Here is a 54,704-nt window from a genome sequence, read left to right on the forward strand (position 1 = left end):
GCGGGCGCGGCCGCGGGGATGGCCGCCGGCACCGGTCCGGGGTGCGGCGGCGCCGGCGCGGGTCCCGCCGACGCGGCGGACCCCGGCCCGGCCATCGGCGGGCCGGAGTTCCTGGGCATGCCGGGAGCGCAGCCACCGGGTCGCGCCGGCGGCGCGCAGGGGCGCACCGACTTCCGCTGGCTGATGATGTCCGACGTCTGCAAGCACTGCACCCACGCGGCCTGCCTCGACGTCTGCCCGACCGGCTCGCTGTTCCGCACCGAGTTCGGCACGGTGGTGGTGCAGGAGGACATCTGCAACGGCTGCGGCTACTGCGTCTCCGCCTGCCCCTACGGCGTCATCGACCAGCGCCAGGGCGACGGCCGGGCGTGGAAGTGCACGCTCTGCTACGACCGGATCGGCGCCGGCGGGACCCCCGCCTGCGCGCAGGCCTGCCCCACCGAGTCCATCCAGTACGGTCCCCTCGACGAGCTGCGGGAGCGGGCGGCGGCCCGGGTGGCGACGCTGCACGAGCGGGGCGTGGGCGAGGCGCGGCTCTACGGGCACGACCCGCACGACGGGGTCGGCGGCGACGGCGCGTTCTTCCTGCTGCTCGACGAGCCCGAGGTGTACGGGCTGCCGCCCGACCCGGTGGTCACCACCCGGGACCTGCCGAAGATGTGGAAGCGGGCCGGCCTGGCGGCCCTGGCGATGGCGGCGGCGGCCGTGGCCGCCTTCGCGGGAGGTTCCTCGTGAGTGCGCAGCGCCCGGTCGGCGACCTGTTCCGCCGCTTCCGCGAACGCCTCGGCGACGCCGCCCCCGGCGGGCCGGGCGACCTCGGCGCGACCGGCACGTCGCCGGCACGCGGCGGGGCACCCGCGCGCGCCCCGGGCGGCGACACGCTCCCGGGCCACCCGTCGCGTCCGGCGCCGGCTCCCGCGTCCGGCGGGCGGCGGCGCGGCGGGCGGGGCCGGCGCGGCGGCGAGGAACTCCGGGTGCCGGAGGCGGAGTTCACCTCCTACTACGGCCGGCCCATCCTCAAGGCGCCCGTCTGGAAGTGGGACATCGCCGCCTACCTGTTCACCGGTGGGCTGGCCGCCGGCTCGTCGCTGCTCGCGGCGGGCGGGCAGCTCACCGGCCGGCCGGCGCTGCGCCGGGCCGGGCGGGTCACCTCGCTGGCGGCGGTCACCGCCAGCACCGTCTTCCTGATCAGGGACCTGGGACGGCCCGCCCGCTTCCACCACATGCTGCGGGTGGCCAAGCCGACCTCGCCGATGTCCGTGGGCACCTGGATCCTGAGCGCCTTCGGCCCGGCCGCCGGGATCGCGGCGGCCGCCGAGGGGGCGGCGTGGCTGCCCGAGCGGGGCCTGCCCGGCCTCGCCCGCCGTCTGCTGCCGCCGGTCGGGCACGCCGCCGGGCTGGCCGCCGCGGCGACCGCGCCGGCGCTGGCCACGTACACCGGGGTGCTGCTGGCCGACACGGCGGTGCCGTCGTGGCACGAGGCGTACCCGGAACTGCCGACCATCTTCGCGGGCAGCGCCCTGGCCAGCGGCGCCGGCGTCGGCCTGATCGCCGCGCCGGCCGCGCAGGCCGGGCCCGCCCGGCGGATGGCGGTGGCCGGCGCCGCCCTGGAGCTGTACGGCTCGCACCGCGTGGAGACCCGGCTCGGGCTGCTCAGCGAGCCCTACCGGGTCGGCTCCGCCGGTCGGCTGCTGCGCGCCGGTCGGGCCCTGACCGTCATCGGGGTGGCCGGCGCGCTGCTGGGCCGCCGCAGCCGCAGGCTCTCCGCGCTGTCCGGCGCGGCCCTGCTGGGTGCCTCGGTGGCGACCCGCTTCGGCGTCTTCCACGGCGGGGTCGCCTCGGCGCGGGATCCGAAGTACACGGTGGTGCCGCAGCGCGAGCGCCTGGCCCGGCGGCGCGCCGCCGAGGGCTGACGCCTGCCCGCACCGGCCCGCCGGGCCTGTGGTTCACTGCTGCGTGGAGGCGTTCAGGCGGCTGGTGCCCCTCCCGGTCTTCAAAACCGGTGTGGCCCGGGATCCGGGCCAGGCGGGTTCGATTCCCGTCCGTCTCCGCCACGCTGCGGAAGAGGGGACCATGGGGGACGTCGCGGCCGATCCGCGCCGGCGGGTGCCGCGCACCGACGCGCTGCTCGCCGACCCCCGGCTGGCCGCGGCGGCGAGCACCGTGGGCCGCGAGCGGGTCAAGGCCGCCGTGCGCCGCGCCCAGGAGCGCGCCCGCCGGGGCGAGATCGCCCCCGAGGCGGTGCGCGACGCCGCGCTGGCCGCCCTGCCCGCGCCGGGACCCCGGGCGGTGCTCAACGCCACCGGGGTGGTGCTGCACACCAACCTGGGCCGGGCCGCGCTGTCGCCCGCCGCCGTCGCGGCGGTCGCCGCCGCCACCGGGCACACCGACGTCGAGCTGGACCTGCACACCGGGCGGCGGGCCCGGCGCGGGCGCGACGCCCTCGACGCCCTCGCGGCGGCGGTGCCGGACGCGGGCGCGGTGCACGTGGTGAACAACGGCGCCGCGGCGCTGGTGCTCGCGGCCACCGCGTTGGCCGCCGACGCCGAGATCGTGGTGAGCCGGGGCGAGCTGGTGGAGATCGGCGACGGGTTCCGCCTGCCCGACCTGCTGGAGAGTACCGGCGCCCGGCTGCGTGAGGTCGGCACCACCAACCGCAGCACGCTCGACGACTACGCCGCCGCGGTCGGCCCCCGCACCGGCTTCGTGCTCAAGGTGCACCCGTCGAACTTCCAGGTCACCGGCTTCACCTCGGCGGTGCCCGTGCGGCGGCTGGCCACCCTCGGCGTGCCCGTGGTGGCCGACATCGGCTCCGGGCTGCTCGCGCCCGACCCGCTGCTGCCCGCCGAGCCCGACGCCACCACCACCCTGCGGGCCGGCGCCGCGCTGGTCACCGCCAGCGGCGACAAGCTGCTCGGCGGCCCGCAGGCCGGGCTGCTGCTCGGCGCCGCCGAACTGGTCGAACGGCTGCGCCGGCATCCCCTCGCCCGCGCGTTGCGGGTCGACAAGCTGACCCTCGCCGCGCTCGCCGCCACCCTGGCCGACCCGGCCACCCCCACCAGGGCCGCGCTGCACGCCGACCCGGGTGCGCTGCGGGCGCGCACCGAGCGGCTGCGCGACGCCCTCGCCGCCGACGGGTGCGAGGCGGAGGTGGTGGCGGCCGGCGCGGTCGTCGGCGGCGGCGGGGCGCCGGGCGTCGAACTGGCCTCGTGGGCGCTCAGCCTGCCCGAGCGGTACGCGCGGCCGCTGCGCGTCGGCGACCCGCCCGTGCTGGGCCGGGTGGTGCGCGGGCGGCTGCTGCTGGACCTGCGCTGCGTACCCGCCGACGCCGACGCGACGGTCCACGCCGCCGTGCTGCGGGTGTCCGGGCAGGGCTGAGCCATGTTCGTGGTGGCCACCGCCGGGCACGTCGACCACGGCAAGTCGACCCTGGTCCGGGCGCTGACCGGAATGGAACCCGACCGGTGGGCCGAGGAGCGGCGCCGGGGCATGACCATCGACCTCGGCTTCGCCTGGACCACGCTCCCGTCCGGGGAGACCGTCGCGTTCGTCGACGTGCCGGGGCACGAGCGGTTCGTGCCGAACATGCTCGCCGGCGTCGGCCCCGTCCCCGCCGCGCTGGTGGTCGTGGCCGCCGACGAGGGCTGGATGCCGCAGTCGGCGGAGCACCTGGCGGCGCTGGACGCGCTCGGCGTGTCGTACGGCCTGCTGGTGGTGACCCGCGCGGACCTGGCGGACCCGGGGCCGGCGACGGCCCGGGCCCGCGCGGAGCTGGCCGCCACCTCCCTCGGCGCGGTCGACGCGGTCGCCGTCAGCGCGGTGACCGGCGCCGGCCTGACCGAGCTGCGGGCGGCGCTGGACCGGCTCGCCGCCCGGCCGCCCGCCCCGCACACCGACGCCCCGGTGCGGCTGTGGGTGGACCGCGCGTTCACCGTGCGCGGCGCCGGCACCGTGGTCACCGGCACCCTCGGCGCCGGCCGCCTGCGCGTGGGCGACACGCTGGAGCTGGGCGGCAGCGGGGAACCGGTGCGGGTCCGCGGCCTGCACTCCCTCGGTGCGGCCCGAGCCGAGGTCGCCTCGGTCGCCCGGGTGGCGGTGAACCTGCGCGGCACGCCCCGCGACCGCCTCGGGCGCGGCGACGCGCTGCTCACCCCGGGCCGGTTCCACCGCACGGACCTGCTGGACGTCCGGCTGGCCGGCGACCCCACCGCGGAGCTGCCGGCCACGCTCACCCTGCACGTCGGCGCGGCGGCGGTGCCGGCGCGGGTCCGGCCGCTGGGTGCGGACACCGCCCGGCTCCGGCTCGCCCGGCCGCTGCCGCTGCTGGTCGGGGACCGGGCGCTGCTGCGCGATCCCGGCCGGCACCACGTCGCCGGCGGGGTGACCGTGCTGGACGTGGCGCCGCCGCCGCTGGCCCGCCGGGGCGCGGCGGCGGCCCGCGCGCGGGTGCTGACGGGCGTGGACGGCCGCGCCGACCTGGCCGGCGAGCTGCGCCGGCGGGGCCTGGCCCGCGCCGCCGACCTGGCCCGTACGGGCGTCGAGGTCACCGGCCCGCCCGTGGCCGGCGACTGGCTGGCCGACCCGGAGCACTGGCGGGGCCTGGGCGCCCGGCTGGCCGAGGAGGTCGCCCGGCACGCCCGGGAGCAGCCGCTGGAACCGGGCGCGCCGGTCGAGCTGCTCCGCCAGTGCCTCGACCTGCCCGACCGGGCGCTGGTCGAGGCGCTGGTCCGGCCGCCGCTGCGGCTGCACGCGGGGCGGGTCACCGCGTCGGCGGCCGACGCGCTGCCGGAGCCGGTGGCCCGTGCCGTGGCGCGCATCCGCGCCGACCACGCCGACCACCCGTTCCGGGCCCCCGAGGCCGAGCGCCTCGCCCAGCTGGGGCTCGGACCCCGGGAGATCGGCGCGGCCGTACGCGCGGGTGCCCTGCTGCGGCTCACCGGGAACGTGGTGCTGCTGCCCGGCGCGGTCGACGACGCCGCGCGGGTGCTGGCCGGGCTGCCCCAGCCGTTCACGCTCAGCGCCGCCCGCCGGGCGTTGGACACCACCCGCCGGGTCGCGGTGCCGTTGCTGGAGCTGCTGGACAGTCGCGGCGTGACCCGGCGGCTGCCCGACGACGCCCGGATCGTGGTGACCGCCCGGTCCTGAAGCCGCCCCGGCGGGGCCGGCGGTCGCCTAGCGTGGCGCCATGGACCCTTGCGCGGTCTGGCGGGACACCCAGCACAAGTGGCGGATCGAGGCGTACCGGGCGCCGGACCTGCGTTTCGCGATCTTCGCCACCAACGGCACCACCGAGTCCGCGCCGCTGTGGCTGTTCGGGATGTCGGCGCTGGCGCGGTGGCTGATGACGCACAAGATCTCCCTCGACGACCTGGAGGCCGACTGACATGGGGGCGTTGGCCGGTCAGCTCGCGCTGGTGGCGGTGCTCGTGCTCGTCAACGCGGCCCTGTCGGGCAGCGAGATGGCGCTGGTGACGCTGCGCGAGGGGCAGGTGCGGCAGTTGGGTCGGCGCAGCCGCTCCGGCGAGCGGCTGGCCCGGTTGGTGCGTGACCCCAACCGGTACCTGGCCACCATCCAGCTCGGCATCACCCTCGCCGGGTTCCTCGCCTCCGCCGCCGCCGCGGTGTCCCTGGCCGAGCCGCTGGTCGGGCCGCTGGGTTTCCTCGGCGGGGCCGCGCGGGGCGTGGCGATCGTCCTGGTCACGGTGCTGCTCACGTTCGTCACCCTGGTCGTCGGCGAGTTGGCCCCCAAGCGGCTGGCAATGCAGCGCGCCGAGCGTTGGGGGCTGGTCAGCGCCGGCCCGCTGGACCTGCTGGCCCGGCTGTCCCGGCCGGCGGTGTGGCTGCTCAGCCGGACCACCGACGTGGTGGTGCGGCTCGCCGGCGGCGACCCGCGGGCCAGCCGCACCGAGATGACCGAGGACGAGCTGCGGGAGATGCTGGTCAGCCAGCGGGGCCTCTCCGCGCAGCAGCGGGAGATCCTCACCGGCGCGTTCGACATCGCCGGACGGACCCTGCGGGAGATCCTGGTGCCGCGGCTGGACGTGACCCTGCTCCCGGAGTCCCTGCCCGCCGCCGACGGGCTGCGCCGGCTCGCCGCCGCCGGGCGGTCCCGCGCGCCGGTGGTCGGGCCGGGCGGGCTCGACGAGGTGCGCGGGGTGGTGCACATCCGCGACCTCGTCGAGGCGGACTCCGCCACGGTGGGGGACCGGGCCCACCCGCCGCTGCTGCTGCCCGGCACCCTGCCGGTGTCCGACGCGCTGCGCCGGCTGCGCCTGTGCCACCAGCAGCTGGCCCTGATCGTGGACGAGCACGGCGGGGTCGACGGGATGGTCACCATGGAGGACCTGCTGGCGGAGGTCGTCGGCGAGCTGTACGACGAGACCGACCAGGACGTGGCCGGGGTGTCCCGGGAGCCGGACGGTTCGCTGCTGATGCGCGGCGACTTCCCGCTGCACGACCTCGCCGACGTCGGCGTACGCCTGCACTTCCGGCCGTCGCGGGAGTACACGACGGTGGCCGGGCTGGTCCTGGCCCGGCTGGGACACCTGCCGGCGGGCCCCGGGGAGATCGTCCGCCTGCCGGGGCTGACCGTCGAGGTGGTGGAGGTCTCCGGCCGTACGATCCGCCGGGTGCGGCTGCGTGGCTTCTCCGCCGGCGGGTGACCCGGTCGGGTGACGGCGGGCCGAAGACCCACCGAGGGCACGTACCGGACGTACCGTCCGGTACGTGAAGGACCGAGGGATGCGCACGTTCGTCACCGTGCTGGCGGGGCTCGCGGTGATCTACTTCGGCACCACGGGCCGCAGCGAGCAGGACGGTCCCGGCGTGAGCGGGGGACTGGTCGTGCTGGCGCTGCTGGCGGCGCTGCTGGTGTGGCACCTGACGAAGCCGGGCGACAAGACGGTCAAGTAGACCGCGCGCCGCCACGGCCCGGGTGGGCCGGGTTCACTGCCCGGCGGCGCGGGCGACCTCGCCGGCGGACTCCTCGCCGAGGGACACCCGGACCAGCGCCGAGGCGAGCCGCCCGAAGTCGGCCGGGTCGACCAGCCCCGCCAGCCGGTCCGCCGAGGCGGGCAGCCCGAGGCGCTTCGCGCCGGCCAGGGCGCGGCGGTCCGCGTACGGGCGCAGGTCCGGCCAGACCACCTGCGCCTCGCGCAGGAAGATGTCGGCGCCGGTGGGGCCGATGCCGGGAAACTGCGTCAGCAGCCGGCGCAGCGCGGCCGGCTCGCCGTCGCCGTCGCGGCGCAGCCGGCGCAGGTCGCCGCGCCAGCGGTCCAGGCAGAGCCGGGCGCCGGTGCCGAGCATCGTCGAGGTCCGCTCGTCGTAGCGGCGGTAGTGGCCGCGGCCCAGCGCGTCGACCCGATCCTGCCAGCTCGCCGTCTCCATCGCCTGCGGGGTCCGGTAGCCGGCGGCGAAGAGTTCCCGGGCGGCGGCCACGGCCACCCGGGCGCGGATGCGGGTGCTCAGCAGCGTGGCGAGGACCAGCAACTGGTAGAGCGGGGCGGGCCGGTCGGCGAGCCGGATGCCCGCCTCCTCGGCGTACGTGCGGCCCTGCCGGTCCAGCAGGACCCGCGCCACCCTCCGGTCGTCGTCCATCGTCGGGGTGTACCCGCCGCGTGCCCGGCTAGCCCTGCGACCGTCCGCGCCGTCGGGTATGCCGCCGGGCCGGGCGGGTAACCGACGCGCGACCCGGTCGAACCCGGAAAGGAGAGACCCGTGGTGAATCCGCAGCAGGAGGAGCTCCGCCGCAACAACAAGGGCGCCACCAGCCAGGACAGCAAGGGACCGAAGCCCACTGGGCACCCGCTCAACCGTGGCTCGTCGCACGGCGACGAGGGGCGCGCGGTACCCCGGGGGCAGGTGTCGCCGTACGGCCCGGCCACGGAGCCGGTCGCCGACGACGAGAGCCCCGGCGGCTAGCCTCCCCGGCCCACGACGGGCGGCCGCAGCCGGTTCCAGGTGGCTGCGGCCGCCACGCCGTACGCCAGGTGCGGCACGAGGTCGGCCAGCCAGTCCGAGCGGCTCCAGGTGCGCGGGTCGGTCACCCCGAGCAGGGCCGTCGTCCCGTCGGACATCGTCATCACCACGCCGCCGAGGACCCCGGTGGCCAGGGCCAGCGGCATCCGGCGACCGCGGGCCAGCAGCGCGTACCCGACGCCCGCCGCGACCCCCATGCCGTACCCGAGCACGGGCCCGAGGCCCGAGCGGCGGTTGGCCGCCCGGTCCTCGGGACCCAGGTCCACGTGCGCGAGCTGCGCCAGCCGTCGGGCGCTCTCCTCCGGGGTGCTGCTCGCCGGTCGCGCGCGGACCACCATGTCCAGGTAGCTGACCACGTTCAGGGCGGCGCTGCCGACCGCGCCGGCGATCGCCCCGTCGGCGAGGGCCGCCGCCCTCACTTCGGGTCGCCCGGCTCGCGCTCGCCCTTGGGCCCGTAGACCCGTTCGCCCCGGGCGACGCCCCGCTGCCCGCGGTCGGACTGCAGGATCCGGTTGGCGACGTCGTTCGCCTTGCCGTCCGGCACCCGCCGTCCCGAATCGTCGATCGCGTTGCGGATGCGCGCCCGCTGCTTGTCGTACGCGTTGCTGCCGGGCCGTGGTCCTGGCATCGCTGCCTCCTCCGGTCGTCGTCACCGTTGGCGTACCGCGGTCGTCTACCCGTCCGCGCCCCGGCCAACCCCGCCGACGGTTCAGCGCGGCGCGCGGACCACGGCCACCGGGCAGTCGGCGTGGTGCAGCAGCGACTGGCTCACCGAACCCAGCAGCAGCCCGGCCAGCTCGCCGCGGCCGTGCCTGCCGACCACCAGCAACTGCGCCCGCCGCGACGCCTCGGCGAGCACGGTGGCGGGGCGGCCCCGCGTGGTCTCCCGGAGCAGCGGCACGTCCGGCCACCGCTCGGGCAGCCCGGCCACCGCCTCGGCCACCACCCGCTCCTCCTCGGAGCGCAACTCGCTGTCGTCGTACACCAGGGGTCGCATGTCGCCCGGGCCCGTGGAGGCCGGGTGCCGGTAGGCGTGCAGCGCGACCAGGGGCGCGTCACGCACCGACGCCGCCTCGGCGGCGAACTCAGTGGCCAGCCGGGCCGTCTCGGAGCCGTCGACCCCGACCACCACCGGCCCGTCGGTGCGGTCGGCGCCGCGCGCGACCAGCACCGGACAGTCGGCGTACGCGGCGACCTGCACCGCGACGGAGCCGACGACGAGGGCGGAGAATCCGCCGAGCCCCCGGTCGCCGAGCACGATCATCGCGGCGGCGGGCGCCTCGCCGAGCAGCACCGCGGCGGCCTCCCCATCGATGATCTCGCCGGAGATCCGCAGCCCGGGGGCCGTCGCCTCGGCCTCGGCGCTCGCGGCCTCGACGAGCTGCTCTGCCTGGTGCCGCAGGCCGGAGCCGGGGGGCCCGGCGGCGGGCGCGTCCACCGGCACGTGCAGCAGGGGCCAGATGAAGCCGTGCACGATCCGCAGCGGCCGTCGGCGGCGGGCCGCCTCGACGGCGGCGAGGCGCACGGCGCGCAGCGCCGACTCCGAGCCGTCCACGCCGACGACCACCGCCGCGCCGTTCGCCGAATTCACCGCCCACCTCCCGCCGGTACCCGGCCAGTATCGCGGCCGGCACGCCGGTGGCGGGCCGATACCGCACAGCCGGGGCGCTGGGTACGCTGTGCACGACCACCGGGGAGGGAGCGTCGTCGATGGTTGAGCCGGACCAGCCGAGCACCGCGCGAATGATCGACTTCTGGCTCGGCGGCGAGCACCACTTCCCGGTGGACGTGGCGGCCGCCGGCGCCTTCGAGCAGGCGTACGGGCCGTGCGCGCCGGTCTTCCGGGAGCTGCGCGCCTTCCTCGGCCGCGTGGTCCGGGCCATGGTCGCGCAGGGGGTGGAGAGCTTCCTCGTCTTCGGCGCCGGGGTGCCCACCCGGGGCAACGTGCACGAGGTCGCCGCGGAGGCCACGGTGCTCTACACCGACGTGGACCCGGTCACCATCCGCCTCGGGCAGCGCCTGCTCGCCGGCAGCGACCGGGCCGGCTACGGCCACGGCGACGCCACCGACCTCGGCACGGTCGACCGTGCCCAGCTGCACCGGTTCGTGCCGGGGTGGGGGCGGCGCCCCGTCGGGGTGGTCTTCCTCGGCCTGGCCGCGTTCCTGGACGACGAGACGCTGGCCCGCACCCTCGACGAACTCTTCGAGGCGTGTGCGCCGGGCAGCCTGCTGGCGATCGACTTCGACACCGAGGAACTCGCCGGCCACCCGGAGGCCCTCGCGATGATGGGCCCGGCGTTCCGGATGCGGCCGCCGACCGCGTTCGCGCCGCTGCTGGGTCGCTGGACACCCACCGGCGACGGCATCGTCCCGATCACCGAGTGGCGCCCGGACGGCCCGCCGGCGCGGGTGCCGGACGCCTTCCACGGCGCGCTCGCCGTCCGCCCGACGGTCTGACGCCCGGCCGGCGCCGCGTCGCCGCCGGGTCCCTGCCCGCCGTCGCCTCCCGCGTCACGTGCCCGGACCGGGCCGCCTCGGACCGGTGTCCCCGGCTGCCGGGCGGGGGAGGGGACCGCCGTATGATGCTTGCCCTACGGCAAGTTTTTCGAAGGGCGGTCATGTTGGAGGCAGCGGGCCAGGTCTCGCGTGCGCTTCGTTCTGCCCCACCCGACCGGGTGGTGGAGGCGGCGGACGGGGTCATCCGCTCCATGCTCGGCGCCTCGCGGACGGACGTGTTCATCGCCGACTACCGGATCAGCGGGCTCTGGCCGGTGCTGGACGCGGAGCGCGCCGACGGTGGCCCGCTCGCCGAGCACAGCATGGCGCACCGCTGCTTCAGCAGCCAGCAGCCGACGACCGACGCCGACAACGAGGGCGGCTGCCGGCTATACCTGCCGTTGTCGGTGTGGGGGGAGCGGCTGGGCGTGCTCCTCGTCGAGCTGCCCGGCCCGGCCGGCCCGCAGCTCGTCGACCGGGCGGCGGACATCGCCGGTGAGCTGGCCGTCGTGCTGCGCGCGGCGGACCGGGAGACCGACCGCTACCGCCGGGTGCGCCGGCGGGAACGGCTCAGCATGGCCGCCGAGATGCAGTGGGAGCTGCTGCCGGGGCGCGGGGTCAGCCACGCCGCCTTCGAGCTGGCCGGGCAGCTGGAACCGGCGTACACGGTCGGCGGGGACCACTTCGACTGGTCCGTGGACGGTGACCGGCTCACCGCGACGGTGCTCAACGGTGCCGGCATCGGGCTGCCGGCGGCGCTGCTCACCGCCGTCACGGTGAACGCGCTGCGCAACGCCCGGCGCTCCGGGGGCGGCCTGGTCGAACAGGCGGAACTCGCCTCCGACACGCTCTTCTACCAGCACCGGGGCCGCCGGTACGTGGCCACGCTGCTGCTGGAGGTCGACACCGTGGCCGGCCGGGTGCGGGCGGTAGACGCCGGGTCCCCGCACCTGCTGCGGCTGCGCGGCGGCACGGTCACCCCGATCCGGCTGGAGCAGCAGCTGCCGCTGGGCATGTTCGCCGAGGCCCGCTACGACGTGCAGGAGTTCGACCTGGAGCCGGGGGACCGGCTCTTCGTGGTCAGCGACGGAGTGTGGGCCGCCGACCCCGGTGACCGGGGCGCGTACGGGGAACGGGCGATGGCCCGCGCGATGCGCTCCACGCGGCTGCAACCGCCGGCGGAGGCGGTTGGTACGGTGATGCGCGAACTGCACGCCTGGCACGCCGATGCCGACCTGCGCGACGACGCGGTCGTCGTCTGCCTGGACTGGCGCGGTTCCGTCAGCGGGCGCGTCGGATGAGAGCCGTCGCCGGGGTGGCAGAGCACGAGCGGGACGATCGCAGGAGACACCGGGTGGAGCGACCTCCGAATCTCGCCGCGGCGATCGACGCCGCCGCGCAGGCGCTCGTCGGTGTGCTCGACTCGGCGGTGTCCCGGCACCAGATGGCCGTCTCGCCGACCCAGTTGCGTGTGCTGGCGTTGCTCAGCGGCCGGCCGGAGACCAACGTCAACGGCCTGGCGGAGCTGCTGGACGTGGTGCCCTCCTCGGCGAGCCGGCTGTGCGACCGGTTGGAGGCCATCGGCCTGCTGCGCCGGGTGCCCGACCCGCGCGACCGGCGGGAGGTGCGGCTGGTGCCGACGGCGGACGCCGAGGCCTTGCTGCGCGAGTTGCAGGAGCGTCGGCACCGGGCGGTGCAGGCGGTGCTGGACCGAATGCCCGGTCGGGCGCAGCACGAGCTGCTGCTGGCGCTGCTGGCCTTCGAGCGGGCCGCCACGGCGGCCACCACCGAGGCGACGAACGACTCCTCGGTGCGCACGGCCTGACCCGGCACGCCCACGCTCGGCCCGCCGGCGCCCGCCCACTAGTATCCTAGGACGCTTTACGGATGATGACCACCGTCACAGAGGACGGAGGCCAACTGCGGCGGCACCCGCCTGAGCCCGAGGAGGGCGGGCAGAGGCCCGATATAGTGGCAGCGCAATCGGCCGGCCCGTGATCATCGCGGGCCGGGGCAGGCGATGGTCCCGTCCGGGGACCTCAGGGGGCGCCGGCGTCAGCCGGCCCGACAGCGCCCACGTTCTCCGCGGCGTCCGTCCTGGGCCGGGCGGCGGAGCGTGTCGCGGAGGAGGTTCGGTGTCGCGTCCGCCGGCTGGGCAGGAGCATCCGGAGGCCACCGCCGGCAGGGGCGGATCGGCCTCGGGCGATCGCGTCCTGACGCTGCCGAACCTCATCAGCTTCGTCCGGCTGCTCGGCGTGCCGCTCTTCCTGTATCTCCTGCTCGTCGAGCGTGCCGACGTCGCCGCGGTCGTGGTGCTGGCCATCGGCGGCACCACCGACTGGGTCGACGGCTGGATCGCGCGCCGCCTGCGCCAGGTGAGCCGGCTGGGGGAGCTGCTCGATCCGCTCGCCGACCGGCTGTACATCCTCGCCACCCTGCTCGGCTTCACCGCCCGGGACGTGGTGCCCTGGCAGTTCACCGCGGCGCTGCTGGCCCGGGAAGTGCTCCTGCTCGGTTCGCTGGGCGTGCTGCGCCGCTACGGGTACGGCCCGCCGCCGGTGCACTACGTCGGCAAGACCGCGACCTTCCTGTTGCTGGCCGCCTTCCCGGTCCTGCTGCTCGCCGCGGCGGTGCCGGGGGCGGCGGCGGTGGCCGGGCCGGTCGGGTGGGGCCTGGCCTGGTGGGGGCTGGTGCTCTACTGGGTGGCCGGCGCGCTCTACGTCGTGCAGGCGGGCCGGCTGGTCCGGGCGGTGCGGGCCCCGGGAGCGTCGGCATGACGGGCACGCCGGGCGACGGCCGGGGGCGCGGCGACCGGGTGTACGCGCCCGACTTCCTCACCGAGTTGTTCCGCAACCCGTTGGATCCGGGGTACGCCGACGCGGCGGCCCGGCGTCGCGAGCGGCGGGATCCGCCGTCGGGGTGGCGGCACTGGTCGGCGCGGTCGGTGGCCCTGCTCGTGGCGGTGGCGTTGGGTTTTCTCTTCGCGGTGGCGTATCGGGAGACGCTGGAGGCGGAGCCGGGCCGCAGCCAGGCCCGGTCGGGTCTGGTCGAGCAGATCAAGCAGCGGGAGAGCGACACCGACCGGCTGTCGGTGCGGGCGGACGAGTTGCGCGCGGAGGTGGCGCGGCAGCGGGAGGCGGCGCTGGGCGGCTCGGAGGCCGCGCGGTTGCGCGCACTGGAGGCGGGGACGGGCCTGGGGCGGGTACGTGGTGACGGCGTGGTGGTGCGGCTGGCGGACGCGCCGCAGAAGGCGGATGCGGTGACCGGGACGGACGTGGGTCCGTCCCGGGTCATCTACAGCGATCTTCAGGGGGTGGCCAACGACCTGTGGGCGGCGGGGGCGGAGGCGATCGCGGTCAACGGGCAGCGGTTGACGGCGACGTCGACGATCCGTTCGGCGGGTCAGGCGATCCTGGTCGACTTCCGTCCGGTGACGGGGCCGTACGAGGTGTCGGCGATCGGTCCGGGGTCGATGCGGGAGCGGTACGAGGGGAGTCGCAGCGCGTTGACGATGCGGAAGGTGGCTGAGGACACGGGGTTGTCGTTCGGGGTGCGGGAGGCGGAGGAGATCACCCTGCCGGCCGCAGCGGAGCCGCGGCTACGCTACGCGGAGCCCTCGGTGAGTCCGACCGCGTCGCCGTCGGGGGCCGAGCGTTCCGGGCCGTCCGGTTCGAGGACGTCCCCCAGCCCCTCCGGAGGTGGCCGATGATCGCGGTGCTGGCTCTGCTCGCCGGTGTGGTCCTCGGGGTGTGGCTCGATCCCACGGTTCCGGCGGCCTTGCAGCCGTACCTGCCGATCGCGGTGGTGGCCGCGTTGGACGCGGTGTTCGGTGGGGTGCGGGCGAAGCTCGACCGGATCTTCGATGACAAGCAGTTCGTGGTGTCGTTCATCTCGAACGTGCTGGTGGCGGGTCTGATCGTGTATCTGGGTGACCAGTTGGGGGTGGGCGGGCAGCTCTCCACCGGTGTGGTGGTGGTGCTCGGGGTGCGGATCTTCGGGAACGTGGCGGCGATCCGTCGGCACCTGTTCCGGGCGTAGGTTGGTGGCGATGAGTGGCGACGAGCACACCGAGACGGGCACGGGTTGGCCCCAGCCGGCGGGTCCGGGTCGCCCGGCGGGGCCGGCGGGGGAGCCTGATCCGCGGCCGGACGCGCCGGATCCGGACGAGTTGAGTCCGTTGGCGCCGGAGCGTTCCGCGCCGCCGGCGGAGGAGCCGGTGGCGGAGCCGGACGACGGCGCGACGGTGGATCTGAGCCGTGCCGCGGGTGAGGGCGCGGGCGGGCCGGCGGTGGCCGGGGTGTCGCGGCGGCGGGTGAGTTCGGCCGGGGTGATGATCGCGGTGCTGTTGGCGTTGTTGGGTTTCACCCTGGTGGTGCAGTTCAAGTCGACGTCGACGGATCCGACGGTGGCGGCGACGCGGCAGGAGGACCTGGTCCGGATCCTGTACGACCTGAACTCGCGGGAGGTTCGGCTGCGGCAGGACATCGCGACGTTGGAGGAGAGTCAGCGGCAGTTGCGTTCGGGGCAGTTGGGGCGGCAGGCGGCGTTGGAGGAGGCGACGCGGCGGGCCGACGAGTTGGGCATCCTGGCGGGGACGTTGCCGGCGCGGGGGCCGGGGCTGTCGGTGCGGTTCGAGGCGGGGGAGAAGCCGATCTCGGCGTCGCGGGTGCTGGACGCGGTGCAGGAGTTGCGGGGTGCGGGCGCGGAGGCGATGCAGATCTCCGGTGGTGACCGGGCGTCGGTGCGGATCATCGCGTCGACGTACTTCCTGGACGGGGAGAACGGGTCGTTGGTGGTGGACGGGCGTCGGTTGACGGGTCCGTTCACGATCACGGTGATCGGTGATCCGGCGACGATGCGTACGGCTTTGAACATTCCCGGCGGGGTGGTGGCGTCGGTGACGGGTGACGGCGGTAAGTTGATCGTTGAGGATCGTGAGGTTGCCGAGGTTTCGGCGCTGCACGCGCCGATCAAGCTGGAACACGCCCGTCCGGTCTCCTGACCGGCGCGGCCCGCACCGGGTGCTTCCGGTGCGCCGATGGATGAAGGACGCGTCTGGTGATTCCTGAGGATCTGCGGTATACCGCCGAGCACGAGTGGGTGGCGGGTGACGGCGGCGGCACTGTCCGGGTCGGCATCACGCACTTCGCGCAGGACGCCCTGGGTGACATCGTGTATGTCCAGCTGCCTGACGAGGGTGCGGTGGTGGCTGCCGGCGAGTCGTTGGGTGAGATCGAGTCGACGAAGAGCGTGTCGGAGCTCTACGCCCCGTTGGGCGGCACGGTGACGGCGCGCAACGAGGCCCTCGGCGACACCCCTGAGGTGATCAATACTGATCCGTACGGTGCGGGTTGGTTGGTGGAGATCACTCCGGACGATCCGGCGGCGGTCGACGGGCTGCTGTCCGCGGACGCGTATCGTGAGCTCACCGAGAGCTGAGTGCGTCCCCTTCGGGCGCGTTGGTGTGTCCGCGCGTCCGGTTGCCCTGCATTTCGGCGCTGGCTAGGCTCGCCCAGTCGACCGAGAACCCAATAGTTGAGCGTTGCGGAATTGCCTTCCCGGGCACGGGGAGCCAGCCGCCGGGTGTTGGAGTGCCCGGCGGCCAGACCCGCCATTACCCGACGCCGACCGAACAGATCCGTGAGGTGGTCCCATGACGCGCCCAGACGACGAGTTCCCCCCGCTCGACGTCACTTCGACGCTCAATCTCGGTTCGCTCGAGGAAGTGCTGGAAGGGCCGGACACCGATGTGGTGCCGAGCCGGATGTCCGGTTCCTTGCCGCCGGGAATGGCGCTGCTGGTGGTTCGCCGGGGCCCGAATGCGGGTGCCCGGTTCCTGTTGGATCACGACGTGACGACCAGTGGCCGTCACCCGGACAGTGACATCTTTCTCGATGATGTGACGGTGTCGCGGCGGCACGCGGAGTTCCACCGTGACGGTGGGACGTTCACGGTGCGGGACGTGGGGAGCCTGAACGGCACGTACGTGAATCGGGAGCGGGTCGAGGCGGCCACGTTGAGCAATGGTGACGAGGTGCAGATCGGTAAGTTCCGGGTGGTGTTCATCGCCGGTCCGCGCCCGGAGGAGGGGGCCGGCCGGGTGTGAACGAGCCTGCGGCCTCCACGCCGCCCGAGGGGGCCCGTGCCCGCCCGCTGATGAGCATCGGCGAGGTGTTGGGTCAGCTTCGGGTTGATTTTCCGGACGTGACGATTTCGAAGTTGCGGTTTCTCGAGGCCGAGGGTCTGGTGGAGCCGCAGCGGACGGCGGCGGGTTACCGGAAGTACAGCTGGGACGACGTGGCGCGGTTGCGGTTCGTGTTGACCGCGCAGCGCGACCAGTATCTGCCTCTGCGGGTCATCCGTGATCAGTTGGCGCAGTGGGACGCGTCCGGGGAGTCGCCGGGTCGGCAGCGGCCGACGTTGGTGGCGGTTGGTCCGGACGGCGAGGTGCCGGGGCGGGTGCCGGAGGAGCCGGCCGGGTCGCCGCGGGTGCGGCTCGGCCGGGCGGATCTGGTGGCGCACAGCGGGATCGACGAGTCGACGCTGGGCGAGTTGGAGCGGCTCGGTGTGGTGGTGTCGGATCCGCCGGGTTGGTACGACGACGACGCGTTGATCATCGCGCGGGCGGTGGCGGGTCTGGCTGCGTACGGCCTGGAGCCGCGGCACCTGCGGGGTTACCGGACGGCGGCGGACCGGGAGGTGGGCCTGTTCGCGCAGTTGGTGGCGCCGTTGGCGCGGCAGAGTGATCCGGCGGCGCGGGCGCGGGCCGCGGAGACGGCGCGGGAGTTGGTGGCGCTGTCGCAGCAGCTGCACGCGGCGTTGGTGCGGGTGGGTCTGCGGTCGACGTTGGGTCGGTGATCCGGCGGGGTCGTGGGTGAAGATCTGCCCCGGGAAGCGTGTCGTAGGCTTGCCGGGGTAACCCCTTTCTGGCGCGGGCGTGGTGCGGGTAGCGCATGGGACGACCGTGTCGCGGTCCGTGTACCGTGCAGGGAAGGGCGCGGTGCGGCGTAGGTGACAACGACACGGAGGCGGCGGTGCGCGAGCTGAGCGTGGTCGGAGTTCGGGTGGAGCTGCCCAGCAACCAGCCGATCGTCCTGCTCAGGGAGGTCGAGGGGGACCGTTACCTGCCGATCTGGATCGGTGCGGTGGAGGCGACGGCGATCGCCTACGAGCAGCAGGGGGTCAAGCCGGCCCGGCCGCTGACCCATGATCTTCTGCGGGACGTGTTGGCGGCGTTGAAGGCGCCGTTGCGGGCGGTGGAGATCACCGAGTTGAAGGAGAACGTCTTCTACGCGGATCTGTTGCTGGGGGACGGGGTGCGGGTGTCGGCCCGGCCGAGTGATTCGATCGCTTTGGCGTTGCGGGTCGGTGCGCCGATTCGTTGTGCCGAGGAGGTCCTCAGCGAGGCGGGGATCGTGATCCCGGACGAGCAGGAGGACGAGGTCGAGAAGTTCCGCGAGTTCCTGGACCAGGTGCGTCCGGAGGATTTCGCCGGCTGATCGTGGCCTTTCGCGGGGTTGTCACTCTCGGTGACGCTTCGGTGCTGTGGGTGATCTTCGTTGTCGTGTCGCGGCGTGTCGCGACGGTTTCTGCGGGGCAATTCCTGAAGGCGGCTATAGGGTTGCCGTTGTCGAGGGGTGCACGTCCCGGAAGCGACGTGTCACCGCACTGGCGGGGAGGTTGTCCGGATGCACGAGCCACGAGATCCCGATCCTGGTACGGAGCTGGACGAGCCGGGTGTGGCGCCGCCGGGTTGGGCGACCGAGGGTGACGGTGCCGTGGGGTACCGGGGTGTGACGGCTTGTCACGCGGCGGGGATCAGCTATCGGCAGTTGGATTACTGGGCGCGTACCGGTCTGGTGGTGCCGGGTGTGCGGGATGCTTCGGGTTCGGGGACGCAGCGGCTGTATTCGTTTCGGGACCTGGTGGTCCTGAAGGTGGTGAAGCGGCTGCTGGACGCCGGGGTGTCGTTGCAGAACATCCGTAAGGCGATCGAGGCGCTGCGTTCGCGTGGGGTGGCTGATCTGGCGGGCATCACGCTGATCTCCGACGGCACGACCGTGTATGAGTGCCGGTCGCCGGAGGAGGTGGTCGACCTGTTGCAGGGCGGCCAGGGCGTGTTCGGTATCGCGATCGGTGGGGCGTTCAAGGAGATCCAGGGTTCGCTGTCGCACCTGCCGTCGGAGCCGGCGACGTCGGTGGAGGCGCCGGTGGTGCCGGCGGCGGAGCCGGTGGGGGACGAGTTGGCGGCTCGCCGGGCGCGGCGCCGGGCCGGCTGAGCGGCGGCGGGGGCGCCCGCCGTTGGTGTCGGGTGGTGGACGCGGGCCGGAGGCGGGTGGTGTTGCGCCCGCTGGTCCGCACGGCTGCGACTAGAGGGTTACCGCCACGCGGTGGTCGGATGTGCGGGCGTGCTCTGGGCAGGGTTCGCTGGACGCGTGTGGACAGAGCATGAAGTGTTCGGTCACCGTGGCCCGGTACGCGCGGTACGGGCCGGGGGGCCGGAAGGCCTGCGGTCCCTTGCTGAACGGTGCCGCGCGCAGGTAGATCTCCAGGCCCCGGTCGAGTTCGGCGCCGGTCAGCTCGCACGCTGTGGCGGCCATGTACACCGCCTCGTCGGAGCCCGGCTCCTGCTGCGAGTTGAACACCACGATGCCGACGCGGGGTCGCACCGCGATGTTGCGGGCCTGCGTCGCCTCGGGTGAGGAGATCCAGTAGAACGTCGAGTATCCGTCGGGCACGTAGAAGACCGGCGACGCCCAGGGCTCGCCGTGTGTGTTCGCGGTGCTGAGCGTCATGAAGTGGTTGTCGTCGAGAATTGCCCGCCCCCTGGCTGCGAGGTCTGCGGTGTGCATGGCGCACACCGTACAACTGAGGTGCCGCCGGGCCGGCCGTCCGGTTGGTGCGGAGGGCGTGGGCGGTTTTTCGTGGGCGTGGCCGGGGGCAGTGACCGTGGCGCCACGAAGCGCTATGGTCCCATACGCGGTTCCGCGTAGCCGGTCGATGTTTGTCGCCTGCCGGGTGCGGGCCGCCCGCCCTGCGCGCGTCGAGCCCGCGCGCCTCCCGGAGGGAACGACCATGTCGGTTACGGATGAGGCCGCCCGCACTTCGCACTACGAGCGCATCGGTGGCGCGAGTGCGGTGCGGGCCGCCGTCGAGGTGTTCTACGAGCGGGTGCTGGGCGACGCGGAGCTGGCCGGCTACTTCGCCGCGGTGGACATGGCGGGTCAGCGTCGGCACCTGGCGTTGATGTTGACGGTGGTGCTCGGGGGTCCGAACGAGTACACCGGTCGTAGCCTGGCGGAGGCGCACCAGCCGTTGCGTATCCCGGTGGAGCACTACGCGATGGTGGGTGGGCACCTGGTCGCGACGCTGACCGCGCTGGGGGTGCCGGCCGATGTCCTGACGCACGTGCGGGCGGTCCTCGCGCAGGTGCGCGACCAGGTGGTGGCCGACGGCGGGGCGGGCGCCTGAGCGTGGATGCCGCCCGGCTCAAGCAGAGCTGGTCGCTGGTCTGCGCGCACGGCGACCAGGTGCCGCTCTTCTTCTATTCGACGCTGTTCCTGACGCATCCCGAGACCCGGCAGATGTTCCCGACGAACATGGCGGGGCAGCGGGATCGGCTGGTGGCGGCGCTGGGGCACATCGTGTCGCACGTGGACCAGGTGGATCGTCTGGCCGGTTTCCTCGGTGAGCTGGGTGCCGACCACCGTAAGTACGCGGTGCGCGCCGAGCACTATCCGGCGGTGGGCGAGGCGTTGCTGGTGACGTTGCGGCACTTCCTCGGCGAGCGGTGGAGCGAGGAGTTGGCGGGGGACTGGGCGGCCGCGTACGGGCTGGTGTCGCGGGTGATGGTGCGGGCGGCGCAGGCGGCGCAGGCGGTGAACCCGCCGTGGTGGGTGGCCGAGATCGTCAGTCACGAGCGGCGCACGTTCGACGTGGCGGTGCTGACGTTGCGGCCGCGGTATCTGTTGCCGTTCACGCCGGGGCAGTCGATCGGGGTGTCCCATCCGACGGTGCGGTCGTGGCGGTACTACTCGCCGGCGAACGCGCCGCGTGCCGACGGGACGGTGGAGCTGCACGTGCGGGCGGCGCCGGGTGGGGCGGTGTCGTCGCGGTTGGTGTACGGGTGCGCGGTGGGTGACGAGATCCATCTGGCGACGCCCGTGGGTGACCGGCTCACGTTGGGTTCGGCGGGGTCGGCGGATCTGCTGCTGCTGGCCTCTGGGACGGGTTGGGCGCCGTTGAAGGCGCTGGTGGAGCAGGTCGCCGCGGAGGGTTCGCGGCGTCGGGTGGCCCTGTACGTGGGTGCCCGCACGCGCGGGGAGTTCTACGACAGCGAGGCGGTCGAGAAGCTGGCGTCGTCGTTTGCGTGGTTGGACGTGACGTGTGTGGTGGGTGCGGACCTGCATCGGCCGGGGGAGTTCACGCACCCGGTGGACCGGGCGTTGGTCGATGGTGACTGGCGTTCGCGGCACGTGTACGTGTGTGGCGCGGACGAGATGGTGTCGCATTCGGTGCGGGCGTTGGAGCGGGTGGGGTTGCACGCCGGTCAGCTGCACCACGAGGGTTCCGGGCGGCACTGGTACGGCCCCACGTGGCGCACGGCGGTGGCGCGGGCGTCCGCGGCGGACACCGACGGAGATGCCCGGTGAGTGGGACCGGTCCCGTGGGGGCGAGCAGCGATCCTGCGAGCGACGGAGGGCGGGTGCCGGTGAGCGCGACCCCGGTCGGCGGGTATGACGGAGTGCGGGAGGCCGGGGGTGCGCGGGTGCGGATGACCGCCGACCGGGTGCGTCGGTGGGAGTTCGGGGTGGCCTCGTTCACGCGACGCGGCTTTGACGACGCCGAGGTGGACCGGTTCCGGGTGCAGGTGGCCGACGAGTTGGATCTGCTCGCGGCGCAGCTGGCGGAGCTGCGGGCGGAGAACGAGCGGCTCAAGGACCACGTGGAGCTGCATCGGCACGGGGTGGTCCCGAGTGCCCCGGCGGTGCCGGCGGCGAAGGAGGTGAACCTGTTGTCGGCGGCGCAGCGGGAGGCGGAGCAGATCATCGCGCAGGCGCACGACTATGCGCGGCGGGTCGCCGAGTACGCCCGTACGCAGTACGAGAGTTATCTGCGGGCGGCGGCGCAGGAGGCCCGGCGGGAGGCTGAGCGGTCGGTGCGGGGCTACCGGGAGGCGTCCGGGTCGGACTTCGACGGCGGGGTGGCGGCGCGGGAGGCGCTGCGGATCTACGGGGAGATGATGATCTCGCAGATGCGGGCGGCGGCCCGGCAGCTCGACGAGGGTGGGGAGCAGTTGGCGCGGACGATGGCGCGGTGGGGTGGTGACGACGCGACGCCGCCGGTCGGGGTGGGCGGCGGGCCGGGCGCGTTGCCCCGGCACCAGCAGCGCTGAGGCGGGGTGTGCGGCCCGGCGGGTCTGCGCCCCTGGTTCGCCCCCCGCTGGCGGGGGCGTTGCCGGCCGTCAGCCGCCCGGGGGCGGGTCCGGTCGTGTGCGTGGGTCGGCCGGGTCGGTGTGGTGCCGCTGGCGGGTGCCGGGCGTGACGGTCGGGGCTTGTCGGCGTCAGCGGGCCACGGCGGCGCCGACGGCGTCGGCGATGGGGGTCTCCCCGCCGACGAGTTCCAGGGTCAGGCCGGCGGTACGGGGTTCGTAGAGCAGGGAGACCAGGACCCGGGCGACGTCGGTGCGGGTGACGGCGCCCGGGGGTGTGTGCCGGTCGAGGGTGATCCGTCCGGTGGGTGGGTCGTCGGTGAGTCGGCCGGGGCGCAGGATCGTCCAGTCGAGGTCGCGGCCGGTGAGGTCGTCCTCGGCGGCTTTCTTGGCCCGCAGGTAGGCGGCGAACACGTCGTCGGTGCCGGCGGGTGCTTCGCCCTCCACGCCCATGGCGGAGAGCAGCAGGTAGCGGCGTACGTCGGCGCGCTGCGCGGCGTCGGCGAGCAGGACGGCGGCGCCCCGGTCGACGGTGTCCTTGCGGGCGGCGCCGCTGCCGGGGCCGGCTCCGGCGGCGAAGAGCACCGCGTCGGCGCCGTTGAGGTGGGCGGCGAGTTCGTCGGGGCCGACGTGTTCGAGGTCGGCGACGACGGGGTGGGCGCCGGCGGCGGTGAGTGCGGCGGCGTGCTCGGGGTTGCGGATCAGGCCGACGGCGGTGTCGCCGCGTCCGGCGAGTTCGCGGTGGGTCAGTTGGGCGATCTTGCCGTGGCCTCCGGCGATGACGACGCGCATACCTGTCAACCTAGCCGCTGGTCGGTGCCGGTGTCGGCGGTCGCGCGGGCCGCCGGTGGGCTGTTCGCCGCGGCGCCGCCGGTGAGGCAGCATGGACGGGTGACGGAGACGGTCGAGGGGCTGGCCGGGCTGGTGGCCGGCGGTGGTGTCGTGGTGTTGAGTGGGGCGGGCCTGTCCACGGAGTCGGGCATTCCGGACTACCGGGGGCCCAGTGGTGCGGCGCGGCGGCACACCCCGATGACGTTCCAGGTGTTCACGCGCGACGCCGACGCGCGGCGGCGTTACTGGGCGCGTAGCCACCTGGGGTGGCGGATGATCGCGCGGGCGGTGCCGAACGAGGGGCATCGGGCGGTGGCGCGGTTGCAGCGGGCCGGGCTGGTGCGGGGGATCATCACGCAGAACGTGGACGGGTTGCACACCGCGGCGGGCAGTCCAGGGGTGGTGGAGTTGCACGGCCGCCTCGACGAGGTGGTGTGCCTGGACTGCGGGAACCAGGTGTCGCGGGAGGAACTGGACCGGCGGCTGCGGGAGGCGAACCCGGGGTTCGACGCGCGGGTCGCGGCGGTGAACCCGGACGGTGACGTGGATCTCGACGATGCCGCGGTGGCCGGCTTCCGTACGGTCGACTGCTCGTTCTGCGGTACGGGGATGTTGAAGCCCGACGTGGTGTTCTTCGGTGAGACGGTGCCGGCGCCGCGGGTGGCGCGCTGTTTCGCCATGGTGGGCGGAGCGCGGCTGCTGCTGGTGCTGGGTTCGTCGTTGACGGTGATGTCGGGTCGCCGGTTCGTGTTGCGCGCGGCGAAGCTGGGTGTGCCGGTGGTGATCGTCAACCAGGGGCCGACGCGGGGCGACGGGTATGCGGCGTTGACCGTCGACGCGCCGCTGGGTCGGCTGCTGCCGGCGCTGGCGGACCGGCTGGCCGGCGGGTCGGACGCCGCCGGGGCCTGCGGGGGTGCCGTGCCGGCGGGGGCCACCGGCGTCGGTCTGTAGCGCCGACCCGCGGCGGGCCGCCGGCGGCGCGACGCGGGCGGGTGCCCGGGGCGCGGGCACGTCGCGCGTGCTCATGGTGATCATGTCTGGGGGTACGGCGTCGGCCGGGGGACGCGACGCTGGTAGCGTTGACCATGCCGGTAGTACCCGCGTGGGAGAGACCGCCCAGCAGCACCCAGGGCGGCGCCGAAGGGGCAAATCCTCCCCGGAACCTCTCAGGCAAAAGGACCTCGTGGGCAGGCACTGTGGAGCGCTGTGCGGGCGCGACAGAGGGGGAGGCCGACCTGTCGACCTCGCCCGGGAGTGCCGTCCATGACCACAGAGCAGTTCGCCGCCCGCCACATCGGCCCGGGTCCCGACGATGAGCGTCGGATGCTGGAAGCCGTCGGCTACGCCTCGGTCGAGGAGCTGATGGACGCGGCGATCCCCGAGGTGATCCGCTGGCACGGCACCCTCGATCTGCCGGAGCCGGCCGGTGAGCACGACGCCCTGGCCGAGTTGCGGGCGCTGGCCGCGCGCAACACGGTGGCGGTGTCGATGATCGGCCTGGGCTACCACGGCACGCACACCCCGGCGGTGATCCGCCGCAACGTGCTGGAGGATCCGGCCTGGTATACCGCGTACACGCCGTACCAGCCGGAGATCAGCCAGGGGCGGCTGGAGGCGTTGCTGAACTTCCAGACCATGGTCACGGACCTGACGGGGCTGGCGACGGCGAACGCGTCGATGCTCGACGAGGGCACCGCGGCGGCCGAGGCGATGACTCTGGCGCGGCGGGCGTCGAAGAGCAGGAGCACGGTGTACGTGGTCGACGCCGACACCCTGCCGCAGACCATCGCGGTGATCGCCAGCCGGGCGGAGCCGCTCGGCATCGACGTGCGGGTGGTGGACACCGGGCGCGAGGAGTTGCCGGCGGAGTTCTTCGGCCTGCACCTGCAGTACCCGGGGGCGTCCGGGGCGGTGCGTGACCAGGCGGATCTGGTGCGGGCGGCGCACGGGGTGGGGGCGCTGGTGACGGTGGCGGCGGACCTGCTGGCTCTGACGCTGCTGCGGGCGCCGGGGGAGATCGGCGCCGACATCGCCGCCGGCACCACCCAGCGTTTCGGCGTGCCGATGGGCTTCGGTGGGCCGCACGCCGGTTACCTGGCGGTGCGGGCGGGCCTGGAGCGGATGCTGCCGGGGCGGCTGGTGGGGGTGTCGCGGGACGCGGACGGCAACCCGGCGTACCGGTTGGCGTTGCAGACCCGCGAGCAGCACATCCGGCGGGAGAAGGCGACCAGCAACATCTGCACCGCGCAGGTGCTGCTGGCGGTGATGGCCGGCATGTACGCGGTGTACCACGGCCCGGACGGGTTGCGGGCCATCGCGGCGCGTACGCACGAGATGGCGGCGCGGCTGGCGGCGGGCCTGCGGACGGTCGACGGCGTGCGGGTGGTGCACGACGCGTTCTTCGACACCGTGACGGCGCGGGTTCCCGGGCGCGCCGAGGCGGTCGTCGCCGACGCCGCGGCGCGGGGGGTGAACCTGCGGCTGGTCGACGCCGACCACGTCGGGGTCTCCTGCGACGAGACGACCACCGTCGGGCACCTGCGCAGGGTGTGGGACGCGTTCGGCGTCACCGTGGTCGGGGCGGCGGTGCGCCCGGACGGGCGGTGGTGGGCCGAGCCGGTCGCCGCGGCGTTGCCGGCGCAGCTGCGGCGCACCTCGGACTTCCTCACCCATCCGGTGTTCCGCAGCCACCACTCGGAGACGGCGATGCTGCGCTACCTGCGGCGGCTGTCGGACTTCGACTACGCGCTGGACCGGGGGATGATTCCGCTGGGTTCGTGCACGATGAAGCTCAACGCGACCACCGAGATGGAGCCGGTGAGCTGGCCGGAGTTCGCGCACATCCACCCGTTGGCGCCGGACGCGCAGACCGCCGGCTACCGGGAGATGATCGCCCAGTTGGAGGGGTGGTTGGCGGAGGTGACGGGCTACGACGCGGTCAGCGTGCAGCCCAACGCCGGTTCGCAGGGTGAGCTGGCGGGTCTGCTGGCGATCCGGGCGTACCACCGGGGGCGGGGCGAGGGGCACCGGGACGTGTGCCTGATCCCGTCGTCGGCGCACGGCACCAACGCCGCCAGCGCGGTGATGGCCGGCATGCGGGTCGTCGTGGTGGGCTGCGACGACGGGGGCAACATCGACCTGGTCGACCTCGACGCGAAGATCGACAAGCATCGGGACGCCCTCGCGGCGATCATGGTGACGTATCCGTCGACGCACGGGGTGTACGAGACGGGCATCGCGTCGCTGTGCGCGAAGGTGCACGACGCCGGCGGTCAGGTGTACGTCGACGGGGCGAACCTCAACGCGCTGGTCGGGTTCGCCAAGCCGGGGAAGTTCGGGGCGGACGTGTCGCACCTGAACCTGCACAAGACGTTCTGCATTCCGCACGGCGGCGGGGGCCCGGGGGTGGGTCCGGTGGCGGTGCGGGCGCACCTGGCGCCGTTCCTGCCGGGTGACGCGTCGGGCGCGCACCCCGAGGGGCGTCCGGCGATCTCCGCGGCGCGGTACGGGTCGGCGGGGATCCTGCCGATCCCGTGGGCGTACCTGCGGATGATGGGTGCGGCGGGGCTGACCCGGGCGACGGGGGTGGCGGTGCTGGCGGCGAACTACGTGGCGGCGCGGCTGCGCGCGTACTTCCCGGTGCTGTACTCGGGCAACAAGGGACTGGTGGCGCACGAGTGCGTCCTCGATCTGCGGCCGTTGACCCGGGCGACGGGGGTGAGCGTGGACGACGTGGCGAAGCGGCTGATCGACTACGGGTTCCACGCGCCGACGATGTCGTTCCCGGTGGCGGGCACGCTGATGGTGGAGCCCACCGAGAGCGAGGACCTGGCCGAGCTGGACCGGTTCTGCGACGCGATGGTCGCCATCCGGGCGGAGATCGACAAGGTGGCCTCGGGGGAGTGGCCGGCCGGCGACAATCCCCTGTCCAACGCGCCGCACACGGCGTCGATGGTGGCGGCGGACGAGTGGCCGCACCCGTACCCGCGGTCGGTGGGCGCGTACCCGGGCGGGGTGCTGCGGGCGGGCAAGTACTGGCCGCCGGTGCGGCGGATCGACGGCGCCTACGGCGACCGGAACCTGGTGTGTTCCTGCCCGTCGCCGGAGGCCTTCGAGAGCTGACGTCGCGTGACGCCGGGGCGGTGGTGGTGCCGCCCCGGCGGGTGCGCCCACCTGGGCGGGGGCTGTGTCGAGCGGGGGATTAGCCTGGGTGGACGCGCGGAAAGCGCGTGACGCGGTGTGACGAAGTCAGGCGACCAGGGCGTGTCGGGCGGGGCCGCGGTGGGGGGCGATGCTGCTGCCGTCGGGGAGAAGTTCGCCGGTGTCCTCGAAGACGATGACACCGTTGCAGAGCAGGCTCCAGCCCTGCTCAGGGAAGCAGGCGAGGACCCGGGCGGCTTCCCGGTCGGTCGCTTCGGCGGAGGGGCAGGTGGGTTGGTGCTGGCACATCGGGATCTCCGGACTGTGGGGGCACTGTGTCATGGTTCACATGACCAGTGACGCACAGTACCAAGCGGAAGTGGCCGGCATCGAGCAGGTATGCGCGTGGTTTCGCGGAAATCCACTGAACGGATGAGGGTGGATGGGCCGGACGGCATGGAAACGCTCCCAGGGATAGTGGCCGAGGTGCCCGGCGCGCCGGCCGGCTGCCGCCGCGTCCTGACCGAGCGCGCCCGGTGGGAGTGGCGCCCCGCCGACGGTGGCGACCCGGCGGCCCTGGCCGAGCAGTTCCTCGCCGCGTACGGCCTGGCCCTGCACGACCTGGCCCGCCCCGGGCCCGGCCACGACCCGACCGGCGTGTGCGGGGCCGCCCTCTACGTCTCCGCCGCCGCCGGCGCGGCCCTCGCCGGGGCCCCCGCCGCCGCGGCCAACCCCGCCGCCACGCTGCCCGAGGTCGCCGTGGTCGTCTACGGCCACCACCCGGTGCCGGCGCCCCCGGCGCCGGCCGGCGGGCGCTGGTGGCGCGGCGACTGGGCGGAGAGCTGGACGCCCGGGCAGCACGCCGCCGCGGTCACGGCGGTGCGCGCCGGCATCGCCCGCGGCGACGTCTACCAGGTCAACGTCGTCGGGCACGCCTCGGCCCGCTACGCCGGCGACCCCCTGCCGGCACTGCGCCGGCTGGCGGCGCTGCCCGGCGCCCGCTACGGCGGCACGCTCACCGGAGCGGGCTGGGCGATCGGCTGCGCCAGCCCGGAAACGCTGGTGGAGCTGGCCGACGGCCGGCTGATCACCAGGCCGATCAAGGGCACCCGGCCCGCCACCGCCGCGGGCCGCGCCGAACTGCTCGCCTCGGCCAAGGAACGCGCCGAGCACGTGATGATCGTCGACCTGGAACGCAACGACCTGGCCCGCGTCGCGCGCACCGGCAGCGTCCGCGTCGACGAGCTGTTCGCCGTACGCCGCTGGTGCGACCTGTGGCAGGCCGAGTCGACGGTCTCCGCCGCCGCCGCCGACGGGCTCGGCCTGGCCGACCTGCTGCGCGCGCTCTGCCCCGGCGGCTCGGTCACCGGCGCCCCGAAGCTCGCCGCGCTGCAGCGCATCGCCGCGCTGGAGCCCGTGGGGCGCGGCGCGAGCATGGGTGCCCTCGGCTGGGTCGCCCCGGGCCGCATCGACCTTGGCCTGAGCATCCGCACCGCCGCCGTCGACACCGAGCGGGTGCATGTCTGGGCCGGCGGCGGCATCACCTGGGGCAGCGACCCGGCCGCCGAGGTCGCCGAGGCCGCGGCGAAGACCGCGCCGGTGCGCGCCGCGCTCGCCGGCGGCTGACCCCCGCGCCGGCACCGGGCGTCGGTGCGCACGTTGGAAGCAGCGCCGCGGCACGCCCCTGCGATGAAATGAGCCCTCATCGACAACGGGGCCGGGAGCCTCGGCATGCGAGGCGGTCCCGATGTACCAGCAACCGCTGCACCCGGTCGCCGGGTCGCTCGCGCTGAGCGCCGCGTGCGCCGCGCTGCCCCTGATCACCCTGTTCGTGCTGCTCGGTGTCGTGCGTACCCGGGCCTGGGTCGCCGCGTTCGGCGCGCTGGGCGTCGCGGTCGCGCTGGCCTGGTGGCTGTGGCGGATGCCGCTGTCGCAGACGCTGCTGGCCGCCGGGCAGGGCGCCACCTTCGCCCTGTTCCCGCTGGTCTGGACGTTCGGCACGGCCATCTGGATCCACCGCCTGACCGTGCACACCGGACACTTCGACGCGCTGCGGCAGGGCTTCGCCCGCATCAGCGACGACCGCCGCGTGCAGGCCCTGGTGATCGCGTTCTGCTTCGGGTCGCTGCTGGAGGCGCTGGCCGGGCAGGGCACCCCGGTGGCCGTCACCACGGTCATGCTGCTGGCCCTCGGCTTCACCCCCGTACGGGCCGCCACCGTGGCGCTGGCCGCCAACACCGTGCCGGCCGCGTTCGGGCCGCTCGGCCTGCCGATCACCACACTGGCCGGCGTCACCGGGCTGCCCGCCACCGAGCTGGGCATGATGGCCGGCCGGCAGGTCCCGGTGATCGCGCTCGTCGTCCCGCTGGTCCTGCTGGTCGTCGTCGACGGCGCCCGGGGCGTACGGGAGCTGTGGCGCCCCGCGCTGGCGTGCGGCGGCGCGTTCGCCGTGGCCCAGTTCGCCACCGCGAACTGGCTCACCGCCGCGCTCGCCGACATCACGGCCGCGTTCGCGGGCATCGGCGCCCTGCTGCTGGTCACCCGCCTGCCGGCCGCGCGGCGGCGGGTGCCCGTGGCCGTGGGCGGTGGGTCGCCGCCGCCGGAGCCCACCCCGGCGCGCGAGCGGCAGTGGCGGGCGTACGCGCCGTACCTGACGATCGTGGTGGTATTCGCCGTCTCCCAGCTGCCGGCGGTCAAGCAGCTGCTCGACGCCGGCACGCTCGCCGTCTCCTGGCCCGGCCTGCACGTGCTCACCGCCTCCGGCGCGCCGTCTGCCCTGACGACCTTCCGTTTCGCCTGGCTCGCCGCGCCCGGCTCGCTGCTGCTGGTGGCCGGCCTGGTCACCGTGGCGCTGCTGCGGGTGCCGGTGCGCCAGGCCGTGCGGCTGTACGGGCTCACCCTGTTCGAGCTGCGCTGGGCCGTGCTGACGGTCGTCGGGCTGCTGGCCCTGTCGTTCACGATGAACGCCGCCGGGCACACCGCCACCCTGGGCGTCTGGATGGCCGGCGCGGGTGGCCTCTTCGCCGTCCTGTCGCCCGTCCTCGGCTGGCTGGGCGTCGCCCTGACCGGCTCGGACACCTCGTCGAACTCGCTGTTCGGCGCGCTGCAGGTGGCCGCGGCGCAGCGGGCCGGCCTCGACCCGGTGCTGCTGGCCGCCGCCAACGCCTCCGGCGGCACCCTCGGCAAGATGATCAGTTTGCAGAACCTCACCATCGCCGCCGCCGCCGTCGGGCTCAACGGCCGCGAGGGAGAGCTGTTGCGGCGCATGTTCGGCTGGAGCGTCGGGCTGCTCGCGCTGATGTGCCTGCTGGTCGGGTTGCAGGCCACGCCCCTGCTGTCGTGGATGGTGCCGTAGCGCCGCCGGCGTGGGCGGTTCAGCGGGTGGACGCGGCGAGGCGCACCCGGTGGCTGTCGCCGTCGGACAGGAACGCCGCCAGCGCGCTTGCCTGCTCGGCCACGGCGGCGCGGTCGGCGCGCGAGAAGCGGCGCAGCGGCTGCACGAGCACCGTGGCGTCGGTGACGCTCCAGGTCGCGGCGACCCGGCCGTCGAGCAGCACGACCCGGGCGCCGGCGACCGACAGCCCTCGGTGGGCGTCGTCGATGATCCGGCCTCGGTCGTGGTAGCCGAGGATCGCGTTGTCGAACGCCGGCAGGAACCGCACCGGGGCGGGGGTGTCCGGGTCCGGGCGGGGCGCGTCGGGCAGGTCCCACAGCTCCCGGCCCCGCTCGTCGCGGAACGCGACCAGCTCTCCGCGCACGGCGGCCACCGCCGCCGGCAGCCCGGCGAGCCCGCACCACGCGCGCAGGTCCGCCGTGCTGGCGGGACCGAACGCGGCCAGGTAGCGCCGCAGCAGCGCCTCGCCGACCGGGTCGCCGCCGTCGGGGGCCGGGGGGTCGACCTCGCGTCCCAGCCAGTGGGAGAGGGGGGCGTGGCGCACGCCCGCCCTGGTGCGCCACAGCCCGCGCGGCGGCAGCTGCGCCATCGGGACGAGGGCGAGCAGCATCTCCCCCAACGCCCCTGCTCCGGGCGCCGGCCAGCGTCCGGCCAACGCCCGGGCCAGTTCGCCCGTCGAGCGGGGCACCCCGTCGGCCAGCAGCGCCCGGCCCGCCGCCGCGAGCTCGTCGAGGTCCACCCCGTCGAGTTCGCGGCGGTAGACGCCGAGCACCCGTTGGCGCAGCATGGCGTCGTGGCGGGACCGCCATGCCAGCACGTCGTCGGCCGCGAGGAGATGCACGGTGCGGCGCATCAGGTGGGTGCGTACCACCTCGCGCCGCAGCAGCAGCCGCGACAGCCGCGCCGGGTCGAACGCGCGCAGCCGCGAGAAGAGCCCGACGAACGGCTCCTGCGGTTCCTGCGCCTGCAGGCCGCACAGGTGCGACACGGCGTCGAGGACCGGCAGGTCGGCGGGCCCGAGCAGCAACTGCCGGGCCAGTGTCGCGCGGTTGAGCGCCCGGCTGTCGAGCACGGTCACGGGGGCACCTCCTTTCCTGCGGTCCGCGGGTGGCGAAGTCGATGCCCGGGTCACCCGAGCAGCGCTCGGACCCGGTGCCGCTCAGGTGGCCCGCTGCCCGTCGAGGCTCTCGCGCAGGATGTCGGCGTGCCCGGCGTGCTGGGCGGTCTCGGCGACGACGTGCATCAGCACCCGGCGCACGCTGCGTACCTCGCCCGGCTCGTGCCACGGCGCCGACGGCAGCGGGTGCGTCGCCGACAGGTCGGGCAGCGCGGCGACGATCGCCTCGGTACGGGCGGCGACCCGCTCGTAGTCGGCGAGGATCCCGGTCAGGGTCTCGCCGGGCAGCATCCGGAAGTCGTCCTGGTGCTCGGTCATCCACCGCGGGACCTCGGTCGCGGTGCCGGCCAGCAGGTCGGACCAGGTGACGCCGGCGGGCAGGTCGTACCGCATCCCGGACGGGCCCTCGGCCGCGAACGTCAGCCACGTCCGCTCCATGGCCGTGACGTGCTTGACCAGCCCGCCCAGGCACAGGGCGCTGACCGTCGGGCGCGTACCGAGCCGCTCGTCGTCGAGCCCTCGCACGGTGGCGGTCAGCGTGGATCGGGCGGTCGCGAGCGCGGCGAGCAGGTCGCCGCGCTCGGTGTCGGCGACGGTGGGGGAGAGGGTGTGGGTCACGGCGTCGTGGTCCTTCGGGTCGTTGTCGACTGGCATGCGGCAACGGTGTCAACAGAAGCGGTCAGGAAGTGGCCGCTTCCGCGGGCAATATGGGGCCATGCCGAAGACCTCCGCGCGACTGCTGGCGTTGCTCTCGTTGCTTCAGGCGCGCCGGGACTGGCCGGGGCTGCTGCTGGCCCAGCGGCTGGAGGTCAGCCCCCGCACCGTTCGCCGCGACGTCGAGCGCCTGCGCGAGCTGGGCTATCCGATCGTGGCGTTCAAGGGACCCGCCGGCGGGTACCGCCTCGAGGCCGGCACGCGGCTGCCCCCGCTGCTCTTCGACGACGAGCAGGCCGTGGCCCTGGCCATCGCGCTGCGCATCGCCACCACCACCGGCGCCGGCATCGAGGAGGCCGCGGCGCGCGCGCTGCACACCGTGCGGCAGGTCATGCCCGTACGGCTGCGCCACCGTATCGACACCCTGCCGGTCACCGCCGTCGAGCACTCCGCGATCGCCCCGGTCGACAGCGGCGTGCTCACGGCCCTCGGTGGCGCCGTCCACGCCCGCGAGGTGCTGCGCTTCGACTATCCCCCGGGGCCCGACGACGGCCCGTCCGTCGCGCCGCGCCGCGTGCAACCGCACCACCTCGTCACCTGGGGACGGCGCTGGTACCTCGTCGCCTGGGACCTCGACCGCGACGACTGGCGCGTCTTCCGCGCCGACCGGATCACCCCACGCGCACCCACGGGACCCCGCTTCACGCCCCGCGAGCTGCCCGGGGGTGCCGTGGCCGCCTTCCTGACGCGCAGGTTCCGGGGCACCGACGGCCACGGCGACTGGCCCTGCCGCGGCGAGGTGATCCTCGACCTGCCCGCCGCCGTCGTGTCGCGGTACAGCGGCGACGGGGTCGTCGAGGCGCTCGGCTCGGACCGCTGCCGGCTCGTCCTGGGCTCCTGGTCGTGGCCCGGCCTGGCCGCCGCCCTCGGCAGGTTCGACGCCGACATCGAGGTCGTCGGCCCGGCCGAACTCAGGGCCGCCTTCGCGCGCCTGGCCCGCCGCTACGCCGCCGCGGCCGGCACGCCGCCGCCCGCGCCGTGACCCGCCCCGCGCGAGCCCGGTGCCGCGCCCGCGGGCGGGCGCCGCTCAGCGGCGCGTGGCGAAGTCGTCGAGCGCGGCCACGACCCGCTCGGCCGTGCCGTTGCCCGATCCGTGCCCGGCGGCCTCCAGCAGCTCCAGCCGGGCGTCGGGCCAGGCCTGCGCCAGCTGCCAGGCGACCTCCGGCGGGCTGCTGATGTCCAGGCGGCCGTGCACCAGCACGCCGGGGATGCCGGCCAGCCGTCCCGCCTCGCGCAGCAGTTGCCCCTCCGGCAGGAAGCAGCCGTGCCGCCAGTAGTGGGTGACCAGCCGGGCGGAGAGCATCCGGAACACCGGGTCTTCGTAGCGGGGGTCGGGCCGGTGCCCGGGGGCGGTCGCGACGTGGGTGTCGTCCCACGCGCACCAGTCGCGGGCGGCGCGCTCGCGTACCGCCGGGTCCGGGTCGGCCAGCAGCCGGGCGTACGCGTCGGCGAGGTCGCCGTCGCGCCGCTCAAGCGGCACGCCGTCGCGGAAGCGGGCCCACTCGGCCGGGAAGACCCGCCCCATGTCCCGGGTGAGCCACCCGATCTCCCGCCGGGTACCGGCGGTCACGCTGAACAGCACCACCTCGCTGACCCGCTGCGGGTGCCGCTGCGCGTACGCCAGGGCGAGGCAGGCGCCCCAGGACGCGCCGAGCACCAGCCAGCGGTCCACGCCCAGGTGTGCGCGCAGCCGCTCGATGTCGGCGATCAGGTGCTCGGTGGTGTTGGTGGACAGGTCCACGCCCGGGTCGGCGGCGTGCGGGGTGCTGCGGCCGCAGCCCCGCTGGTCGAACAGGGCCACCCGGTAGCGGGCCGGGTCGAACAGGGTCCGCCAGCTGGGCGCGCAGCCGGAGCCGGGCCCGCCGTGCAGCACCACGGCGGGTTTGCCGTCCGGGTCGCCGCAGGTTTCCCAGTACACGAGCTGGCCGTCGCCGACGTCGAGCCTGCCGTGCGCGTACGGCTCGACCGGGGGGTAGCGCCGGGCCATCGTCCCGTCCTTTCTCGTCACTCCAAATACAACAGCACTGTTACATTAGCGGGGTGACAGGGACACCGGAACGGGAGGCGGTGGGGACGCTGCTGCGGCACGTCCTCGACGTGCTCGACGGCGACGTCGCCGCGGTCTACGCCGAGCGGGGCCTGGCCGACTACCGGCCCCGGTTCTCGCCGCCGCTGCGGGTGCTGGTCGCCGGCGGGCCGCTGCCCATCCGCGATCTGGCCCGCCGGGTCGGGGTCACCCACTCCGCGGCGAGTCAGACCGTCGCGCAGATGGCCCGCGTCGGCCTGGTGCACCTCGTCCCGGGCGCCGACGCCCGGCAGCGCGTCGTGCACCTGAGCGAGCGGGCCCGGCAGCTGCTGCCGGTGATCGAGGCCGAGTGGGCGGCGACGAGCGCCGCGATGCGCGAGCTGGACGCGGAGCTGCCCGTACCGCTGGCCGACCTGCTGCACGAGGTGCTCGCCGCGCTCGGCCGGCGCTCGATGCGCGAGCGCATCGCCGACGCGGGCCTGCCGCCGCCGTGACGGCCCGAGCCGGTGCCGGCCGGCGAGGGTCAGCGCCACGCCCGGCTCGGCGCCGGCCGCGTCCGTCGCCCGGCTGCGCACCGCCCTCACCCCGCCCTCACCCCGCTCACGGCGAGGATGACCGCCGTGGTGCTCCGGCGTCGGGCCGCAGCGGAGCGCGCAGCACCAGCACGGCCGCGCCGCCGAACCGTACGGCATACGGTACGGCGCACGGTAGATTGCCGGGGTGACGAGCGAGTACAGCGGCACCGGCGACCCCGCGCGCAGCCTCGCCCTGCTCTGGCGCACCCGCGAACGCAGCAGCCGCAAGGGCCGACCAGACCTCTCCGTGGACCGCGTCGTGCGCGCCGCCATCGAGGTGGCCGACGCCGAAGGGCTCGCGGCCCTGTCGATGCGCCGGGTCGCCGAACGCCTCGGCGTCGGCACCATGTCCCTCTACACCTACGTGCCGGGCAAGGGCGAACTGCTCGACGTCATGCTCGACACCGTCTACGGCGAGACCGCCCGCCCCGAGGACGTGCCCGGCGGCTGGCGCGGCCGCCTGACCCACGTCGCCCGCGAGACCTGGGCGCTCTACCTGCGCCACCCCTGGCTGTTGCAGGTCGCCACCACCCGCCCGCCGCTGGGCCCCAACCTGATCGCCCGCTACGAGTACGAACTGCGCGCCGTCGACGGCATCGGCCTGACCGACCTGGAGATGGACGCGGTCGTCACCCTCCTCTCCGGCTTCGTGCACGGCACCGTACGCAGCGCCGTGGAGGCCGCCCAGGCCGCCGCGCACACCGGCATGACCGAACAGCAGTGGTGGCAGGCCCACGCCCCCTACCTGGAGAAGGCCCTCGACCCGCGCCGCTACCCCCTCGCCGCGCGCGTCGGCACCGCCGCCGGAGAGGAGTACCAGGCCGCCGCCGACCCCCACGGCGCGTTCGAGTTCGGGCTGGCCCGCATCCTCGACGGCATCGAGGTCCTCGTCGCCGGGCGCCGGCACGCCGAGCCCGACGACGACCGATAACCTTGCCGGCATGACCATGCGCCCCATCAGGATCATCGGTGACCCCGTGCTGCGCACCCCCAGCGAGCCCGTCACCAGCTTCGACAACGAGCTACGCGATCTCGTCACCGACCTGATGGACACCATGCTCGGCGCCCCGGGCCGCGCCGGCGTCGCCGCCCCCCAGATCGGCGTCAACGCCCAGGTGTTCGTCTACCACGCCGACGGGCACCGCGGGCACCTGGTCAACCCGACGCTGGAGCTGTCGCAGGAGTTGCAGGACGACGACGAGGGCTGCCTCTCCGTGCCCGGGCTCTACTTCCCGACCCCGCGCGCCCTGCACGCCACCGCCCACGGCTTCGACCAGCACGGCGAACCACTCACCATCTCGGGCAGCGGGTTCCTCGCCCGGGCCCTGCAACACGAGACCGACCACCTCGCCGGGCGCCTCTACGTCGACACCCTGCGCGGCGACACCCGCCGCAGGGCGCTGCGCGAGATCCGCGCCGGGCGCTTCGACTCACCCAGCCGCCGCGCCTGACGCCCACCGCCCGCCCGTCACCGGGGGCGGGCGGTGAGCGCGAACTCGCCGTAGTCGGCCACCCGGGTGAAGCCCAGCCGTCGGTAGAGGCGCAACGCCGCCGCGTTCTCCGCCTTCACATTGAGCGTCACGTGCGTGACGTCCGCGGCCAGCCGCCGGCACACCTGGGCCACCGCCGCCCCGGCCAGCCCTCGCCCGCGCAGGCGGGGGTGGGTGGTCACGTTGCCCAGCGCCGCCACCCGGTAGCGCGGCGAGTAGACGTGCACCCCGGCGACGGCCACCAGCTCGTCGCCGTCGCGCACGCCCACGTACCGGGCCGGTGTCCAGCATCCGGGGGTCGAACCAGTTGCCGGGGTAGGCGACGTCGTAGAGGCGCCGCAGCGCAGGCAGGTCGCCCGCGTCCAGCGCCACGACCCCCGCCGGGCGCACGGTGTCCAGCCGGGCCGGGTCGGTCAACACCATCCGGTGGTGCGTGCCGGCCGCGTCGATGTCGAACGCCCCGGCCAGCGCCGACTCCAGGCCGGGGGAGAGGTGCGCCCACAGGCGGGCCGGCAGCACCGGCGCCAGCTCGCCCAGCAGCGCCGCCAGCCGCGTCACCCGGGGCGCGGCCGCGAACGCCAGCAGGGTGGGCGGGTCGGCGCCGTGGTAGAGCAGCGCCACCTCCTCGCCCCGCCGGAACCAGGACGTGTACGGCCAGAAGAAGTCGTCGAGGTCGCCCAGCTGGTACGCGTGCAGCACCGGATCGCGCCCGAGCAACCCGGCCAGGACGGCCCGGTCGTGTTCGGCGCGTACGGGCACCGCTCGATGATCACACAACGGTCGGCGTGCTCCGCCGGCGACTCAGCCCGGCGTGGCCCCGGCCTCGGTCGGCAGGTTCTCGTGGGCCCATCGGCCCAGCGCGTCCAGCACCGGCAGCAGCGCCTTGCCCGGCTCGGTGAGCTCGTAGCTGACCCCCACCGGGGGCCCCTGCCGCACCGTGCGGCTGACCAGGCCGACCCGCACGAGCTCGGCCAGCCGGTCGGAGAGCACCGACTCGCTGATCCCGGACAGCGCGCGGGTCAGCTCGGCGAACCCGGCCGGCCCGTCGGCGAGGGTGCTCAGCAGCATCCCGTTCCACCGCTTGCCGAGGAACGCGAAGGCCCGCGCGACACCCCCGTCACACGCGCGGGGCGCCTCGCCCGCCTGCGGCCTGACCCTCATACGCCCAGGATACGGCGACCACCCCCCGAGCTGGGAACTACTAAAAAGCTAGCTGCTACCGTGACCGAAGCCCGGCAGCCGATCCCTCTGGAGACGACACCCGATGACCGACGTCCACCCGGCCCTGATCCACCTCGACCCCCAGGCCCAGCAGCTGCTCTTCACCGAGGCCCGCACCCCCAACACCTTCACCGACGAGCCGGTCACCGATGAGCAGCTACGAGCGATCCACGACCTCGCCAAGTACCCGCCCACCGGCGCCAACACCCAGCCCTTGCGCATCCTCTTCGTCCGCCCCGGCAACGCCCGCAACCGCCTCGTCGCCCACATGAACGAAGGCAACCGCACCAAGACCGCCAGCGCCCCCATGGTCGCCGTACTCGCCGCCGACACCGACTTCCACGAGCACCTCCCACAACTCTTCCCGATCCGCCCACGCATGCGCGACGACCTCGCCGCCGACCCCGCCGCCCGCGAACGCATGGCCCGCTTCAACGCCACCCTGCAGATCGGCTACTTCCTGCTCGCCGTACGCGCCGCCGGCCTCGCCGCCGGCCCCATGGCCGGCTTCGACACCGCCGGCGTCGACCGCGAGTTCTTCACCGACAGCACCTGGAAGACCCTGCTCGTGGTCAACATCGGCCACCCCGGCGAGAACGCCTGGTTCCCGCGCCTGCCCCGCCTCGACTACACCGACGTCGTCCGGCACGCCTGACCCACCCCACGCGCCGACAGCGGGTGGCGACCGGTCAGGCCGCCACCCACTGGTCGTAGCCCAACCTGCCGACCAACGCCACCACCACCACCAACAGCACGACCCGCACGAAACCCGAACCACGCCGCAACGCCATCCGCGCCCCCACCGCCGCCCCCGCGACGTTGCACACCGCCATCGCCGCCCCGAGCAGCCACCACACGTGCCCGGTCGCCGCGAACACCACCAACGCCCCCAGGTTCGTACCCACGTTCACGACCTTCGCCATCGCCGAGCCGTGCACGAAGTCCGCACCCACCAACGCCGTGAACGCCACCACCAGGAACGTCCCCGTACCCGGCCCCACCAACCCGTCGTACAGGGCGATACCCACCCCCGCCACCACCACCGCGGCCACCACCCGCACCCGCGTACGCCGATGCGGCTGCGCCACCACCCCCAACCGCGGCCGCAACACCACGAACGCCGCCACCGACAGCAGCACCACCAACACCACCGGCCGGTACGCCGACGCCGGCACCGCCCCCGCCAACGCCGCACCCACCCCCGCACAACACATCGCCAGCACCGCCGACGGCCCCGCCACCGCCCAGTCGACCTTCGTACGCCGCGCATACGTCAACGCCGCCGTCGCCGTACCCGCGATCGCCGTCAACTTGTTCGTGCCCAACGCCGACGCCACCGGCATCCCCGGCGCCGCCACCAGCAACATCGGCAACAGCAACAGCCCACCACCACCCACCACCGCGTCGATCCAGCCGGCCATCGCGGCCGCGGCGAGTAGGGTCGTCAGCGACAGGGGATCCACATCCACGGGCCGCCATTCTTCCCACCCGCACCCACCCCACGACGCCGGCTGTGGCCAGCCTCACCACCCCCCGGCGCTCACCGCCCCCGCAACCGACGCAACCACACACCCACCAACCCCAACGCCACGAACAACAGCACAGAGCAGAACAACACCTTCAACACCCGGCAACCCTCCCACGGCCACGTAGGGTGCAAGCGTGCGCCTGGCCACCTTCAACCTGCTGCACGGCCGCTCCCTCACCGACGGCCTCGTCGACCCCGACCGGCTCACCGCCGCCGTCACCGCCCTCGACGCCGACGTCCTCGCCCTACAGGAAGTCGACCGCGACCAGAGCCGCAGCGGCAACCTCGACCTCACCGCCATCGCCGCCCGCGCCCTCGACGCAGACGAACACCGCTTCGCCGCCGCCGTCGTCGGCACCCCCGGCGAACAGTTCCGCCCCCTCACCCACGACGACGACGGCCACGGCGAACCCTGCTACGGCGTCGGCCTCGTCACCCGCCACCGCGTACACACCTGGCAGGTCACCCGCCTCCGCCCCGCCCCCGTACGCGCACCCGTCTACGTCCCCGGCCCTCGCGGCGGACTCGTCCTACTGCGCGACGAACCCCGCGTCGTACTCGCCGCCGTCCTGGACACCCCCCACGGCCGACTCACCGTCGCCGCCACCCACCTGTCGTTCGTCCCCGGCTGGAACGCCCACCAACTACGCCAGACCGTCCGCGCCCTACGCACCCTGCCCGCCCCCCGCATCCTCCTCGGCGACCTCAACCTGCCCGCCGGCGCCGCCCGACTCCTCACCGGCTGGCGCCCCCTCGGCCGCCGCCCCACCTACCCCGCCGGACAACCCCGCGTCCAACTCGACCACATCCTCGCCGACCGCCACGGCCTCGACCGGCTGCCACCCGTCACCGCCGTACACAACCCCCCGTCCACCATCTCCGACCACCGCCCTCTCCTGGTCGACCTCGGCTGAACACCGCACCACCACAGGACAGAAGTCCCCGACACCCCTCACCGCAAGTCGCGTCACCGTCACCCCACCCACCGTTGACACCCGCCACCCCCATCGGCGAAGGTCTCTGGCGTGACGGCACCCACCCCACGCCCCAGCCACCCCACCAACCCGCACCACGAAGACCACCGCTACATCATCATCGGAGCCGGACCAGCCGGCCTCCAACTGAGCTACCACCTCCAGCAGGCCGGCTGCGACTACCTCACCCTCGAACGCGCCGCCGCACCCGCCGAGTTCTTCCGACACTTCCCCCGGCACCGCAAACTGATCTCCCTCAACAAGGTCCACACCACCAGCACCGACCCCGAGATCCGCCTGCGCTGGGACTGGAACTCACTGCTGCACGAACCCGCCGACCTGCCCTTCGCCAAATACAGCAGCGAATACTTCCCCCACGCCGACGACATGGTGCGCTACCTCACCGACTTCCAGCGCTACCACCAACTCGCCGTCCGCTTCGACACCACCGTCGAACGCATCGAACGCACCGACGACGGCTTCCTCGTCCACACCACCGAGAACACCCTGCGCTGCCGCTGCGTCATCGTCGCCACCGGCTGGGGCCGACCCCACATCCCCGACATCCCCGGCATCGAACACGCCACCGGCTACGAGGACATGCAGACCGACCCCGCCCACTACGCCGGCCAACGCGTCCTCGTCATCGGCAAGGGCAACTCCGCCTTCGAAACCGCCTCCGCGATCCTCGGCCACGCCGCCATGATCCACCTCGCCAGCCCTCGCCCCCTCCGCCTGGCCTGGAACACCAAACACCCCGGAGACGTACGCGGCCACCACGGCGCCGTCCTCGACAGCTACCAGTTCAAGACCCTGCACTCCGTCCTCGACTGCGTCATCGACCAGATCCGCCCCACCGACGACGGCTACCAGGTCCACCTCACCTACACCCACGCCGACGGCGAAACCGCCGTCATGAACTACGACACCGTCCTGCGCTGCACCGGCTTCGCCATGGACACCACCCCGTTCGACCCCACCTGCCGACCCGACACCACCCCCAACGGACGCCTCCCCACCACCACCGGCGACTGGCAGTCCACCAACGTCGACGGCCTCTACTTCGCCGGCACCCTCGCCCAGGACCGCGACTTCAAACGCGCCTCCTCCGCCTTCATCGACGGATTCCGCTACAACCTGCGCACCCTCACCACCCTGCTACGCGAACGCTACGAGGGCGTACCCCTGCACCACGACCTCATCGCCCGCGACGCCGACGCCGCCACCACCCTCGTCCTCGACCGCGTCAACTGGAGCTCCGCACTCTGGACCCAGTTCGAATTCCTCTGCGACGCCCTCGTCGCCGACCCCGACGGACAACTACGCCACTACACCGACCTGCCCGAGGACCACGTCCGAACCCGCTTCCGCGACCACCCGCACTACTACACCGTCGGCCTGCGCTGGGGCCGCGACGAATACGGCGACGTCTTCGCCATCGAACGCCACCCCCAACCCGACCGCGCCGCCGAAAGCGCCTTCATCCACCCCGTCATCCGCCGCTACCACGGCGACACCCTCGTCGACGAACTACACCTGCTCGAAGACCTGCTCGCCGAATGGCGCCGCCCCGACCGCCACATCGCACCCCTACGCGACTGGTTCGCCCGCGAACTACACCGCGAACGCTGACCCCACCAACCCCGACCAGCACCTACACCGACTGCCGCACACCCAGACCAGCCGACATGCCCACCGTCTGCCCCACCAGAAGATCCACCACATCCGTCAGACGACCACGACGACCCGCCGCCGCCCGCTGCCGCGCCGCACCACCACCCACCGCCGACAACCTCCGCACCCACCCCCGCACCAACTCCTCGTCCCCACACGCCCGCAACACCGGCGCCAACTCCGCCACCACCTCACCCAACACCTCCCGCGCCGGCCGCAACCGACCCGTACCCACGTCAGGCAACGCACCCTCCAGACCATCACGCGCCGCCCGCCAGTACGCCGCCCGCAACCACTCACCGGCAAGCTCCGGACCCGGATCACCCCGCTCCACCGCCCCCAACGCCCGCACCACCAGCGCCCGCACCAACGCCGCCACCAACCCCGACTCCCACACCGACAACGGCACGTCCGCCACCCGCACCTCCAACGTCGGATGCGTCACCGACGGCCGGATGTCCCAGAACAACGTCCCCGCATCCACGATCGCCCCCGCCGACGACAGCATCTCCACCACCCGCTCGTAGTGCGCCACCGACGTGAACCGCGGCGGCGGCCCCGCCACCGGCCACCGCGGCCAGATCATCGACCGCCAACTGCAGTAACCCGAATCCCGCCCCTCCCAGAACGGCGAATTCGCCGAAACCGCGATCAACAACGGCAGATGGGCCCGCAGGTGGTTACTGACCAACAACGCCACCTCCCGCTCCGGCAACTCCACATGCACATGCACCGCACAGATCGCCAACTCGTCGTGCAACCCCCGGAACATCGCCGTACCCCGCTCCTGCCGAGGCCCCGGCGTCACCGGCGGCGCAGTCGCACCCGGCAACACCGGCGTACCGGTCGCCACGATCCGCAACCCGTCGACCGCCGCGCACTCCGCCACCACCCGGCGCGCCTCCGCCAACTGATCCACCAACCCCCGCACCGACCACGTCGGATCCGTCCTCGTCTCCACATGCAACGACGTGATCTCACCCGACACCCGGCCACCCAGCCGCGACGCCGCCCGACCCACCACCGACCCCGCACCCGGCACCACACCCCGACTCACCGGATCGACCAGCAGGAACTCCTCCTCAACCCCCAACCGCGGACCCGACGCCACACAGTCCCCGCCGCCCTGCACCGCCACCCTGGCCTCCACTCCCGACACCACCGGCCGGACCGACAACGCCCGGGCCGACAGGGTAGCCCGCCACAGTGACCAACGGGACACCCACAGTCAGCACGCCCATCGGCCCCCACCGCGCACCCCACACCCCGAACCCCCTGTGGCAAGCTGGTCCCACACGCGACTGGCGGCCAGAGGATGGGCACCAAACCATCGGGGAGCTCCACGCGCGGAGGTCGACCGCCTGGGCCCCGCCGGCGAGGAGCACCATGCCCACCGCCCGACTCCTGCCCGGCACCCCCGTCGCCGAGCGCATCCTCACCGACGTCGCCGCCGGCGTCACCACCCTGCGCGCCAGCGGCGTCACCCCCGGCCTCGCCACCATCCTCGTCGGCGACGACGACGCCAGCGCCGGCTACATCCGCATCAAGCAACGCCAGGCCACCGAACTCGGCTTCGCCTCACCCCACGTACACCTGCCCGCCACCGCCACGCAGGCCGACCTGCACCGCGCCATCGCCGACTTCAACGCCGCACCGGACGTACACGGCCTGCTCATCCAGCACCCCATCCCCGGGCACCTCGACTACGACAAGGCCCTACAGAGCATGGATCCCGACCTCGACGTCGACGGCATGCATCCCCTCAACATGGGACGCCTCGCCCTCGGCCTGCCCGGACCCCTGCCCTGCACACCCGCCGGCATCGAAGCCCTGCTCGCCTTCCACGACATCCCCGTCGCCGGCCGCGACGTCGTCATCCTCGGCCGGGGCGCCACCCTCGGCCGCCCCCTCGCCCTCCTGCTCACCCAGAAACGCCCCACCGCCAACGCCGCCGTCACCGTCGTACACACCGGCGTCCCCGACTGGGCCGACCACACCCGCCGCGCCGACATCCTCATCGCCGCCGCCGGAGTCCCCGGCATCATCCAGCCCGAACACGTCCGCCCAGGCGCCGTCGTCATCGGCGGCGGCGTCCGCTACCAGGGCCGCCGCCTCCTGCCCGACGTCGACGAGAGCTGCGCCGACGTCGCCGGCGCCATCACCCCCCGCGTCGGCGGAGTCGGCCCCACCACCGTCGCCATGCTCCTGCGCAACGCCCTCGACGCCGCCCGCCGCGCCACCGGCAACGCCTGAGCCCACCCGCCCCGGACCGGTCCGGCGGCACCCCGACCCACCGCCCCGGTGACCGGAGGTGCCGCCGGACCAGCCTGCCCGCCCGGCACCACACCCCACTCACGGCCGCGCCGGCACCAACCCCGCCAACGCCCGGTTCGTACGGTTGGACCGCACCGCCGCCCGCTGCTGCCCGGCCGTCACCTCGATGTACGTCTGCGACGACGCCAACGACGCGTGACCCAGCAACCGCATGATCTCCGCCGCGCTCGCCCCGTCCTCCGCCAGCCGGGTCGCGAACGTGTGCCGCAACGCGTGCAACCGTGCCCCCCGCGGCACCCGGTCCGTGATGCCCGCCCGCCGGTAGCACGACTCCACCAGGTACTGAAGCCCGCCCCGGCGCAGCGCCTCACCCGCACGGTCGACCAGCAGCGGCGCGTCCGGACGCACCGTGCGCGACCCGAACCGGCGCACCCGACTGTCCAGGTAGCCCACCAGCACCCCGTCCAGCTCCGGCTCGATCGGCACCACCCGCGGCCGCCCGCCCTTGCCGGCCACGTCGACCCGGCGCTCGCCCGGACGGCCGGTCAACGACCCCACCCGCAGCGCCAGCAGCTCCGACAGCCGCAGCCCCGCGCAGAGCGCCAACGCCAGCACCGCCAGGTCGCGCTCGGGCCACGGGTCGCGCTGGCGGCCTTCCTGCCGGGCCACCGAGGCGAGCAACCGCTCCGGGGTGTCCGCGCCGCGCAGTGGCTTGGGCTGGGGGAGAGGTGCCCGGGGCCGACCGACCGCGGGCATCGGGTTGCCGGCGACCACCCCGTCGGCGACCAGGAAGGAGAAGAAACTGTTCCAGGTGGACCACGCCCGGTGCACCGAGGCGGGGGCGCGGGGGGCGGCGAACCGGGCGAAGGCGGCACGCATGACACGGGCGGTGAGGGCCGCGACGGGCAGCGCGTCGAGGGGGAGGGGAGGGGTGGCGTCCTCGGCCGCCAGCGCGGCGACGGCACGCAGGTCCCGCCGGTACGCCGCCAGCGTGTGCGGGGAGGGCTTGCGGGTGGCCCGGGCCGTCAGGAACTCCTCGATCAACCCGCTTACCGATTCGTCCTCTTTGTCATGCATAAGGGCTATTATGCACGATTTTCGGGTTCGCGGGCAACGGGTTCGCGGGCAACGGGAGGGCAGGGGAGCGCGCGCCGGTAACGCGGCGAGCGCACCCCGGCCGAGACGGCGTCGCTCTACCGATCCGGGTGCGGCGCTCGCGCCGGCCTCGTCCCGGTGGGCCGGTAGCGTCGCGGGTCCAGGCAGGACGGCGTCTTCGCCGAGCCGGGAGTGCGAACCCGGCAGGCTTCCGCGTCTTCGCGCGCCTCGACGGCCCGACCGGCGCGGCCGGATCACCCTGATCAGGGCGACGGGTGCCGCCAGGTCCGGCCGCGCCGTCGCCGGGCGTTCCTCCCGGGGTGCCCGGGCGCCGCTTCGCGCAGCGGGCTTCCGTGCTTTCGTCCGGGCGGTGCCGCCCGGGGGTGTCGGGGACTACGCCGCAGTTGCCTGCGGTACGCCGCCGTGCCTGCCCGTCCGGTCGGCCGAGGGAGGGGTCAATCCGGTCTACTTGACATAATGTACATTATCGAATCGTGGTGCATGCTGGTGAAGGCCCTGGGAAAGGGTCGCGTGACGACGGCCGACTCTGACGATCCACGCCGCAGGTCCGCACACCGATCGCCGTCGTGATGCCACACCCGCGTCGCTCGTTGCGCCTGGGCGAGTCAGGTCGTCGCGGCCGGCTACACCACGAGGCCGCCGCCCGCGCGGATGAGCCGTGCGGGCGGCGACGGTTCGGCCGTGTCGTGCGCGTCAGGTCAGGCGCACCCGCCACGGGCAGGGCGGCTCAGCTCTCCCCTAACACGGCTGGGCGTACCAGTAGGGATCGAAGTCCACATACAGGGCCTCGCTCCGGTAGGCGAAGCCGTGGATCGGGTTGCGGTTCTGGTCCAGCAGGTCGGCCCACGTCCCCGGAGTCTGGTTGTTGACGACGGATCCGTGGCCGTTCCAGTTGAACAGTGCGTAGTCGCCACATGCGTACATGACGAACATCCGCCCGCGCAGGTAGGTGTCGGTGTAGAGGCAGAAGGCGGTGTACGGGCAGGTGCCGGCGGCCTGCGAGGCGATCCCGGAGACGCTTGCGTTGAGGTTGTCGTCGGGGCCGGCGTGGGCGGCTGCGGGGGCTGCCAGCGTGGCGGCGGCAGCGGCGAACGCGGCGGTGAGGAACAGCCGTAGCTTCATGTACCGACGGTGTCAGCGCGACAGCGGTGCGTCAATTGAGTCGATCTGTGTCGATGACAACTCGCGGTGGCCCCGCCCCGGGGGCGTGATCGGCGCACTCCCCTCCCCTGCCCCGTGCCCGCGCGCGCGGGGCACGTACGGCCCCGGTCCGTACCGTGGCGAGCGCCGGACGTCCGCCACGGTACGGACCGGGCCGCCTTCGGTCAGGGGCCGACGTACGCGGCGAGGTGTTCGCCGGTGACGGTCGAGCGGGCGGCGACGAGGGCGGCGGGAGTGCCCTCGAAGACGATCCGGCCGCCGTCGTGGCCCGCGCCGGGGCCGAGGTCGACGATCCAGTCGGCGTGTGCCATGACCGCCTGGTGGTGCTCGATGACGATGACGGACTTGCCGGATTCCACGAGCCGGTCGAGCAGGGCGAGCAGTTGCTCGACGTCGGCGAGGTGCAGGCCGGTGGTCGGCTCGTCGAGGACGTAGACGCCGCCCTTCTCGGCCATGTGGGTGGCGAGCTTGAGTCGCTGCCGTTCGCCGCCGGAGAGGGTGGTGAGGGGCTGGCCGAGGCTGAGGTAGCCCAGCCCGACGTCGGCGAGCCGGGTGAGGATGGTGTGGGCGGCCGGGATGCGTGCCTCGCCGGAGGCGAAGAACTCCTCCGCCTCGGCGACGGGCATGGCGAGCACCTCGGCGATGTTCCGGCCGCCGAGGGTGTACTCGAGCACGGCCGCCTGGAACCTCTTGCCGTCGCACTCCTCGCACGGTGTCTCGACGGTCGCCATGACGCCCAGGTCGGTGTAGATGACGCCGGCGCCGTTGCAGGTGGGGCAGGCGCCCTCGGAGTTGGCGCTGAACAGCGCCGGTTTCACGCCGTTGGCCTTTGCGAACGCCTTGCGGATCGGGTCGAGCAGGCCGGTGTACGTCGCCGGGTTGCTGCGTCGGGAGCCGCGGATGGCGCCCTGGTCGATGACGACGACGCCGTCGCGGCCGGCCACCGAGCCGTGGATCAGTGAGCTCTTGCCGGAGCCGGCGACGCCGGTGATGACGCAGAGTACGCCGAGCGGGATGTCGACGTCGACGTCGCGCAGGTTGTGTTCGGTGGCGCCGCGGATCTTCAGGGTGCCGGTGGGCGTGCGTACGGTGGTCTTGACGGTGGCGCGGTCGTCGAGGTGGCGGCCGGTGACGGTGTCGCTGGCCCGTAGTTCCTCCACGGTGCCCTGGAAGCAGACCGTGCCTCCCCGGGTGCCGGCGCCGGGGCCGAGGTCGACGACGTGGTCGGCGATCGTGATGGTCTCGGGCTTGTGTTCCACGACGAGCACGGTGTTGCCCTTGTTCCGCAGTTGCAGCAGCAGGTTGTTCATCCGCTGGATGTCGTGCGGGTGCAGGCCGATGGTGGGCTCGTCGAAGACGTAGGTGACGTCGGTGAGGGAGGATCCGAGGTGGCGGATCATCTTGGTGCGTTGTGCCTCTCCCCCGGACAGGGTGCCCGCGGGCCGGTCGAGGGAGAGGTAGCCCAGGCCGATCTCCTCGAACGAGTCGAGGAGGTGTCGCAGTCCCTTGAGCAGGGGTGCCATCGATGGTTCGTCGAGGTCGCGTACCCAGGCGGCGAGGTCGCTGATCTGCATGGCGCAGAGGTCGGCGATGCTCTTGCCGTTGATCTTCGACGAGCGGGCCTCCGGGCTCAGTCGCGTGCCGTCGCAGCTCGGGCAGGTCTGGAAGGTGACGGCCCGTTCGACGAAGGCGCGGATGTGGGGTTGCAGCGCGTCGACGTCCTTGCTGAGGAAGGACTTCTGGATCTGCGGGATGATGCCGGCGTACGTGAGGTTGATGCCGTCGATTTTGATCTTGGTGGGCTCGCGGTGGAGCAGGTCGTGCAGTTCCTTCTTGGTGTACCTGCTGATCGGCTTGTCCGGGTCGAAGTAGCCGCAGCCGCGGTAGATGCGGCCGTACCAGCCCTCCATGCTGTAGCCGGGGATGGTGAGCGCGCCCTCGTTGAGGGACTTGCTGTCGTCGTAGAGGGCGGTGAGGTCGATGTCGTTGACGCTGCCCATGCCCTCGCAGCGCGGGCACATGCCGCCGAGTCGGTGGAAGGTCGCCTTCTCCGACTTGGTCCTGTCGCCGCGTTCGACGGTGATCGCGCCGGTGGCTCTGACGGTGGGGATGTTGAAGGAGTACGCGTTGGGCGAGCCGATGTGGGGTCGGCCGAGCCGGCTGAACAGGATGCGCAGCATGGCGTTGGCGTCGGTGGCGGTGCCGACGGTGGAGCGGGGGTTGGCGCCCATCCGCTCCTGGTCGACGATGATCGCGGTCGTCAGTCCTTCGAGCAGGTCGACCTCGGGTCGGGTGAGCGACGGCATGAAGCCCTGCAGGAAGGCGCTGTAGGTTTCGTTGATCATCCGCTGTGACTCGGCGGCGATGGTGCCGAACACCAGTGAGCTCTTGCCGGAGCCGGAGACGCCGGTGAACACGGTCAGCCGGCGCTTCGGGATCTCGACGCTGACGTCCTTGAGGTTGTTCACGCGTGCGCCCTGCACCCGGATGAGGTCGTGGGTGTCGGCGACGTGCGGCGTGGATTCCTGGGTGTGGGTCCTCGTGGCCGTGCTCATCGTGTCTCCATCTGTGGCGCCGGGCCGGTTCGCGGTCGGCGTCGGGCGTTGCCTGGCCGGGTCTGTGTTCGCTGGTGGGTTCAGCGCAGTTCGTTGATGCGGATCAGGTTGCCGGTGGGGTCGCGGAAGGCGCAGTCGCGCACGCCGTACGGCTGCTCGGTCGGTTCCTGGACGACCTCGGCGTCGCGGGCCTGCAACCGGGCGAAGAGGCCGTCGAGGTCGTCGGTGGCCAGGGTGACGGCGGTGTAGCTGCCCTTGGCGATCAGTTCGAGGATGGTGCGGCGTTCGTCGTCGGTGATGCCGGGATCGGCGGCCGGTGGGTGCAGGACGATGGAGGTGCCCGGCTGGTTCGGGGGGCCGACGGTGAGCCACCGCATCCCGTCGTATCCGACGTCGTTGCGGACCTCGAAGCCGAGGGTGTCGCGGTAGAAGGTGAGGGCGGCGTCCGCATCGGTGTGCGGGAGGAAGGCGTGGTGGATGGTGACGTTCATGGTGGTCAGGCTAGTTGTGGCCGGGTGGGGCGTGCTTCTCGATTCCTGATCGGTCGGGTCACCTGCTTGGTGATGCACGGCGGCGGCTCGGCCGTCGCGTGGGCCGTGCGGGCGCGGTAGGCGCTGGGCGACTCGCCGACCAGTTCGGTGAAGCGGGTGCTGAAGGTGCCCAGCGAGGAGCAGCCGACGGTGAAGCAGACCTCGGTGACGGTGAGGTCGCCGCGGCGCAGCAGGGCCATGGCGCGTTCGATGCGTCGGGTCATCAGGTAGGCGTACGGTGATTCGCCGTAGGCGCGCCGGAACTGGCGGCTGAGGTGCCCGGCGGACATGTTGACGCCGCGGGCGAGGGCTTCGACGTCCAGCGGCTGCGCGTGCTCCCGGTCGATGCGGTCGCGCACGCGGCGCAGCCGGGCGAGGTCGCGTAGGTGCTGCTCCTCGGTGGGTTTGCTGGTCACGTGTGGGATCGTGCCACATCGCGTGGTCGGCGCGGCCGGCTCGCGGGTGCCCGGTGGGCTCGGGCACGCTGGCGGGCGCGCCCGGGTTCGGCGCGGGGCCCCGGTCGGCCGCCGTGGCGTCAGGGTCGGTCGGTGCGGGGGCGGCGGGCGAGGACGAGGGTGGTGTGCAGGCGCAGCACGACGGTGCCGCCGAAGTCGTCCACGAGGCGGCGCAGCGCGGTGCTCGCCTGGGCCTGCTGTTCGGCGCTTCGCTGCCGGTAGGGGCCGAAGGTTCGCAGCAGGCGCAGGTAGCTCTCGGTGTCCAGGGGGAGGTCGCGGTCGATGGTGTCGGCGTGGATGTCGGTGAACAGGGCGCTGTCGGTGATGTCCTGCTGGAACCAGCCGGTGGGGCGTTCCTGGGCGGTGGGGTCGATGGCGCGCAGCGCGGCGGCCACGGCGTGGGCCTGTCGGGGGTCGGCGTAGCCGTAGCGGTGGCCGAAGACGGCAAGGGTGCCGCCGGGGGTGAGCGCGTCGTGGGCGCGGGGGTTGCGGGTGGTGGGGTCGAGCCAGTGCCAGGCCAGGGCGCAGGCGAGCAGGGGTACGCCGCCGGCGGGTGGCTGCCACTGCTCGAAGGTGCTGGTGACGGCGTGCACCTGGGGGAAGGTGGCGGTGAGTCGGGCGGTCATGCGGGGGTCGGGTTCGACGCAGGTGACGGGCGCGCCGAGGCGCAGCAGGATGGCGGTGCCCTTGCCGGTGCCGGCGCCGATCTCGGTGATCGTGTCGGGGGTGCCGCCGTGGTAGTCGCGGATGAGGTCGGCGAGGGCGGCTGGGTAGTCGGGGCGTACGTCGTCGTACAGGTCGGCGACGTCGCCGAATACTCCGGTCACGGGGTGCATCGTCGCATGGGCGGTGGGTCGGGTCAGAGGCCGCCGGCGACGCGCAGGACGGTTCCGGTGGTGTAGGTGGCGTCGGGGCCGAGCAGCCAGGCGATGGCGGCGGCGACCTCGTCGGGCTCGCCGGCGCGGCCCAGCGGGATGCGGGTGGCGGCCCGGTCGGGTCGGTCGGGTTGGCCGGAGAGGGCGTGGATGTCGGTGCGGATGATGCCGGGGGCGACGGCGTTGACGCGGATGCCGCGGGGGGCGAGTTCCTTGGCCAGGCCGGTGGTGAGGGTGTCGGTGGCGGCCTTGACGGCGGCGTAGTGGACGTACTCGCCGGGGCTGCCGAGGGTGGCGGCGGCGGAGGAGACGTTGACGATGGCGGCGCCGTCGCTCATCCGGCGGGCGGCCTGTTGCGCGCAGAGGACGTAGCCGATGAGGTTGACGTCGACGACGTGGCGCAGGTCGGTGGGGTCGAGGTCGACGAAGGCGCCGATGGGGCTGGTGACGCCGGCGTTGTTGACCAGGCCGGTGATCTCGCCGAGGTCGGCGGCGGCGTCGAAGAGGGTGGTGACCTGGTCGGGGTCGCGGGTGTCGGCGGGGACGGCGAGGCCGCGTACGCCGGTGGCTTCGATGTCGGCGAGCACGGCGGTGGCGGCGGTGCGGTCGTGGCGGTAGCTGAAGGCGACGTGGTGTCCGGCGTGGGCGAGGCGGCGTGCGGTGGCGGCGCCGATGCCGCGGCTGCCGCCGGTGATGACGGTGACCGGTCTCAAGGTGCCTCTCCCCTGTCGTGGCTGCGGTGCCGACGCTACCGGGGCGGTTCGTGGGCCGGCGCATAGGCTCGGCGCTTCGGTGGTCGGTGACGTGGAGGTGCGCGGTGGCGGGTGTGGGTGTCGGGGACGTGGTGCGGGATTTCGAGTTGCCCGACGAGACGGGTACGCCGCGGCGGCTGTCGGAGTTCCTGGCTGCCGGTCCGGTGGTGTTGTTCTTCTATCCGGCGGCGATGACGCGGGGGTGTACGGCGGAGAGCTGCCACTTCCGGGACCTGGCGGCGGAGTTCGCGGCGGTGGGCGCGACCCGGGTGGGGATCAGCCGCGATCCGGTGGCGAGGCAGGCGGAGTTCTCCCGGCGGCACGGGTTCGACTATCCGCTGCTGTCGGACGCGGACGGTGCGGTGGCGGATCTGTTCGGGGTCCGGCGGCGGTTGCCGTTGGGTGCGTTGAGCACGCGGCGGATGACGTTCGTGATCGGCGCCGACCGGCGGGTGGTCGAGGTCATCCACAGCGAGCTGAACATGAACGACCACGCGGACGCCGCGTTGCGGGCGCTGGGGGGGTTGATCTTCCGGTTGTCGGGGCGGGCTGGTATCAAGGCAGCATCTGTACAGGTGTACGAGGGAAGAGGTCGCTGATGGGTACCGCTGGCCAGGGGTTGTCCACTGACGAGGTGCGGAGCATCCGGGAGGCGCTGGCGGCGGGCCGCAAGCCGAAGGTGGTGTTCACCGCCTCGGCGGGTCAGGTCGCCGGCCAGCTGGGTCAGGTGGTGGAGCTGACCGATCCGGCGGTGTCGGACGAGTTCGTGGTGGTCCGGTTCGGCCGTGACGAGTTGCCCTTCTCCCCCGCCGACGTGGCGGTGGCGCCGCGGGGCGCCGGGCGTAGGGCGCCGGAGCCGCAACCGGAGCAGCCGGAGCAGCCGGCGGTGGCGGAGCCGGCGGAGCCGGAGTTCGTGTTGGACCGGGAGCGGGCGCCGCAGCAGCGGCGGGAGGAGCCGAAGGTGGAGCCGGCGGAGGCGAAGCCGGCTGCTCCGGCGCGGCGGGCGGTGAAGGCGGTGAAGCCGAAGGGCCCGGCGGGGTTGTCGGTGACGCTGGCGTACGCCGATGGCGAGTGGACGGTGGCGGCGCAGCAGGGCAGCAAGTCGCTCGCGAAGCCGTACGTGGTGAAGCCGGCCGAGGCGCTGCGGATGGTGGCGCTGGTGGACGTGCCGGGGGTGCACGAGGCGGTGGAGCAGATCATGGCCGCCGAGCGGGCCGAGGCGGAGCAGCAGGCGGAGAAGTTGCGCGCGGAGCTGGCGGAGATCGAGGCGCGCCTGGCGGAGTTGCGCGAGGCGGGCTGAGGGGTGTGCGGGCCGCGGGGGCCGACGCGGGTGTCGCGTCGGCCCCCGCGGTCGTGGCCGGTGGCGGCGGCGGGGCGCGCGGCCACCGGGCGGGGGCGGGTCAGTGCTGCGGGATGTGGGCCACCCCGATGCGCTTGCGGAACACCCAGTACGTCCAGCCCTGGTAGGCCAGCACGATCGGGGTGAAGATCACCGCTACCCAGGTCATGATCTTCAGGGTGTAGGGGGTGGAGGCGGCGTTGGTGGCGGTCAGCGTGCCGGCCGGGTCCGCGGTGGAGGGCAGCAGGTTCGGAAAGAGCGCCGCGAAGAGCGTCGCCACGGCCAGGGCGATCGCCACGGCGGTGCCGGTGAACGCCCAGCCCTCCCGTCGGGCCCGGGCGGCGGCGAGGCCGCCGAGCAGGGCCAGTGCCGCGCCGGCGGCGAGGACGACGGCCGCCGGGCTGGAGCGGATGGTCAGCGTCCAGGTCAGGAAGGTCGCGGCGAGCGCGGCGGCGGCGACGCCGAGGCGTACGGCCAGGGCGCCGGCGCGTTCGCGGACGTCGCCGACGGTCTTGAGTGCGATGAACACGGCGCCGTGGGCGAGGAAGAGCACCGCGGTGGTGGCGCCGCCGAGCAGGGCGTACGGGTTGAGCAGGTCGAGCAGGCCGCCGACGTACTCGTGGTCGGCGTCCAGCGGTACGCCGCGCAGGATGTTGGCGAAAGCGACGCCCCACAGCACGGCCGGCACGACGGAGCCGACGAAGATCGCCGTGTCCCAGCGGCGTTTCCAGGACGCCTCGGGGCGCTTGTGGCGGTACTCGAAGGCGACGCCGCGGATGATGAGGGCGAGCAGGATCAGCAGCAGCGGCAGGTAGAAGCCGGAGAAGAGGGTGGCGTACCACTCGGGGAACGCGGCGAACATGGCGCCGCCGGCGGTGATGAGCCAGACCTCGTTGCCGTCCCAGACGGGGCCGATGGTGTTGATCAGGACGCGGCGTTCCCGGTCGTCGCGGCCGAGCACGGGCAGCAGCATGCCGACGCCGAAGTCGAAGCCCTCGAGGATGAAGTATCCGGTGAACAGGACCGCGACGAGCAGGAACCAGATGGTGGTGAGTTCCACGGTGGTCTCCGGTGGTCAGTAGGCGAACGCGAGCGGGCGTTCGGCGTCGTCGTGGCTGTCGTCGATGTCGGGGTTCGGGGTGAGGTCGGGTACGCCGGCCTTGGCGTAGCGCAGCAGCAGTTTGACCTCGACCACGGCGAGGGTGGCGTAGACGAGGGTGAAGGCGGTGAAGGAGGTGAGCACCTCGGCCAGCGAGACGCTGCGGGACACGCCGTCGCGGGTGAGCATCTCGCCGAAGACGATCCACGGCTGGCGGCCCATCTCGGTGAAGATCCAGCCGAAGGAGTTCGCGGCCAGGGGCAGCAGGGGCATGACCAGGCCGGCGCGCAGCAGCCACCTGTTGGTGGGGGTGCGGCCCTTGCGCTGGCTCCAGAGCACCAGCAGGGCGATGGCGGCGGCGGCCATCCCGAAGCCGATCATGAAGCGGAAGCTCCAGTAGGTGACGGGGATGATCGGGGTGTAGCTGCCGGCGCCGTACTGGGCGGCGTACTGGGCCTGGAGGTCGTTGATGCCCTGCACGGTGCCGTTCGGGTCGCCGGTGCCCAGCCAGGACAGCAGGTGCGGGATCTTGAGGGCGAACAGCTCGCGGCTGCCGTCGAGGCTGCCGATGGTCAGTACGGAGAACGAGGCGGGGCTCTCGGTGCTGTAGAGGCCCTCGGCGGCGGCCATCTTCATGGGCTGCACCTGGGTCATGATCTTGCCTTGGATGTCGCCGGTGATGGCGACGGCGGCGGCGGAGACGAGGGTGACCCAGGAGCCGAACTTGGCGGCGAAGCGGTAGGCGGGGGTGTCGGCGGAGTCGCGGTTGCGCACCAGGTGCCACATGGCGACGGCGACGAGCAGCGAGCCGGCCACCAGGAACGCGCCGGCGATGGTGTGCGGGAAGGTGATCAGGGCAACCTTGTTGGTCAGCAGGGCGAGGAAGTCGGTGAGTTCGGCGCGGCCGGTGTCGGGGTTGATGCGGTAGCCGACCGGGTTCTGCATGAACGAGTTCGCCGC

General features: G+C 73.8%; 60 protein-coding genes, 1 tRNA gene and 1 riboswitch (1 of these 62 running past the window's edge). Of the genes, 38 read left to right on the plus strand and 23 right to left on the minus strand.

Going from position 1 to position 54,704, the window contains the following annotated elements; genetic code table 11:
* The 8 genes from V6V16_RS11710 to V6V16_RS11745 form a co-directional block, all read left to right on the plus strand.
* Positions 1–735: 4Fe-4S dicluster domain-containing protein (locus V6V16_RS11710; protein ID WP_334562011.1), on the plus strand; the 735-nt coding region annotated here is incomplete at its 5' end.
* Positions 732–1,913, plus strand: coding sequence for an NrfD/PsrC family molybdoenzyme membrane anchor subunit (nrfD, locus tag V6V16_RS11715; RefSeq protein WP_334562012.1), 1,182 nt, complete (start codon positions 732–734; stop codon positions 1,911–1,913). The genes V6V16_RS11710 and nrfD, both read left to right, overlap by 4 nt.
* A gap of 45 nt (positions 1,914–1,958) precedes the next feature.
* Positions 1,959–2,054 (plus strand) — tRNA-Sec (locus tag V6V16_RS11720).
* A 19-nt stretch (positions 2,055–2,073) separates the two neighbouring features.
* Positions 2,074–3,378, plus strand: coding sequence for an L-seryl-tRNA(Sec) selenium transferase (selA, locus tag V6V16_RS11725; protein ID WP_334562013.1), 1,305 nt, complete (start codon positions 2,074–2,076; stop codon positions 3,376–3,378).
* A 3-nt stretch (positions 3,379–3,381) separates the two neighbouring features.
* Positions 3,382–5,145, plus strand: a complete 1,764-nt coding sequence (gene selB, locus V6V16_RS11730; protein WP_334562014.1) for a selenocysteine-specific translation elongation factor — start codon at positions 3,382–3,384, stop codon at positions 5,143–5,145.
* 40 nt (positions 5,146–5,185) lie between these two features.
* Entirely contained in the window at positions 5,186–5,383 is a 198-nt protein-coding gene (locus V6V16_RS11735) for a hypothetical protein (protein WP_334562015.1), read from the plus strand.
* A 1-nt stretch (position 5,384) separates the two neighbouring features.
* Complete coding sequence (locus V6V16_RS11740) at positions 5,385–6,662, plus strand: hemolysin family protein (protein ID WP_334562016.1); 1,278 nt, start codon at positions 5,385–5,387, stop codon at positions 6,660–6,662.
* Between the two features lie 79 nt (positions 6,663–6,741).
* Positions 6,742–6,912, plus strand: a complete 171-nt coding sequence (locus tag V6V16_RS11745) for a hypothetical protein (protein WP_334562017.1) — start codon at positions 6,742–6,744, stop codon at positions 6,910–6,912.
* Positions 6,913–6,945: 33 nt separating this feature from the next.
* On the opposite strand, the gene V6V16_RS11750 is transcribed toward V6V16_RS11745, so the two are convergent.
* A complete protein-coding gene (locus V6V16_RS11750; protein WP_334562018.1) occupies positions 6,946–7,596 on the minus strand; it encodes a hypothetical protein in 651 nt (216 codons plus the stop codon).
* A 120-nt stretch (positions 7,597–7,716) separates the two neighbouring features.
* On the opposite strand from V6V16_RS11750, the gene V6V16_RS11755 reads away from it, so the two are divergent.
* On the plus strand, positions 7,717–7,920 hold the full coding sequence (locus V6V16_RS11755) for a hypothetical protein (RefSeq protein WP_334562019.1): 204 nt from the start codon (positions 7,717–7,719) through the stop codon (positions 7,918–7,920).
* On the opposite strand, the gene V6V16_RS11760 is transcribed toward V6V16_RS11755, so the two are convergent.
* The 3 genes from V6V16_RS11760 to V6V16_RS11770 form a co-directional block, all read right to left on the minus strand.
* Positions 7,917–8,396: a hypothetical protein gene (locus V6V16_RS11760; RefSeq protein WP_334562020.1), complete on the minus strand. Its 480-nt coding sequence runs from the start codon at positions 8,394–8,396 to the stop codon at positions 7,917–7,919. The genes V6V16_RS11755 and V6V16_RS11760 overlap by 4 nt on opposite strands.
* The gene (locus V6V16_RS11765; protein ID WP_334562021.1) at positions 8,393–8,605 is read right to left on the minus strand and encodes a phosphatidylethanolamine-binding protein; all 213 of its coding nucleotides are present in this window, start codon (positions 8,603–8,605) and stop codon (positions 8,393–8,395) included. Before V6V16_RS11765 ends, V6V16_RS11760 begins: the two co-directional genes overlap by 4 nt.
* A gap of 81 nt (positions 8,606–8,686) precedes the next feature.
* A complete protein-coding gene (locus V6V16_RS11770; RefSeq protein WP_334562022.1) occupies positions 8,687–9,568 on the minus strand; it encodes a universal stress protein in 882 nt (293 codons plus the stop codon).
* A gap of 119 nt (positions 9,569–9,687) precedes the next feature.
* On the opposite strand from V6V16_RS11770, the gene V6V16_RS11775 reads away from it, so the two are divergent.
* The 12 genes from V6V16_RS11775 to V6V16_RS11830 all read left to right on the plus strand — a co-directional run bounded on the left by V6V16_RS11775 (position 9,688) and on the right by V6V16_RS11830 (position 18,752).
* A complete protein-coding gene (locus V6V16_RS11775; RefSeq protein WP_334562023.1) occupies positions 9,688–10,434 on the plus strand; it encodes an SAM-dependent methyltransferase in 747 nt (248 codons plus the stop codon).
* 161 nt (positions 10,435–10,595) lie between these two features.
* Positions 10,596–11,774: a PP2C family protein-serine/threonine phosphatase gene (locus tag V6V16_RS11780; RefSeq protein WP_334562024.1), complete on the plus strand. Its 1,179-nt coding sequence runs from the start codon at positions 10,596–10,598 to the stop codon at positions 11,772–11,774.
* 53 nt (positions 11,775–11,827) lie between these two features.
* Positions 11,828–12,298 (plus strand): MarR family transcriptional regulator, encoded by a 471-nt coding sequence (locus V6V16_RS11785; RefSeq protein ID WP_334562025.1) that lies wholly within the window; start codon positions 11,828–11,830, stop codon positions 12,296–12,298.
* Positions 12,299–12,608: 310 nt separating this feature from the next.
* Entirely contained in the window at positions 12,609–13,250 is a 642-nt protein-coding gene (locus V6V16_RS11790; protein ID WP_442934065.1) for a CDP-alcohol phosphatidyltransferase family protein, read from the plus strand.
* A complete protein-coding gene (locus V6V16_RS11795; protein ID WP_334562026.1) occupies positions 13,247–14,182 on the plus strand; it encodes a DUF881 domain-containing protein in 936 nt (311 codons plus the stop codon). The genes V6V16_RS11790 and V6V16_RS11795 overlap by 4 nt, the downstream gene beginning before the upstream one ends.
* Positions 14,179–14,511, plus strand: coding sequence for a small basic family protein (locus tag V6V16_RS11800; protein WP_007460356.1), 333 nt, complete (start codon positions 14,179–14,181; stop codon positions 14,509–14,511). The genes V6V16_RS11795 and V6V16_RS11800 overlap by 4 nt, the downstream gene beginning before the upstream one ends.
* Positions 14,512–14,521: 10 nt before the next feature.
* The gene (locus V6V16_RS11805; RefSeq protein WP_334562027.1) at positions 14,522–15,475 is read left to right on the plus strand and encodes a DUF881 domain-containing protein; all 954 of its coding nucleotides are present in this window, start codon (positions 14,522–14,524) and stop codon (positions 15,473–15,475) included.
* 56 nt (positions 15,476–15,531) lie between these two features.
* Complete coding sequence (gene gcvH / locus V6V16_RS11810; RefSeq protein WP_334562028.1) at positions 15,532–15,912, plus strand: glycine cleavage system protein GcvH; 381 nt, start codon at positions 15,532–15,534, stop codon at positions 15,910–15,912.
* A 214-nt stretch (positions 15,913–16,126) separates the two neighbouring features.
* Positions 16,127–16,579, plus strand: coding sequence for an oxoglutarate dehydrogenase inhibitor Odhl (gene odhI / locus V6V16_RS11815; protein ID WP_334562029.1), 453 nt, complete (start codon positions 16,127–16,129; stop codon positions 16,577–16,579).
* 50 nt (positions 16,580–16,629) lie between these two features.
* Positions 16,630–17,331 (plus strand): transcriptional regulator FtsR, encoded by a 702-nt coding sequence (gene ftsR / locus V6V16_RS11820; protein WP_334562102.1) that lies wholly within the window; start codon positions 16,630–16,632, stop codon positions 17,329–17,331.
* A 176-nt stretch (positions 17,332–17,507) separates the two neighbouring features.
* Complete coding sequence (locus V6V16_RS11825) at positions 17,508–17,972, plus strand: bifunctional nuclease family protein (RefSeq protein WP_101409915.1); 465 nt, start codon at positions 17,508–17,510, stop codon at positions 17,970–17,972.
* 189 nt (positions 17,973–18,161) lie between these two features.
* Positions 18,162–18,752, plus strand: a complete 591-nt coding sequence (locus V6V16_RS11830) for a MerR family transcriptional regulator (protein ID WP_334562030.1) — start codon at positions 18,162–18,164, stop codon at positions 18,750–18,752.
* 90 nt (positions 18,753–18,842) lie between these two features.
* Here V6V16_RS11830 and V6V16_RS11835 read toward each other — a convergent pair whose 3' ends face one another.
* Positions 18,843–19,325 (minus strand): pyridoxamine 5'-phosphate oxidase family protein, encoded by a 483-nt coding sequence (locus tag V6V16_RS11835; RefSeq protein WP_334562031.1) that lies wholly within the window; start codon positions 19,323–19,325, stop codon positions 18,843–18,845.
* Positions 19,326–19,548: 223 nt separating this feature from the next.
* On the opposite strand from V6V16_RS11835, the gene V6V16_RS11840 reads away from it, so the two are divergent.
* The 3 genes from V6V16_RS11840 to V6V16_RS11850 are packed head-to-tail and all read left to right on the plus strand — an operon-like array spanning position 19,549 to position 21,868.
* Complete coding sequence (locus V6V16_RS11840) at positions 19,549–19,944, plus strand: group I truncated hemoglobin (protein WP_334562032.1); 396 nt, start codon at positions 19,549–19,551, stop codon at positions 19,942–19,944.
* Positions 19,945–19,946: 2 nt separating this feature from the next.
* Positions 19,947–21,125, plus strand: a complete 1,179-nt coding sequence (locus tag V6V16_RS11845) for a globin domain-containing protein (RefSeq protein WP_334562033.1) — start codon at positions 19,947–19,949, stop codon at positions 21,123–21,125.
* Positions 21,126–21,184: 59 nt separating this feature from the next.
* Positions 21,185–21,868, plus strand: coding sequence for a DivIVA domain-containing protein (locus V6V16_RS11850; RefSeq protein WP_334562034.1), 684 nt, complete (start codon positions 21,185–21,187; stop codon positions 21,866–21,868).
* A 168-nt stretch (positions 21,869–22,036) separates the two neighbouring features.
* On the opposite strand, the gene V6V16_RS11855 is transcribed toward V6V16_RS11850, so the two are convergent.
* Positions 22,037–22,696 carry an SDR family oxidoreductase gene (locus tag V6V16_RS11855; RefSeq protein ID WP_334562035.1) on the minus strand — a complete coding sequence of 220 codons (660 nt, stop codon included), beginning with the start codon at positions 22,694–22,696 and terminating at the stop codon, positions 22,037–22,039.
* Between the two features lie 99 nt (positions 22,697–22,795).
* Here V6V16_RS11855 and V6V16_RS11860 point away from each other — a divergent pair, with 99 nt between their 5' ends.
* On the plus strand, positions 22,796–23,686 hold the full coding sequence (locus tag V6V16_RS11860) for an NAD-dependent protein deacetylase (protein WP_334562036.1): 891 nt from the start codon (positions 22,796–22,798) through the stop codon (positions 23,684–23,686).
* A 142-nt stretch (positions 23,687–23,828) separates the two neighbouring features.
* Positions 23,829–23,927, plus strand: a riboswitch (glycine riboswitch).
* A gap of 71 nt (positions 23,928–23,998) precedes the next feature.
* Positions 23,999–26,857, plus strand: a complete 2,859-nt coding sequence (gcvP, locus tag V6V16_RS11865; RefSeq protein WP_334562037.1) for an aminomethyl-transferring glycine dehydrogenase — start codon at positions 23,999–24,001, stop codon at positions 26,855–26,857.
* A gap of 126 nt (positions 26,858–26,983) precedes the next feature.
* On the opposite strand, the gene V6V16_RS11870 is transcribed toward gcvP, so the two are convergent.
* Complete coding sequence (locus tag V6V16_RS11870; protein WP_089000314.1) at positions 26,984–27,184, minus strand: DUF5999 family protein; 201 nt, start codon at positions 27,182–27,184, stop codon at positions 26,984–26,986.
* A 90-nt stretch (positions 27,185–27,274) separates the two neighbouring features.
* Between V6V16_RS11870 and V6V16_RS11875 the strand changes: the two genes are divergently transcribed.
* Positions 27,275–28,501, plus strand: coding sequence for a chorismate-binding protein (locus V6V16_RS11875; RefSeq protein WP_442934066.1), 1,227 nt, complete (start codon positions 27,275–27,277; stop codon positions 28,499–28,501).
* Positions 28,502–28,622: 121 nt separating this feature from the next.
* Complete coding sequence (locus tag V6V16_RS11880; protein ID WP_334562039.1) at positions 28,623–30,230, plus strand: L-lactate permease; 1,608 nt, start codon at positions 28,623–28,625, stop codon at positions 30,228–30,230.
* 19 nt (positions 30,231–30,249) lie between these two features.
* Here V6V16_RS11880 and V6V16_RS11885 read toward each other — a convergent pair whose 3' ends face one another.
* Positions 30,250–31,347, minus strand: a complete 1,098-nt coding sequence (locus tag V6V16_RS11885; protein ID WP_334562040.1) for a winged helix DNA-binding domain-containing protein — start codon at positions 31,345–31,347, stop codon at positions 30,250–30,252.
* A gap of 81 nt (positions 31,348–31,428) precedes the next feature.
* Complete coding sequence (locus V6V16_RS11890; RefSeq protein WP_334562041.1) at positions 31,429–32,040, minus strand: DinB family protein; 612 nt, start codon at positions 32,038–32,040, stop codon at positions 31,429–31,431.
* A gap of 61 nt (positions 32,041–32,101) precedes the next feature.
* On the opposite strand from V6V16_RS11890, the gene V6V16_RS11895 reads away from it, so the two are divergent.
* Positions 32,102–33,082, plus strand: coding sequence for a helix-turn-helix transcriptional regulator (locus V6V16_RS11895; protein ID WP_334562042.1), 981 nt, complete (start codon positions 32,102–32,104; stop codon positions 33,080–33,082).
* A gap of 45 nt (positions 33,083–33,127) precedes the next feature.
* On the opposite strand, the gene pip is transcribed toward V6V16_RS11895, so the two are convergent.
* Positions 33,128–34,087 carry a prolyl aminopeptidase gene (gene pip, locus V6V16_RS11900; protein ID WP_334562043.1) on the minus strand — a complete coding sequence of 320 codons (960 nt, stop codon included), beginning with the start codon at positions 34,085–34,087 and terminating at the stop codon, positions 33,128–33,130.
* Positions 34,088–34,140: 53 nt separating this feature from the next.
* Here pip and V6V16_RS11905 point away from each other — a divergent pair, with 53 nt between their 5' ends.
* From V6V16_RS11905 to def, 3 genes are all read left to right on the plus strand, one after another.
* Entirely contained in the window at positions 34,141–34,620 is a 480-nt protein-coding gene (locus V6V16_RS11905) for a MarR family winged helix-turn-helix transcriptional regulator (protein WP_334562044.1), read from the plus strand.
* 226 nt (positions 34,621–34,846) lie between these two features.
* Positions 34,847–35,632, plus strand: coding sequence for a TetR/AcrR family transcriptional regulator (locus V6V16_RS11910; protein ID WP_334562045.1), 786 nt, complete (start codon positions 34,847–34,849; stop codon positions 35,630–35,632).
* Between the two features lie 10 nt (positions 35,633–35,642).
* On the plus strand, positions 35,643–36,152 hold the full coding sequence (def, locus tag V6V16_RS11915) for a peptide deformylase (RefSeq protein ID WP_334562046.1): 510 nt from the start codon (positions 35,643–35,645) through the stop codon (positions 36,150–36,152).
* Positions 36,153–36,169: 17 nt separating this feature from the next.
* Here the strand turns inward: def and V6V16_RS11920 are convergent, their stop codons facing one another.
* Positions 36,170–36,460 carry a GNAT family N-acetyltransferase gene (locus tag V6V16_RS11920; RefSeq protein WP_334562047.1) on the minus strand — a complete coding sequence of 97 codons (291 nt, stop codon included), beginning with the start codon at positions 36,458–36,460 and terminating at the stop codon, positions 36,170–36,172.
* Positions 36,461–36,992: 532 nt separating this feature from the next.
* Positions 36,993–37,352: a winged helix-turn-helix transcriptional regulator gene (locus tag V6V16_RS11925; protein ID WP_334562048.1), complete on the minus strand. Its 360-nt coding sequence runs from the start codon at positions 37,350–37,352 to the stop codon at positions 36,993–36,995.
* A gap of 103 nt (positions 37,353–37,455) precedes the next feature.
* Between V6V16_RS11925 and V6V16_RS11930 the strand changes: the two genes are divergently transcribed.
* Positions 37,456–38,067: a malonic semialdehyde reductase gene (locus tag V6V16_RS11930; RefSeq protein ID WP_334562049.1), complete on the plus strand. Its 612-nt coding sequence runs from the start codon at positions 37,456–37,458 to the stop codon at positions 38,065–38,067.
* A gap of 34 nt (positions 38,068–38,101) precedes the next feature.
* Here the strand turns inward: V6V16_RS11930 and V6V16_RS11935 are convergent, their stop codons facing one another.
* The gene (locus V6V16_RS11935; protein WP_442934068.1) at positions 38,102–38,875 is read right to left on the minus strand and encodes a sulfite exporter TauE/SafE family protein; all 774 of its coding nucleotides are present in this window, start codon (positions 38,873–38,875) and stop codon (positions 38,102–38,104) included.
* Positions 38,876–39,074: 199 nt separating this feature from the next.
* On the opposite strand from V6V16_RS11935, the gene V6V16_RS11940 reads away from it, so the two are divergent.
* The gene (locus V6V16_RS11940; RefSeq protein WP_334562051.1) at positions 39,075–39,854 is read left to right on the plus strand and encodes an endonuclease/exonuclease/phosphatase family protein; all 780 of its coding nucleotides are present in this window, start codon (positions 39,075–39,077) and stop codon (positions 39,852–39,854) included.
* Between the two features lie 111 nt (positions 39,855–39,965).
* Positions 39,966–41,546 (plus strand): NAD(P)-binding domain-containing protein, encoded by a 1,581-nt coding sequence (locus tag V6V16_RS11945; protein ID WP_334562052.1) that lies wholly within the window; start codon positions 39,966–39,968, stop codon positions 41,544–41,546.
* A gap of 22 nt (positions 41,547–41,568) precedes the next feature.
* Here V6V16_RS11945 and V6V16_RS11950 read toward each other — a convergent pair whose 3' ends face one another.
* Entirely contained in the window at positions 41,569–42,726 is a 1,158-nt protein-coding gene (locus V6V16_RS11950) for a carboxylate-amine ligase (protein ID WP_334562053.1), read from the minus strand.
* 248 nt (positions 42,727–42,974) lie between these two features.
* Between V6V16_RS11950 and V6V16_RS11955 the strand changes: the two genes are divergently transcribed.
* Entirely contained in the window at positions 42,975–43,841 is an 867-nt protein-coding gene (locus tag V6V16_RS11955; protein WP_334562054.1) for a bifunctional 5,10-methylenetetrahydrofolate dehydrogenase/5,10-methenyltetrahydrofolate cyclohydrolase, read from the plus strand.
* 99 nt (positions 43,842–43,940) lie between these two features.
* On the opposite strand, the gene V6V16_RS11960 is transcribed toward V6V16_RS11955, so the two are convergent.
* From V6V16_RS11960 to V6V16_RS11990, 7 genes are all read right to left on the minus strand, one after another.
* Positions 43,941–44,939 carry a tyrosine-type recombinase/integrase gene (locus V6V16_RS11960; RefSeq protein ID WP_334562055.1) on the minus strand — a complete coding sequence of 333 codons (999 nt, stop codon included), beginning with the start codon at positions 44,937–44,939 and terminating at the stop codon, positions 43,941–43,943.
* A 777-nt stretch (positions 44,940–45,716) separates the two neighbouring features.
* Positions 45,717–46,100, minus strand: a complete 384-nt coding sequence (locus V6V16_RS11965; protein WP_334562056.1) for a peptidase inhibitor family I36 protein — start codon at positions 46,098–46,100, stop codon at positions 45,717–45,719.
* Positions 46,101–46,303: 203 nt separating this feature from the next.
* Positions 46,304–48,694, minus strand: a complete 2,391-nt coding sequence (locus V6V16_RS11970) for an excinuclease ABC subunit UvrA (protein WP_334562057.1) — start codon at positions 48,692–48,694, stop codon at positions 46,304–46,306.
* 80 nt (positions 48,695–48,774) lie between these two features.
* On the minus strand, positions 48,775–49,185 hold the full coding sequence (locus V6V16_RS11975) for a VOC family protein (RefSeq protein ID WP_334562058.1): 411 nt from the start codon (positions 49,183–49,185) through the stop codon (positions 48,775–48,777).
* A gap of 5 nt (positions 49,186–49,190) precedes the next feature.
* Positions 49,191–49,640, minus strand: coding sequence for a helix-turn-helix transcriptional regulator (locus V6V16_RS11980; protein WP_334562059.1), 450 nt, complete (start codon positions 49,638–49,640; stop codon positions 49,191–49,193).
* A gap of 119 nt (positions 49,641–49,759) precedes the next feature.
* Positions 49,760–50,506 carry a class I SAM-dependent methyltransferase gene (locus tag V6V16_RS11985; RefSeq protein ID WP_334562060.1) on the minus strand — a complete coding sequence of 249 codons (747 nt, stop codon included), beginning with the start codon at positions 50,504–50,506 and terminating at the stop codon, positions 49,760–49,762.
* A 32-nt stretch (positions 50,507–50,538) separates the two neighbouring features.
* The gene (locus V6V16_RS11990; protein ID WP_334562061.1) at positions 50,539–51,267 is read right to left on the minus strand and encodes an SDR family oxidoreductase; all 729 of its coding nucleotides are present in this window, start codon (positions 51,265–51,267) and stop codon (positions 50,539–50,541) included.
* A 104-nt stretch (positions 51,268–51,371) separates the two neighbouring features.
* On the opposite strand from V6V16_RS11990, the gene V6V16_RS11995 reads away from it, so the two are divergent.
* Together V6V16_RS11995 and V6V16_RS12000 are read left to right on the plus strand one after the other, a co-directional pair.
* Positions 51,372–51,905 carry a peroxiredoxin gene (locus V6V16_RS11995; RefSeq protein ID WP_334562062.1) on the plus strand — a complete coding sequence of 178 codons (534 nt, stop codon included), beginning with the start codon at positions 51,372–51,374 and terminating at the stop codon, positions 51,903–51,905.
* Complete coding sequence (locus V6V16_RS12000) at positions 51,905–52,606, plus strand: hypothetical protein (RefSeq protein ID WP_334562063.1); 702 nt, start codon at positions 51,905–51,907, stop codon at positions 52,604–52,606. The genes V6V16_RS11995 and V6V16_RS12000 overlap by 1 nt, the downstream gene beginning before the upstream one ends.
* 100 nt (positions 52,607–52,706) lie before the next feature.
* Here V6V16_RS12000 and cydB read toward each other — a convergent pair whose 3' ends face one another.
* Positions 52,707–53,705 (minus strand): cytochrome d ubiquinol oxidase subunit II, encoded by a 999-nt coding sequence (cydB, locus tag V6V16_RS12005; RefSeq protein WP_334562064.1) that lies wholly within the window; start codon positions 53,703–53,705, stop codon positions 52,707–52,709.
* 15 nt (positions 53,706–53,720) lie between these two features.
* Positions 53,721–54,704, minus strand: partial view of a cytochrome ubiquinol oxidase subunit I gene (locus V6V16_RS12010; protein ID WP_334562065.1) — the 3' portion only. It continues 432 nt past the right edge of the window; only the last 984 of its 1,416 coding nucleotides appear in the window; the start codon falls outside the window, past its right edge; its stop codon occupies positions 53,721–53,723.

The sequence above is a fragment of the Micromonospora sp. CPCC 205561 genome, assembly GCF_036906775.1.
Classification (GTDB): domain Bacteria; phylum Actinomycetota; class Actinomycetes; order Mycobacteriales; family Micromonosporaceae; genus Micromonospora.

Excerpts from the sequence above, each read along its gene's own strand:
- selA (WP_334562013.1), top strand. The coding sequence starts at position 2,074 with ATGGGGGACGTCGCGGCCGATCCGCGCCGGCGGGTGCCGCGCACCGAC.
- selB (WP_334562014.1), top strand. The coding sequence starts at position 3,382 with ATGTTCGTGGTGGCCACCGCCGGGCACGTCGACCACGGCAAGTCGACC.
- V6V16_RS11735 (WP_334562015.1), top strand. The coding sequence starts at position 5,186 with ATGGACCCTTGCGCGGTCTGGCGGGACACCCAGCACAAGTGGCGGATC.
- V6V16_RS11740 (WP_334562016.1), top strand. The coding sequence starts at position 5,385 with ATGGGGGCGTTGGCCGGTCAGCTCGCGCTGGTGGCGGTGCTCGTGCTC.
- V6V16_RS11745 (WP_334562017.1), top strand. The coding sequence starts at position 6,742 with ATGCGCACGTTCGTCACCGTGCTGGCGGGGCTCGCGGTGATCTACTTC.
- V6V16_RS11750 (WP_334562018.1), bottom strand. The coding sequence starts at position 7,596 with ATGGACGACGACCGGAGGGTGGCGCGGGTCCTGCTGGACCGGCAGGGC.
- V6V16_RS11765 (WP_334562021.1), bottom strand. The coding sequence starts at position 8,605 with ATGCCAGGACCACGGCCCGGCAGCAACGCGTACGACAAGCAGCGGGCG.
- V6V16_RS11775 (WP_334562023.1), top strand. The coding sequence starts at position 9,688 with ATGGTTGAGCCGGACCAGCCGAGCACCGCGCGAATGATCGACTTCTGG.
- V6V16_RS11780 (WP_334562024.1), top strand. The coding sequence starts at position 10,596 with ATGTTGGAGGCAGCGGGCCAGGTCTCGCGTGCGCTTCGTTCTGCCCCA.
- V6V16_RS11795 (WP_334562026.1), top strand. The coding sequence starts at position 13,247 with ATGACGGGCACGCCGGGCGACGGCCGGGGGCGCGGCGACCGGGTGTAC.
- V6V16_RS11800 (WP_007460356.1), top strand. The coding sequence starts at position 14,179 with ATGATCGCGGTGCTGGCTCTGCTCGCCGGTGTGGTCCTCGGGGTGTGG.
- V6V16_RS11805 (WP_334562027.1), top strand. The coding sequence starts at position 14,522 with ATGAGTGGCGACGAGCACACCGAGACGGGCACGGGTTGGCCCCAGCCG.
- odhI (WP_334562029.1), top strand. The coding sequence starts at position 16,127 with ATGACGCGCCCAGACGACGAGTTCCCCCCGCTCGACGTCACTTCGACG.
- ftsR (WP_334562102.1), top strand. The coding sequence starts at position 16,630 with ATGAGCATCGGCGAGGTGTTGGGTCAGCTTCGGGTTGATTTTCCGGAC.
- V6V16_RS11830 (WP_334562030.1), top strand. The coding sequence starts at position 18,162 with ATGCACGAGCCACGAGATCCCGATCCTGGTACGGAGCTGGACGAGCCG.
- V6V16_RS11835 (WP_334562031.1), bottom strand. The coding sequence starts at position 19,325 with ATGCACACCGCAGACCTCGCAGCCAGGGGGCGGGCAATTCTCGACGAC.
- V6V16_RS11840 (WP_334562032.1), top strand. The coding sequence starts at position 19,549 with ATGTCGGTTACGGATGAGGCCGCCCGCACTTCGCACTACGAGCGCATC.
- V6V16_RS11855 (WP_334562035.1), bottom strand. The coding sequence starts at position 22,696 with ATGCGCGTCGTCATCGCCGGAGGCCACGGCAAGATCGCCCAACTGACC.
- gcvP (WP_334562037.1), top strand. The coding sequence starts at position 23,999 with ATGACCACAGAGCAGTTCGCCGCCCGCCACATCGGCCCGGGTCCCGAC.
- V6V16_RS11870 (WP_089000314.1), bottom strand. The coding sequence starts at position 27,184 with ATGTGCCAGCACCAACCCACCTGCCCCTCCGCCGAAGCGACCGACCGG.
- V6V16_RS11875 (WP_442934066.1), top strand. The coding sequence starts at position 27,275 with ATGCGCGTGGTTTCGCGGAAATCCACTGAACGGATGAGGGTGGATGGG.
- V6V16_RS11880 (WP_334562039.1), top strand. The coding sequence starts at position 28,623 with ATGTACCAGCAACCGCTGCACCCGGTCGCCGGGTCGCTCGCGCTGAGC.
- V6V16_RS11890 (WP_334562041.1), bottom strand. The coding sequence starts at position 32,040 with ATGCCAGTCGACAACGACCCGAAGGACCACGACGCCGTGACCCACACC.
- V6V16_RS11895 (WP_334562042.1), top strand. The coding sequence starts at position 32,102 with ATGCCGAAGACCTCCGCGCGACTGCTGGCGTTGCTCTCGTTGCTTCAG.
- pip (WP_334562043.1), bottom strand. The coding sequence starts at position 34,087 with ATGGCCCGGCGCTACCCCCCGGTCGAGCCGTACGCGCACGGCAGGCTC.
- def (WP_334562046.1), top strand. The coding sequence starts at position 35,643 with ATGACCATGCGCCCCATCAGGATCATCGGTGACCCCGTGCTGCGCACC.
- V6V16_RS11925 (WP_334562048.1), bottom strand. The coding sequence starts at position 37,352 with ATGAGGGTCAGGCCGCAGGCGGGCGAGGCGCCCCGCGCGTGTGACGGG.
- V6V16_RS11930 (WP_334562049.1), top strand. The coding sequence starts at position 37,456 with ATGACCGACGTCCACCCGGCCCTGATCCACCTCGACCCCCAGGCCCAG.
- V6V16_RS11955 (WP_334562054.1), top strand. The coding sequence starts at position 42,975 with ATGCCCACCGCCCGACTCCTGCCCGGCACCCCCGTCGCCGAGCGCATC.
- V6V16_RS11960 (WP_334562055.1), bottom strand. The coding sequence starts at position 44,939 with ATGCATGACAAAGAGGACGAATCGGTAAGCGGGTTGATCGAGGAGTTC.
- V6V16_RS11965 (WP_334562056.1), bottom strand. The coding sequence starts at position 46,100 with ATGAAGCTACGGCTGTTCCTCACCGCCGCGTTCGCCGCTGCCGCCGCC.
- V6V16_RS11970 (WP_334562057.1), bottom strand. The coding sequence starts at position 48,694 with ATGAGCACGGCCACGAGGACCCACACCCAGGAATCCACGCCGCACGTC.
- V6V16_RS11975 (WP_334562058.1), bottom strand. The coding sequence starts at position 49,185 with ATGAACGTCACCATCCACCACGCCTTCCTCCCGCACACCGATGCGGAC.
- V6V16_RS12000 (WP_334562063.1), top strand. The coding sequence starts at position 51,905 with ATGGGTACCGCTGGCCAGGGGTTGTCCACTGACGAGGTGCGGAGCATC.